46 protein-coding genes (2 of these 46 cut by a window edge) are annotated in these 57,671 nt (G+C 54.4%); 18 read left to right on the forward strand and 28 right to left on the reverse strand.

The features are described from left to right. From H7846_RS12220 to H7846_RS18145, 8 genes are all read right to left on the reverse strand, one after another. Nucleotides 1-1,009 carry the 5' portion of a sensor histidine kinase gene (locus H7846_RS12220; protein ID WP_186692424.1) on the reverse strand. 296 nt of this gene lie to the left of the window's left edge, so the window shows 1,009 of its 1,305 coding nt (coding positions 1-1,009); its start codon is at nt 1,007-1,009; the stop codon falls past the left edge of the window. A gap of 332 nt (nt 1,010-1,341) precedes the next feature. Further along, nucleotides 1,342-1,629, reverse strand: coding sequence for a YceI family protein (locus H7846_RS12225; protein WP_370561244.1), 288 nt, complete (start codon nt 1,627-1,629; stop codon nt 1,342-1,344). Nucleotides 1,630-1,657: 28 nt separating this feature from the next. After that, nucleotides 1,658-1,819, reverse strand: coding sequence for a hypothetical protein (locus H7846_RS12230; protein ID WP_186692425.1), 162 nt, complete (start codon nt 1,817-1,819; stop codon nt 1,658-1,660). A gap of 172 nt (nt 1,820-1,991) precedes the next feature. Continuing rightward, nucleotides 1,992-2,411: a PIN domain-containing protein gene (locus H7846_RS12235; protein ID WP_186692426.1), complete on the reverse strand. Its 420-nt coding sequence runs from the start codon at nt 2,409-2,411 to the stop codon at nt 1,992-1,994. Further along, on the reverse strand, nt 2,408-2,671 hold the full coding sequence (locus H7846_RS12240; RefSeq protein WP_186692427.1) for a prevent-host-death protein: 264 nt from the start codon (nt 2,669-2,671) through the stop codon (nt 2,408-2,410). Before H7846_RS12240 ends, H7846_RS12235 begins: the two co-directional genes overlap by 4 nt. Nucleotides 2,672-3,051: 380 nt before the next feature. Next, on the reverse strand, nt 3,052-3,264 hold the full coding sequence (locus tag H7846_RS12245) for a hypothetical protein (protein ID WP_186692428.1): 213 nt from the start codon (nt 3,262-3,264) through the stop codon (nt 3,052-3,054). Between the two features lie 564 nt (nt 3,265-3,828). After that, nucleotides 3,829-4,233, reverse strand: coding sequence for a tyrosine-type recombinase/integrase (locus H7846_RS12250; RefSeq protein ID WP_186692429.1), 405 nt, complete (start codon nt 4,231-4,233; stop codon nt 3,829-3,831). After that, nucleotides 4,193-4,288 (reverse strand): hypothetical protein, encoded by a 96-nt coding sequence (locus H7846_RS18145; protein WP_370561245.1) that lies wholly within the window; start codon nt 4,286-4,288, stop codon nt 4,193-4,195. The genes H7846_RS12250 and H7846_RS18145 overlap by 41 nt, the downstream gene beginning before the upstream one ends. Nucleotides 4,289-4,649: 361 nt before the next feature. Here H7846_RS18145 and H7846_RS12260 point away from each other — a divergent pair, with 361 nt between their 5' ends. Continuing rightward, on the forward strand, nt 4,650-6,578 hold the full coding sequence (locus H7846_RS12260; protein WP_186692430.1) for a family 16 glycoside hydrolase: 1,929 nt from the start codon (nt 4,650-4,652) through the stop codon (nt 6,576-6,578). Nucleotides 6,579-6,592: 14 nt separating this feature from the next. On the opposite strand, the gene H7846_RS12265 is transcribed toward H7846_RS12260, so the two are convergent. Then, on the reverse strand, nt 6,593-7,927 hold the full coding sequence (locus tag H7846_RS12265) for a hypothetical protein (RefSeq protein WP_186692432.1): 1,335 nt from the start codon (nt 7,925-7,927) through the stop codon (nt 6,593-6,595). Nucleotides 7,928-8,171: 244 nt separating this feature from the next. On the opposite strand from H7846_RS12265, the gene H7846_RS12270 reads away from it, so the two are divergent. The 5 genes from H7846_RS12270 to H7846_RS12290 all read left to right on the forward strand — a co-directional run bounded on the left by H7846_RS12270 (nt 8,172) and on the right by H7846_RS12290 (nt 13,705). Continuing rightward, nucleotides 8,172-9,170: a sugar phosphate isomerase/epimerase family protein gene (locus H7846_RS12270; protein WP_186692433.1), complete on the forward strand. Its 999-nt coding sequence runs from the start codon at nt 8,172-8,174 to the stop codon at nt 9,168-9,170. Between the two features lie 61 nt (nt 9,171-9,231). Then, nucleotides 9,232-10,686, forward strand: coding sequence for an MFS transporter (locus H7846_RS12275; protein ID WP_186692434.1), 1,455 nt, complete (start codon nt 9,232-9,234; stop codon nt 10,684-10,686). A gap of 29 nt (nt 10,687-10,715) precedes the next feature. Further along, nucleotides 10,716-11,687, forward strand: a complete 972-nt coding sequence (locus tag H7846_RS12280) for a VOC family protein (protein ID WP_186692435.1) — start codon at nt 10,716-10,718, stop codon at nt 11,685-11,687. Nucleotides 11,688-11,776: 89 nt separating this feature from the next. Further along, complete coding sequence (locus H7846_RS12285) at nt 11,777-12,682, forward strand: sugar phosphate isomerase/epimerase family protein (protein ID WP_186692436.1); 906 nt, start codon at nt 11,777-11,779, stop codon at nt 12,680-12,682. A gap of 24 nt (nt 12,683-12,706) precedes the next feature. Then, entirely contained in the window at nt 12,707-13,705 is a 999-nt protein-coding gene (locus H7846_RS12290; protein ID WP_186692437.1) for a Gfo/Idh/MocA family protein, read from the forward strand. Between the two features lie 54 nt (nt 13,706-13,759). On the opposite strand, the gene H7846_RS12295 is transcribed toward H7846_RS12290, so the two are convergent. The 4 genes from H7846_RS12295 to H7846_RS18185 form a co-directional block, all read right to left on the reverse strand. Next, a complete protein-coding gene (locus tag H7846_RS12295) occupies nt 13,760-17,053 on the reverse strand; it encodes a carboxypeptidase-like regulatory domain-containing protein (protein ID WP_186692438.1) in 3,294 nt (1,097 codons plus the stop codon). 650 nt (nt 17,054-17,703) lie between these two features. After that, the gene (locus H7846_RS18000) at nt 17,704-17,826 is read right to left on the reverse strand and encodes a hypothetical protein (protein ID WP_255460607.1); all 123 of its coding nucleotides are present in this window, start codon (nt 17,824-17,826) and stop codon (nt 17,704-17,706) included. Nucleotides 17,827-18,446: 620 nt separating this feature from the next. After that, complete coding sequence (locus H7846_RS12300) at nt 18,447-20,039, reverse strand: carboxylesterase/lipase family protein (protein ID WP_186692439.1); 1,593 nt, start codon at nt 20,037-20,039, stop codon at nt 18,447-18,449. Nucleotides 20,040-20,200: 161 nt separating this feature from the next. Continuing rightward, nucleotides 20,201-23,539 carry a TonB-dependent receptor gene (locus H7846_RS18185; RefSeq protein ID WP_186692440.1) on the reverse strand — a complete coding sequence of 1,113 codons (3,339 nt, stop codon included), beginning with the start codon at nt 23,537-23,539 and terminating at the stop codon, nt 20,201-20,203. 252 nt (nt 23,540-23,791) lie between these two features. On the opposite strand from H7846_RS18185, the gene H7846_RS12310 reads away from it, so the two are divergent. Continuing rightward, entirely contained in the window at nt 23,792-24,565 is a 774-nt protein-coding gene (locus H7846_RS12310) for an SDR family NAD(P)-dependent oxidoreductase (RefSeq protein WP_186692441.1), read from the forward strand. Nucleotides 24,566-24,637: 72 nt separating this feature from the next. Here H7846_RS12310 and H7846_RS12315 read toward each other — a convergent pair whose 3' ends face one another. Genes H7846_RS12315 through H7846_RS12330 form a run of 4 tightly spaced genes read right to left on the reverse strand, consistent with a single transcriptional unit; the run spans nt 24,638 to nt 30,107 of the window. Continuing rightward, nucleotides 24,638-25,867, reverse strand: coding sequence for an MFS transporter (locus tag H7846_RS12315; RefSeq protein WP_186692443.1), 1,230 nt, complete (start codon nt 25,865-25,867; stop codon nt 24,638-24,640). A 42-nt stretch (nt 25,868-25,909) separates the two neighbouring features. Next, complete coding sequence (locus H7846_RS12320) at nt 25,910-26,956, reverse strand: sugar phosphate isomerase/epimerase family protein (protein ID WP_186692445.1); 1,047 nt, start codon at nt 26,954-26,956, stop codon at nt 25,910-25,912. 17 nt (nt 26,957-26,973) lie between these two features. Further along, nucleotides 26,974-29,346, reverse strand: coding sequence for an outer membrane protein assembly factor BamB family protein (locus H7846_RS12325; RefSeq protein ID WP_255460994.1), 2,373 nt, complete (start codon nt 29,344-29,346; stop codon nt 26,974-26,976). Continuing rightward, nucleotides 29,346-30,107: a ThuA domain-containing protein gene (locus H7846_RS12330; protein WP_186692449.1), complete on the reverse strand. Its 762-nt coding sequence runs from the start codon at nt 30,105-30,107 to the stop codon at nt 29,346-29,348. Before H7846_RS12330 ends, H7846_RS12325 begins: the two co-directional genes overlap by 1 nt. Before the next feature lie 259 nt (nt 30,108-30,366). Here H7846_RS12330 and H7846_RS12335 point away from each other — a divergent pair, with 259 nt between their 5' ends. Next, entirely contained in the window at nt 30,367-31,095 is a 729-nt protein-coding gene (locus tag H7846_RS12335) for an SDR family oxidoreductase (protein ID WP_186692451.1), read from the forward strand. An 11-nt stretch (nt 31,096-31,106) separates the two neighbouring features. Here H7846_RS12335 and H7846_RS12340 read toward each other — a convergent pair whose 3' ends face one another. Continuing rightward, nucleotides 31,107-32,138: a LacI family DNA-binding transcriptional regulator gene (locus H7846_RS12340; protein WP_186692453.1), complete on the reverse strand. Its 1,032-nt coding sequence runs from the start codon at nt 32,136-32,138 to the stop codon at nt 31,107-31,109. Nucleotides 32,139-32,536: 398 nt separating this feature from the next. Between H7846_RS12340 and H7846_RS12345 the strand changes: the two genes are divergently transcribed. The 3 genes from H7846_RS12345 (at nt 32,537) to H7846_RS12355 (ending at nt 34,460) form a co-directional block, all read left to right on the forward strand. Continuing rightward, nucleotides 32,537-32,776, forward strand: coding sequence for a hypothetical protein (locus tag H7846_RS12345; RefSeq protein ID WP_186692455.1), 240 nt, complete (start codon nt 32,537-32,539; stop codon nt 32,774-32,776). 412 nt (nt 32,777-33,188) lie between these two features. Then, nucleotides 33,189-33,953 (forward strand): hypothetical protein, encoded by a 765-nt coding sequence (locus H7846_RS12350; protein WP_186692457.1) that lies wholly within the window; start codon nt 33,189-33,191, stop codon nt 33,951-33,953. Nucleotides 33,954-34,295: 342 nt separating this feature from the next. Then, nucleotides 34,296-34,460, forward strand: coding sequence for a hypothetical protein (locus H7846_RS12355; protein WP_186692459.1), 165 nt, complete (start codon nt 34,296-34,298; stop codon nt 34,458-34,460). A 315-nt stretch (nt 34,461-34,775) separates the two neighbouring features. Here H7846_RS12355 and H7846_RS12360 read toward each other — a convergent pair whose 3' ends face one another. Further along, the gene (locus H7846_RS12360) at nt 34,776-35,324 is read right to left on the reverse strand and encodes a VOC family protein (protein ID WP_186692461.1); all 549 of its coding nucleotides are present in this window, start codon (nt 35,322-35,324) and stop codon (nt 34,776-34,778) included. Nucleotides 35,325-35,486: 162 nt separating this feature from the next. On the opposite strand from H7846_RS12360, the gene H7846_RS12365 reads away from it, so the two are divergent. The 7 genes from H7846_RS12365 (at nt 35,487) to H7846_RS12395 (ending at nt 44,426) form a co-directional block, all read left to right on the forward strand. Further along, on the forward strand, nt 35,487-36,593 hold the full coding sequence (locus tag H7846_RS12365) for a mandelate racemase/muconate lactonizing enzyme family protein (RefSeq protein ID WP_186692463.1): 1,107 nt from the start codon (nt 35,487-35,489) through the stop codon (nt 36,591-36,593). Nucleotides 36,594-36,612: 19 nt separating this feature from the next. Beyond that, nucleotides 36,613-37,419, forward strand: a complete 807-nt coding sequence (locus H7846_RS12370) for an IclR family transcriptional regulator (protein ID WP_186692465.1) — start codon at nt 36,613-36,615, stop codon at nt 37,417-37,419. 210 nt (nt 37,420-37,629) lie between these two features. Further along, nucleotides 37,630-39,678, forward strand: a complete 2,049-nt coding sequence (locus H7846_RS12375; protein WP_186692466.1) for an alpha-ketoacid dehydrogenase subunit alpha/beta — start codon at nt 37,630-37,632, stop codon at nt 39,676-39,678. A 190-nt stretch (nt 39,679-39,868) separates the two neighbouring features. Continuing rightward, on the forward strand, nt 39,869-41,899 hold the full coding sequence (locus tag H7846_RS12380; RefSeq protein ID WP_186692467.1) for an outer membrane protein assembly factor BamB family protein: 2,031 nt from the start codon (nt 39,869-39,871) through the stop codon (nt 41,897-41,899). 83 nt (nt 41,900-41,982) lie between these two features. Next, nucleotides 41,983-42,282, forward strand: coding sequence for a muconolactone Delta-isomerase (locus H7846_RS12385; protein ID WP_186692468.1), 300 nt, complete (start codon nt 41,983-41,985; stop codon nt 42,280-42,282). Nucleotides 42,283-42,285: 3 nt separating this feature from the next. Beyond that, nucleotides 42,286-44,103 (forward strand): ThuA domain-containing protein, encoded by a 1,818-nt coding sequence (locus H7846_RS12390; protein ID WP_186692469.1) that lies wholly within the window; start codon nt 42,286-42,288, stop codon nt 44,101-44,103. Continuing rightward, nucleotides 44,100-44,426 carry a cupin domain-containing protein gene (locus H7846_RS12395; RefSeq protein ID WP_186692470.1) on the forward strand — a complete coding sequence of 109 codons (327 nt, stop codon included), beginning with the start codon at nt 44,100-44,102 and terminating at the stop codon, nt 44,424-44,426. The genes H7846_RS12390 and H7846_RS12395 overlap by 4 nt, the downstream gene beginning before the upstream one ends. Before the next feature lie 70 nt (nt 44,427-44,496). On the opposite strand, the gene H7846_RS12400 is transcribed toward H7846_RS12395, so the two are convergent. From H7846_RS12400 to H7846_RS12440, 9 genes are all read right to left on the reverse strand, one after another. After that, nucleotides 44,497-45,213 carry a cyclase family protein gene (locus H7846_RS12400; RefSeq protein WP_186692471.1) on the reverse strand — a complete coding sequence of 239 codons (717 nt, stop codon included), beginning with the start codon at nt 45,211-45,213 and terminating at the stop codon, nt 44,497-44,499. A gap of 40 nt (nt 45,214-45,253) precedes the next feature. After that, the gene (locus H7846_RS12405) at nt 45,254-46,009 is read right to left on the reverse strand and encodes an SDR family NAD(P)-dependent oxidoreductase (RefSeq protein ID WP_186692472.1); all 756 of its coding nucleotides are present in this window, start codon (nt 46,007-46,009) and stop codon (nt 45,254-45,256) included. A gap of 21 nt (nt 46,010-46,030) precedes the next feature. Continuing rightward, nucleotides 46,031-46,984: a 3-hydroxyacyl-CoA dehydrogenase family protein gene (locus H7846_RS12410; RefSeq protein ID WP_186692473.1), complete on the reverse strand. Its 954-nt coding sequence runs from the start codon at nt 46,982-46,984 to the stop codon at nt 46,031-46,033. A gap of 309 nt (nt 46,985-47,293) precedes the next feature. After that, on the reverse strand, nt 47,294-47,644 hold the full coding sequence (locus H7846_RS12415; protein ID WP_186692475.1) for a c-type cytochrome: 351 nt from the start codon (nt 47,642-47,644) through the stop codon (nt 47,294-47,296). Nucleotides 47,645-47,721: 77 nt separating this feature from the next. Beyond that, a complete protein-coding gene (locus H7846_RS12420; RefSeq protein ID WP_186692477.1) occupies nt 47,722-49,554 on the reverse strand; it encodes a pyrroloquinoline quinone-dependent dehydrogenase in 1,833 nt (610 codons plus the stop codon). A 133-nt stretch (nt 49,555-49,687) separates the two neighbouring features. Next, entirely contained in the window at nt 49,688-53,179 is a 3,492-nt protein-coding gene (locus tag H7846_RS12425; protein WP_186692478.1) for a TonB-dependent receptor, read from the reverse strand. 227 nt (nt 53,180-53,406) lie between these two features. Next, the gene (locus tag H7846_RS12430) at nt 53,407-54,540 is read right to left on the reverse strand and encodes a PKD domain-containing protein (protein ID WP_255460610.1); all 1,134 of its coding nucleotides are present in this window, start codon (nt 54,538-54,540) and stop codon (nt 53,407-53,409) included. Between the two features lie 536 nt (nt 54,541-55,076). Further along, nucleotides 55,077-57,392 carry a nitric-oxide reductase large subunit gene (locus H7846_RS12435; RefSeq protein ID WP_186692479.1) on the reverse strand — a complete coding sequence of 772 codons (2,316 nt, stop codon included), beginning with the start codon at nt 57,390-57,392 and terminating at the stop codon, nt 55,077-55,079. Continuing rightward, nucleotides 57,389-57,671, reverse strand: the 3' portion of a protein-coding gene (locus H7846_RS12440; protein WP_186692480.1) for a hypothetical protein. The gene runs 1,064 nt beyond the window's last position; 283 of the gene's 1,347 nt are visible here — the last part of the coding sequence; its start codon lies off the right edge, out of view; its stop codon occupies nt 57,389-57,391. The genes H7846_RS12435 and H7846_RS12440 overlap by 4 nt, the downstream gene beginning before the upstream one ends.

Raw genomic sequence — 57,671 nt, forward strand, 5'->3', positions numbered from 1 at the left:
CTTGAGGCGAAGCCTCAATGGCGTTACGCATCAGATTCAAAAGTGCCTGCTGCAGCTGACTCTCATCGCCAAAGACCTGACAGGCATCGCATAACTCAACCTTAATCTGTAAGTTCTTCTGAATAGCCTGCGGCCGCACAATTGAGACGATGTAGCCAATCAGCGCTGTGGCATCAAGCTGTTGAAAAGGGCCGCGACCTGGCTTCGCGTATGAGAGAAAATCTGTCGTGAGCTTTTCCAATCGCTTCGCTTCCAAGCCCGCGATCCTCGACATCTCTTCCCGTTCCTGGGACGCGAATGATTGTGAGGCCGCAGTCTCAAGCGCGCTGGATATGATCGCTACAGGATTTCTGATTTCGTGAGCGATGGCGCTGGCCAACCTCCCTATTGCAGCAAGTTTCTCTTCTTCAATAAGCTTGCCACGCGCTGCTTCTAGGTCATCAAGTTGATGGTGGAGCTGCTCCTCGCGATCGCGCAGCATGTGAACCAATAGCCATACCAGGCACCCGACAACGAAATAGACGAGAACCAGTGTGCTTGCTTCGAGTATCTCGCCACTTTCAAAGGGTGGGGTAAAGTGACTGACATACGCGACCCAAAAGAGAGAGAGGATCGACGCTATCGTAGCGACAAATAGTGTCGCCGCAAGCGAAAAGTAGATTGCCGCCTCTAGAATCGGCAGAATCAACATCCCGAAATAGTGCGTATCTGGCTGGCGCGTCAGTACGGCCAATAGAAGAGCAAGGCACAAGGCCCATGCAATCGACGGAATAGCAAACCACCGGCCTCGCGATTTGTCTAAAGCCACAATCTGTTCCGCGCAGAAAATCTCAATCAGGCGAAGGCTGCTCGCAAACGCAATTAGTAGAAAGACAGAAAGCGGTGGCAGGGCCAAGAAGGTGGTGAAAAGCATCTGTGCGCCGAAGAAGATCAGCAGAACAGCGAGGTAAACCGATCCGATAACTGAACGGTTAACGATGTTATCGGCAAGTGAAAAGCGGTGGGGCATCAGATATAGGGTCTCTCGTTCACTCTAAAGCACCGTCATCCTAACAGCATTTAGAGGGCCAGCCATGGGACGCAGAAAAGCCATATTTTTGAGTTATTCAGAGTATTGATTTCAAAAAATTGAACCACTCCGTACAAATCTTTGAACTATGTCAGGCGGATCGAGTGCACCGCAACCACATTTTCAACATTTCTTGATTCATTCAGAGAGTGCCCTGAGCCTGCGTTACGTGATCTATGCCTGTACTTTTTTGTCAGTTAGAAACTTGGCCAACGATTTTAAGATCGATCGCAACGTCGTTCTCAGCTTTCCAGAACATGAAGCTTGGGTTCTTAGACATAAGGAACGTCGAATTGCGTCTTTGCGGTTGCCTTCGAACCATCTACGTGAATCTGCATGGGAATCGTCAGATCATGAGGATTGCCGAGTAGGGTGAACACACCGCTCACCAGAAGAGTTGAGTCCCCAGAGGGTGCGATCGTCCCGGTGTAGGTTTTGGGCGCAAAGGTGATAGTCGTGTACTGATCCACCTTGAGAATATCCCTATTTATCTTCCTATCACGGCTATCGTTACCAGTCTTGAATGTTTGCATCAGCGCCGTTGCGCCAGAGAAATCCATCGTTCCCTGCGCGTGAGCTATGCCGCTGCTAATGCCCACGAAGGGTGAGCACAGCGAGCGTCGGCCCCATCAGGTGAAGGGCATGTCGGAGGGATTGCTTGGAGAGCGGATTTGCCCACCGTTTGGCGGAGAGATTGGACGACCGATTGAGAGGCTTTCTCAATCGGATTGCAGGGCGGATTCTGAGCATCTTTGCACCTCCGCTGACATCGACGTCAGCTTGGTGCAAACCTATGGGAGGTCAGTTCGCTGTGTCCAATAACAAAATGAATGTTGGTTATTCTGCGGCGTGATAACAGCCTGAATCGGAAGGTTTGCTGAGAAGGATTCCAGCCGCGGCGTTTGCCGAGAAGTTATACGTCTCACAAATAGAGCTCAATCGTCTCAGTCGTCCAAGTGGATATGCCGCTGCCGAAGAAATCTCGATCTTCGGTCCAAACGGGGCACTTCAAGAGAAGGGAGGTAGCCACGATGGGCCAATCGTCGACGTCCCGAGAGATCATTCGTTCGCGCGCTGGAGATTCATATTCTTCGTACAAGCTGCGATCCACGATTTCAACTAGACGCGATAAGTGATCGAGCACCAGAATCCCTGGGGACGGGTCTACTCCGCGCTTGGCAGCCAGGGAAGGAATGCATTTCCGGGCATCCGTGAAGCAAATATCCGGGGCATAGAACGACACAGAGTCTTCATAGGCTTCGAGAAGACCGCGCACACGTGCCCCGAATACAGCGCGCAGAAGGATGTTTGCATCGAGCACAAGCCGTTTCTGGTCTGTCATCGTTTCTGCTTGGCTCGCCAATGTTTGAAATCGGCTACAGCTTCCTCTTCCGAGATGCCTTCGGCATCGAGGATCTCCTGCCAGCGAGTTGCAGCTTCGCGCAACGCGTCCTTGTCAGCGTCGGTTCGCCTGCGGCGGGCGGGGATGAAATACCCCACGGTATCGCCATGACGGATGATGGCCACGGGAGTTTCCGATTCGAGCAGGTAGGTGGCGAGTTTATCGCGGAACTCTCTCATGCCAACCTTCAGCGTTTCCATAATGGCTCCTTGCGTACCATTGCGTACACAAGGAGCCATTGCCGTCGATCGCTCTGGGCTGCTGAGGGGATTGCACCGCTGTCGCAGGGATCAACAGCACCGGGAGCTACCTCGACGCCACCAACCCGCCGGTTATCTGGATCGGCGTTAGCCGGACGCCCTACATAACATGCGCCAACCACAGCGCCAGCGAGTCGCCCCGATATCATCACCACGATCTCGGTGAACCGGAGAGCAGGGCAAAAAACCAACTTTATGTGCAGTCCAGCCCGAGGCCCCCCGGTTCTCCGAAGAACTGAACGAGGACGAAGGCCACCCATGCTTTCCGACTCCTGATTCGACTGGTTGCGCTTCCGCAACGTTCTGGTCTGACGTCTCTACTAGCCGGTTGGAGATGGTCCCGCGGTGCTCGCTGCATTCGTACTCAATATGGAAGACCAGCTGACCAGCGAAGACCGCTGCCGGTTTGCCGACCAGCGCAGCCGCTTGTCCGTGGCGTCGATCTCCGATACCTGACACGCTGAGTTCGTATAGCTAAGCCGGGTGTTACCGATGTGACCTGACAGACACCCAATCACTTCGCGGGATATCATAGCTACGGCAGTTCCCTTCTCTAACTAGTGACCGAAACAAACGATGACACGTACCGATGCTCTACAACGACTCCAAATTATTAGCGGAGCCGGGGCCGCGAACTCTCTCGAATCAAAGCCCTCGTTCGCAACTGCGTCTGAATATAGTCGCATGCTGCCTGTGCGAGCACAGAACGATGTCGATGTTCGATCGAGGAACCTGGAAGAAAAGCTGGATCAGCCGTCTGGAGACCGATGGGATTCTCCGGTCAAAGATGGCAGGAACCGCTTGAGGCGATGGTCTACAACGCTGGAAAGTATCTGTCCTGAGCCTGCAGCTTAAAAGCCCTCATTTCTCCGAGATTCGTGGTTGCCAATAAGGGGAAAAACGGTACTAAAACAGGCTCTTTCGAGAACATCATTCGACGGAACTGGCGCGTTTTATCAACTAGTTAGAATAAAGTACCTGAACTGCAAAACCTTTATGCGTCGGTTCGATCCCGACCCGCGCCTCCAAATCTTCTCAACAACTTAGAGCGATTTATCGAGGCAGTCAATCCGCATGGTTTCCAATATGGTTGCCAATTAGCGAATAACCCCTGATAAGTCCGCCAGTTGGGCAGATCGCGCGGCAGAAAAACCACCGCTCAACTGCCCGCTCAGCGTCTCTGCCGCCATGTCCGCCGACTCATCGAGGACATGGGCATAGACCTTGAGAAGAAGGTCGGGACACGAGTGCCCAAGGCGTTCCTGCGCTGCCTTGATGGGCACACGAGCCGCCACCATCTGTGTCGCTCCCCAATGTCGGAGAAGACGCCACGTGATATGTGGAAGTCCAAGCTCCCTTGCCACCGGCTGAATGCGCCGGGACATGAGAGTCTCGTGCCAGATCGGACCGGGCTTCATCTTCTTGCCCGCATTCTTGATGCGATTGGGAAACACCCAGTCCTCATCCTTCGCCTTCATCCGTTGCAATGCAGCGAGCGACACTCTCAGCTACCTGCTCTGGCGAGCTCCCATATCCTGACATGAAATCCGCACTCACCGGAAGATCGACTGCAGCCGTGATTGCGGCGATATGCGTTAGGTTCGTCTTTTCGCTGTTACGCAGGCTGGTTTGACGACAGTCCTCAACCTCAATGAGTGACTCCTGTTCCCATGAATTTAAGACATCACGCCGAAGGCTTTCGCTCGACTAAAGCCATTGATCCTGAGAGATTGCGGCAGAGACGCCAATATGTCTTAACGTTAAGACCATATTGGCTGCAAACAACTGATAAATAAAGATGAAACTCTCTTATTAGGACACGACGAATCCTCGCCAAGGCCTTGACCGTGAATTAACTTGTTCGTCCCCGCCGCCTGACCCGAGAGTCTTTTTGAGAATCCACAAAATTGAGGCCTTCGTGAAAACCCGACTTTTGAAATCAGCCCTCTTCTTGATGCTGTCAGTTATATTTCATCCTGATCTCCGTGCCCAAGAGAAACCTCGCATCATCGGCATGGCGCACATGGCGTATTACGTCAGCGACCTGAAGCAGGCGCGCGACTACTACGAAGGGTTTCTCGGTTTTCAGGAGGCGTTCACGCTCAAGAACCGGGACGGCTCCGATCATGTCGTCTTTATCAAAATCAACGACCACCAGTTCATCCAGCTTTATGCCGAACCGGTAAAAAACTACGGCTATATCCATGATGCGGGTTTTGAGACGAACGACGCCAAAGGCATGAGAGACCATCTGGCTTCCATCGGCGTTACCGTACCCACTGCCGTAACGAAGAATGAAGAAGGCGATCTAAGCTTCAACATCACAGAGCCGTCCGGGTTCACGATCCAGATCGTTCAGTACATGCCGGGCAGCAAGGTGACGGCGACCAAAGGCAAGTTCATGCCCGCCACTCGCATCTCCGACCACATCGACCATATCGGTCTTCTGGTCAAAGACAAGGAAACCACCTGGAAGTTCTATACCGACGCCTTTGGATTCACCAAGGAAGGTGACGGCTCCAAGATGGCTGTACCGGGCAGCGCTGATCGATTTGAGGTCGGCTGGGAGAAGCGGAAACCTGAAGAGGCGCGCTTCCATATTAAGGACCACATCTGCCTCTCGAACGCAAACGTGCCGAAGATGACAGCTGAAATCGCGGCCAGGCCTCAGATGAAGCAGTTTCCCGATGCGATTGCTGATGTGCATCAGTTGCCGAATGGAAAGAACGTGGTCGAGATCTACGACCTGAACAAGAATCGCGTCGAAGTCATGGAGCCTCCGAAGGCAGGCGACGTCGCCACGGCCGGCGCAGACCCCGCAGACTCCCAGCCCGATGGAGGCTCCAGGAAAGGCTCAAAAGGCGGAACCAAAGGAGCGCCGCGTAAGGTTGAGCTGCCGCATCCGTTCTACTGGGCCGCTACCGATGCACTGCGAGGCGACTGGCAAGGGACCGGCGGGCTCGTCGCCCAGGTTGTTCCCATCATGGACAAGATCTACTCCAAGGAAGACCTGATCCCGCAACAAGACGACAACGCCAAGTACGAAGTCCACCTCTTCAAACAGTTTGACCAGCCGCATGACATTCCCGTAGCCGCGCTGAATGGGACACTCGCCAACGGTGTCCTTCCGCTGGAAGGTGATGGCTGGACGGGCTCGATTGAAAACGGGCATTTGAAGGCTAAGAACGGAGATCAGAGCATCGATCTGCAGCACATCACGCGCTCGTCTCCGACGCTCGGCATGAAACCGCCTCAAGGCGCCATCGTCCTGTTTGACGGAAAGAATATGGATGAGTGGTCGAAGATGATGGAGAAGGAGTGGCTGAAGGAAGATGGCCCCTGCAAATGGCATCTTGTTCCGGGCGATGCCGTTGAATCTGTCCCGCGTACCGGCAACTGCATCAGCAAGCGGACCTTTGGCGATGCAAAAATCCACGTCGAGTTCCGCACCATCGGCGGCCCAACCAACAGCGGCGTCTACATTCAGGACCGCTACGAGGCCAACATTAATGAGACTTACGGCAGCCTGACGGCCAATCCCAACGGGCAGTTCGATAACTCCATCGCAACCAAGCCGGGGATTCGCGCTTCACGTCCGGTGCTTGAGTGGCAGACCTTCGACATTGACTTCAAAGCCCCTCGATTCGATGCAACCGGACAGAAGACCGCCGACGCAAAGGTGACATTGATGTTGAACGGTGAGCCGCTATACAACGATCACATCCTGGGTCCAGTAACTCTGAACGCCGCAAAGCTGGGTGAAGCCTCGAAAGGCCCCATCCAGCTGCAGGAACATGGCATGCCTGTGCAGTTCAGAAATATCTGGGTGCTGGAGACATCCCAATAACCGGCCACTGTTCTCTAGGAGGCACTCGAAGAGAGTGCCTTCGGCGAACGGCTCAAGATAATTGTTACCGAACGGGGGAGGCCTCCCCCGTTCTCTGTTTTCAGCAGAGCTTCAAAGTACGGAAATGCCTTCCCGGTTGAACCCATCCTCGAACGCAGTTGCAACATCGAAGACTCGTCTTTCAGGAAGTCCAGTGCCGCACCGATGGCTGCCCCACCTGTGCCCGAGATGACGAGAATATTGCCGGTACCGCTCACATTCGGAAGAAACGCGATGCTGGCATAGCCATCATGAGTTTTGGAACCGTCGACTGTTGACCGGAACTTATCCGCGTCCTGTGCTTTGGCGGTGATGTCGATCGGGTAGTAGCTGTCCAGAGCGGGATCGTACTTCCACCGTAGTGCAAGATAAGAATCAAGCGCCTGAATCCATGGATTGGATTGTCGTGTTCCCAACAGAATGATGTTGCCGGATTTGAGCTGCCGGAAGGAGAAATCCCTGGCAAAGTACAGATTGGTGCTTGTTCCAAAGACTTCCGCAGTCTGCGACAGTCGACCCACAAGATTAACATCCGAAAAATTCGACTGCCGCTTCAGAAGAAACGATTGGACGGCCTTCGGATCCAGGTGCGAGGCTTCCGCTTCATCGCCTATCGGGTGCAGATAGCTTCTGTCGAAGTATTCCGTCAGAGAAACCTGCCGTCCTGATACCTGTTGATAAAATTCCAACGACGCATCATCCAGCACGACATGGGCAGGGTTGCCCTGCTGAAATATCCCGGACCAGAACTGGCGTATTGTAGCTCCCTGTATGGAAGAGCTGTGTGTTATTTCATTCTTACTTCGAACTAATAAGAACGCACAAAGAGACGCCAAGAGTACCGTGAGAAAACCGAAACCCCACGCGCTCCAAACCGCGATGGAAGGCCCCTTAACCAGCGAGACTACAGGAAACATCTGCTCTCGCGGTTCTTTGATCTCTGTCGTCATGGACGGCATCGAGAAAACAGGGACATCGGCCAGTTCAGGTAGCTTCCCATTCACGGCGAGCTCGCGCTTACGAAATATTGGCGCGTAATTCCCCTTTGGGATCTCAACCACCAGGGGCTCATTTTCACCCTCGGTCTGGAAGTACTCCGCGAGACGCTTTCGCAGCAACGAGGCATGAACACGAACAATATTGTCGGCCGCTGTATCGTAGTGCTCCGGCCTGCCAAAGACCTTGTGTCCTAACTCAAGTTCGTGAATGTCGTCGATCGACTCATCGAGCGCCTTGCCGCAAAGGTACAGAAATAAATCTCTGAGCCGGGCTGATTTCGCGATCAAATTGCTCGCGACAATTCGATTCACGAGCTCCTTGCACGCCTGCACATCGCAACTTTCCTGCGTATCTATCACGAATTGAAACGCTACCTGAAGGGCGGAACCATCGTCAACCAGCGATTAAACCGCTCTTAACGTATAGGGCAAGTCCGCAAGTAATTGAACCTAAACAGCCGTAGTCACCTCGGATACCAGGAATTGCTATACCGTTAATTAACTTGCTGACTCTCCCTCCGGCAAACGATGGTAGCAAAGGAAGATGGGAGAACTCTTGAAACAAGTTTCATCCATGCAGAATTGGACACGCCGACGCTTTCTTGGAACCGCTGGAACAGCTCCTTTGGTGGCCCTGGCCACCATGCAGATCACTCAGTCCGTTCAAGGAGAGATCAAACCGGTGCCAAGAGCAGGGGCAACCATGCTGAAGGTATCGCTGAATGCCTTCTCCTTCAGCCGCCTGCTGAATGCGAAGGTCAAGCGCGGGCAGGACGGCATCGACCTCTTCGGCCTTGTCGATTTCTGTGCAAAGCACAACATCGATGGAATCGACCCAACCGGGTATTTCTTCCCCGGCTTCCCCGACGTTCCTCCGGACACCTACATCTTCGACCTGAAGCGCAAGGCATTCGAGGCCGGCGTCGGTATCAGTGGCACAGGGGCGCGGAACAACTTTACGACCTCAGAAAAAGACAAGCGGGCAGCTGACCTCAAGATCATCAAGGACTGGGTCGTTGTCGCCTCAAAACTTGGCGCTCCTGTGCTTCGCGTCTTCGCCGACACCCAGATGCGCAACATGACCTGGCATGACGTCGCCAAAGGATTCACCGGGGACCAGGTACGTGAATGGATCGCCGATGACCTGCGGGAGTGCACGCAGTTTGGCAAGGAGCATGGCGTCATCATCGGTGTCCAGAACCACGGCGACTTTCTGCGTACCAGCGATGACCTGATCAAGCTGGTTGGCCTCGTTGATTCTCCGTGGTGCGGAGCCATCGTTGACACAGGCTATTTCCGCTCTCCCGATCCCTACGTCGACATGCAAAAAGCCGCGTCCTACGCCGTCAATTGGCAAGTCAAGCAGAGCGCCTTCGGTGCGGCCAGCGACGTCAAGCTCGACCTGGACCGCCTCCTCCGTATCGTACGATCCTCCGGATACAGTGGATATCTTCCGATCGAAACCTTGTCGACTCCCGGTAAACCCTACGATCCATACCAGGTTGTGCCGCCCTTTGTTCAGGAGCTGAAGGCGGCTATCGCACGAACCGCTTGATCTGGATCTCTGAACATCTCTATCCGAAATCACCCTAACTCAGTTCGGCAAGGTATCTGCAATGCGCGTCCAGACATCGGCACCATCTCAAAACGAACAAGCTCCGCGTGTCGCTGCTGACGCTGGATCAGTCATATCCCCAGGAGGCGGATACCGGTGGAAGATATGCGCACTGCTCTTCTTTGCGACAACGCTGAACTACATGGACCGACAAGTGCTTGCGCTGCTCAAGCCGGCGCTTCAGGATCCGATCCGCGGAATCGGCCTGACTGAGGTTCAATTTGCAGCAATCGTGTCCATCTTCTCCGCGGCCTATGCTCTGGGCCTGCTTCTGAGCGGCGGTTTCATCGATAAGGTTGGCACTCGTATCGGCTACGCCGTTGCTGTGGTCATCTGGACCATAGCCTCCATGTCGCACTCGCTGGTGGGATATGCTCCCGCCACCAGTGCTCTTCACGCGCTCGCTACCGATGCCGCTTCCCTCTTGCGGCACGTCCCTGGCCTTGGTTCAGCATCGTGGCTCAACTCGATGGCAAACCTCTCGGGAGCCGTCATCGGGTTCGGCATAGCGCGGTTCGTTCTGGGGCTCGGCGAGGCCGGAAACTTCCCCGCTGCCATCAAAGCCGTCGCAGAGTGGTTCCCCAGCAAAGAGCGCGCATTGGCAACGGGCATCTTCAACTCCGGAACCAACATCGGCGCCACGCTGGCTCCGTTTGCTGTCGGCTTCCTGCTCTATCATCTTGGCTGGCAGTATGCCTTCCTCGCCACCAGCGTCTTCGCTATGATCTGGCTGGTGCTCTGGTTCGCGCTCTACCGCAATCCGACGGAGCATCCGCGTATCTCCCATGAAGAACTCGCGTACATCAACGGCGGCGCAACAACCCAGCCTGCTTCGAAGATCGCCTGGTCGCGTCTCATTCCACATCGACAGACGTGGGCCTTCCTTCTCGGCAAAATCATCACCGATCCCATCTGGTGGTTCTATCTTTACTGGCTGCCGGGATTCCTGAATGCGCGCTTCGGTCTATCGATTACTAAGATGGGATTGCCGCTGCTGGTCATCTATAACGTCTGCACGATTGGCAGCATCTTTGGCGGATGGCTCCCGGCGAAACTGATCTCCCTGGGATGGACAGTGAACCGCGCGCGAAAGTCAGCGATGCTTCTTTACGCCGTGGCAATTACTCCAATCATGTTTGTCGGCAAGGCTCATACGCTGTGGCAAGCAGTTGCGCTGATCAGCCTGGCGACAGCAGCACATCAGGCCTGGTCGGCAAATCTTTTTACGTTGGTCTCGGATATGTTTCCCCGCCGAGCCGTTGCGTCGGTTGTCGGTATCGGCGCATGCGGCGGTTCTATTTCGATGATGTTCTTCGGCCTGTTTATCGGCTTTGTGCTTCAGATCACACACGGGAACTACGTTCCTGTATTTCTTTTGGCGGGATCGGCATATCTCGTCGCTATCACCGTCATTCACCTGCTTGCGCCGAAGCTGGCGCCTGTAGCCGTCGATTAGTTTTATATCTCTGACGAAAGGCAGTCCTCATGTTCATTCAACGTTACCGCACGCCGCTTATGGCTGGTCTTGCGCTCGTGCTATCACTTCCGTCACAACTTCCTGCGCAAAACGCCGCTCCTGCACGCCCGAAGATTACGGGTATCTCTCACGCTGCTTACTACGTCACCGATCTGCAGAAGTCTCTGGTATTCTGGCACGACTTCTTCGGCTTCGATGAGTACTTCTCGCTGCCCAAGAAAGACAGTAAAGACATTCGCATCGCCTTCATCAAGATCAACGACCAACAGCATGTCGAGCTGTTCAACGAGCCGTCACCACATCCGCCCAACATGATGAACCACATCTGCTTCACCGTCGACAATCTCGAAGCGATGCGCGCTTACCTGCGCTCGAAAGGCGTCGATGTGAAGGCCGGTGACGGCAGCAAGACGAAGGCCGGCGATTATGCCTTCATGATTAAAGATCCCGATGGCACTCTGATTGAGTTTGTACAGACTCTGCCTGACGGCATGGAAGCTAAGTCCGCAGGCAAATTCGAGCCGAGCACACGCATCTCCGACAAGATCTATCACGTGGGCTTCCTCGTCGGAAACAGCGAGAAGGCCATGGACTTCTACGGCAAGATTCTCGGCTTTCAGGAGACATGGCGTGGCGGAGCGAACCCCAAGGAGCTGAGCTGGATCAACATGCGTGTTCCGGATGGAACCGACTACGTCGAGTTCATGCTTTATCGCAAGCTGCCTGCCGCCTATGGCACCAAGAACCATATGTCGCTGCTGGTTCCTGATGTGCCGAAGGCTGTTGCCGACCTGGAGTCACGCCCTGCATTCAAAGACTATGGGAAAGAATTGAAGGTTGCTGTCGGCGTGAATCAGAAGCGGCAGGTCAACATCTACGATCCGGATGGGACCCGCGTCGAGCTGATGGAGGGAAACACCGTTACGGGCAAGCCTACTCCTCCTTCGACGGCTCCGCCACCGCCGCCTGCGCATGATTGATTCAGCTGTTTTTCCGAAGGGCTGGAGCTATTGTGTCGCTCCAGCCTTATTTTGATAGGGTGGATGCATCCCAAGGAGATCTGAGTCCGATGAGCCGCAACCTGACGAGACGTACTTTTCTGGCAAGCCTCAGCGCAGCAGCTGCTGCTTCCACACTGCCTTCGTTTGCCGCGCTGCGTAAGAGCCACATCCAGTTTGGCTATGCTGCGATCACCTGGGGCAACGAAGAGCGGCAGGCCATCGATGACATCGCAGCCGTGGGCTATCGGGGCATCCAACTGCGCGCTAACGCGCTGACGGACTTCAAGCCTGCCGAGCTTAAGGACTTGCTGGCGCAGCATAAGCTGACCTTCGTTGCGCTTTCGAGCGGCGAAATCTCCGTCGACGAACCGGAAGCCGACCAGATTGCAACGCATGTGGCACATGCACAGTTCGTGAAGGACGCAGGCGGACGCTATCTTCAGATATTGGATAAGCTCACGTCGTATACGCGCACCGTAACTTCCGAGGAGTGCAGCAAGCTAGGCAAGCTGCTTACGGAGCTTGGCAAGCGCACGGCTGACATCGGCATTCCGCTTGGCTATCACAACCACCTCAACACGCTGAGCCAGAAGCCTGAGAACCTCGATCTCATCCTTGAGAACTCCGATCCAAAGTATCTGAAGCTGGAACTCGATACGGCGCATGCAGTCGCCGGCGGAGGCGATCCGATCCAGATGATCCGCAAGTATCATGACCGTCTTCTGTTTATGCATCTGAAGGACGTTCACGACATTCCTGCCGACACGCCAAAGGCGAAGTACCCGTTCGAGTTTGTCGAGCTTGGACGCGGACGCGTCGATCTTCCCGCAGTCTTCGCCGCTCTGGATCAGGTTGCGTTCAGCGGCTGGGCGGTTGTGGAGCTCGATCGTGTTCCAGACAAATCGCGGACACCAAAGGAATCGGCGACGATCAGCAAGGACTATCTCAAACAAAAGATCGGCGTCAAAGTTTAGCTCTCTCTTCTCGCGGAGGTTTGTTTGCGCGTAGGAATTGTTGGAACAGGCGCTATCTCGGCAAAGCATGCGCTTGCTTATCGGAATATCGGTTTTGAGATCGTTGCCTGCACCAACCATACAGCGAGCAAAGGTCAGGCGTTTGCTGCGGAGCATGGAGCAGAGTACGTCACTACGGTCGAAGAGCTTTGCCGTCATCCCAAGGTCGACTATGTCGACCTCTGCACGTTTCCTGACTTCCGCCTGCCTGTTGTGGAGCTTTGCGCCGTGAACGGCAAGCATCTTCTGGTGCAGAAGCCGATGGCTATCGATCTGGTAACGGCGCGGAAGATGATCTCCGTTGCTGACAGCGCGGGAATTCAACTCGGCGTTGTAAGTCAGCGTCGCTTCGATGATTCGACAATGTTTTTGAAGCGCGCGATCCAGCAAGGGAGGCTGGGCCGCATTCTCGAGGCGGATGCTTATGTGAAGTGGCACCGTTCGACGGAGTACTACAGTCGTCCGATCAAGGGCAGTTGGCAGGTCGAAGGCGGCGGTGCGCTGATCAACCAGGGGATTCATCAGATCGATCTGCTTCTGTCTCTCATCGGACCGGTCGCTCGCGTCTCCGCTGAATGGCAGCTTGGCGCGCTGCATCGCATTGAATCAGAGGACATCGTGAATGCTCTGCTTCGTTATCAAAACGGCGCGACGGGCGTGATCCAGGCTTCGACGGCAATCTGGCCCGGCTTTCCGGAGCGCGTCGAGATTCATGGCACGAAGGGCACTGCAATTCTCACAGGCGACAAGCTGACGGCGTGGGACATCCAGGATGATGCGGGCGAGCCTGCCCCCGTGGAAGTGAAGAGCGCCTCGGGAGCTTCCGATCCGATGGCTATTTCTGTCGTTCCGTTTGAGCGTCAGTTTCTTGATTTCGCCGACGCATGCTTGAAAGGCCGAACGCCGTTGTGCTCGGGCGAGGATGGGTATCGAGCGCTGGATCTGGTGCTTCGCATCTACGATTCTTGCCGCAACGCAAACTAAAGAGAGGACGTCACGGCATCCTCTCTTTAGTTGCATCTTCTCCGCTAATCTCCTCTAGAACTCATAGCGAGCGCCTAGTTGCATGATGCGGTTGCTTCCGTTGGTGGACGAGATCACTCCTGCCGTTGCGGCGGTACCGATGGTTGTGCTGGGGTAGCCGAAGACGGGGTGATTGAGGGTGTTGAAGGTCTCCCAACGAAACTGGAATCTGCCAAACTCACCGACGGAGAAGGTTCTGCCGAGCGCCAGATTCATGGTGATGTTGTTTGGGCCCTCGAGAATATTTCTGCCGGAGTTGCCGAAGCCGGAGGTGGGAACGACGAAGCAGCTTGCATCGAACCAGCGCGTGATCGTACGGTTCGAGAGCGTTCCGTTACAAATCCGGTTGGGGCGTGTCGCCTGACCGAGATCCTGTGTACCGGAGACTTTGGGTGTGAACGGCTGTCCGCTATAGGCGAGGACGCTGCCACTGGCCTGCCAGTCGCGCAGCGCGTAGAAGCGGGAGCGTGTGCGATAGACCGCGGTGCCGGTGAAGTTGTGGCGGATGTCGAAGTCGGATAGACCATATTCCGCTTTGGGATTGGTAATGTCCTGGTTGCCGAAGTAGCCGCCTCCGCCCGCGTAGTTGATGCCGGATTGCGAGTCGAGCGATTTGGCATAGGTGTAGTTCACGCGGAAGAAGAGCCCGTTGGCGAATCTCCTGCGCACCGTTGCCTGCAGTGAATCATAGTGCGAAACCCCGTTGAAGTAAGCCATGGTGATGGCAGAGAAGTTCGGCAGAGGGCGGGATGAATTGACGTTGGCGATGCGCTCCTGGTTGTAGTCGAATTCCTGACCGAGATGCGTGCCCTTCGATCCGGCATAGGAGACCTCGAGAGCCGTTCCCTTCCCCAGCTCGCGTTCGATGGTGAGGTTATAGCTTTGCATGTTGGCCGAGGGCGCGTTGGGATCGTAGCCGTTGGGTGTAAGGATTCCAGAGAGCGAACCTCCTGATGCCGGGAAGGGATTCGTCGAAGAGATGAGGCTTGCCGGTGCTGTGGACGTAGCTGCGACAGCCGAGTAGGTCGTTGTAGCCGAAAAGGGAAACTGCCCGGCAAGATTGGTGCGGATGAAGGTAAGCCTCGAGCCAGTGTAGAAGACACCATATCCACCGCGGATGACGGTCTTGTTGTCCTGGAACGGTCGCCAAGCAAAACCCAGGCGCGGGCCGAACCGCATCTTGTTGGTGTTGACAAGTGCATTGGGATATCCGGCATTGCTCGCGGAGACGTAGTAATTGCTAAGCCCTGCTTGAGCAAGAACAGCACCGATGTTCGGCAGGACGGACGCATTCGAGTAGACAATTTTTCCGAGAGATGGAACGAAGTTGGTGAGCTGTCCGTTCTCTTCGACAGGAAGCGTCTGCAGTTCGTAGCGGAGGCCGAGATTGAGCGTGAGGCTCTGCGATACCTTGTAGTCGTCCTGCGCGAAGACGGAGTAGTTGGTGTTGGAGAGGTGGTTGTTGTTGCCTCCAGTCATGAGGACGCTGGTAGTTGGAAAACCGGCGAGCATATCGGCGAGTCCGTTTGTGGAGTTGGACGCGGAACTGGTGAGCTTGCCGTTGTAGGTGAACTGCCCGTTCTTGCTGGTGTTGGTCGGTTGGAAGAGCTGGACGTAGAGAATGTCGCCGCCAAAGCGGAAGTTATGCCGTCCATCATTCCAGCTGACGAGATCGCTGCCGTCGTAGCTGTTGACGACGTACGAGATAGGGTTGGAGGAGTTGTCGCCGAGCCCGGCATAACTTGCCGGCTTGAAGGCAGGAAAACCGAGCAGGGCTGGGATGGTCGTCGTTCCCTGGATGCCGAGCTGGAGCGCGTAGTTGGTACCTGCGTCGTTGGCCTGCTGGTTCGATACGGTACGGGTGCGGCCGAAGCGAAAGTCGTTAACGAGGTTTGGTGTCAGCACCTTGGTTTCGGAAATGCCCATAAGCGTTGCATGCACCGATGTGCCTGCGCCGAAGTTGCCGAGAGGCGAACCGGAGGTCGGGTTGGTCGAGGAGCTGTAGCGGCGGAGGAAGCGGAAGGCGAGCTGATCGTTCTGCCCGAGCTTCTGGTCGATCTTTGCCAGGCCGTTGTTCCAGTTGCTGGTGCTGTTGGTGTTGAGAGCATAGTTGGGGCTGCCGGGAGGAACGACCAGATTGGGAGCCGGATAGTAGGCCAGTAGCTTCTGCGCAACCGGATCGATCGTCTTCAACTGGCTTGGATTGGATGGATTGAGACATCCAGTGGTGACCGTTGGCGGCGTACACTTTGCCGCGCTGTTCGGGTTGTGCAGGTAGTAGGGCGTAGCAACGCCGTTGACGATGGGCCCGGACTGGCTGAAGTCGCCGAGGCGCTCGCGAGCTGTAGGGACGAAGCTGGTGGCGTTGGTTCCTGTGACGGAGCGCAGGCTCTCGAGGTTCAGGATGAAGAACGTCTTGTCGTGGCCGTCGTAAAGATGCGGAATGATGACGGGACCGGAGATGCCTCCGCCGAACTGGTTCTTGCGGAGCTTGTTCTTAGGCACTGTGATGTTGGCGAAGTTGTAGGACTGCGCATCGAAGAGGTCATTGCGGAGATATTCGAAGAGCAGGCCGTGGAACTGGTTGCCACCGCTCTTGGTGACCATGGTGACGACGCTGCCGGAGAGGCGTCCGTACTGAGCGGTGTAGCCGGAGGTCTCCATCTTGAACTCCTGGAGGGAGTCGAGCGGCGGACTGATCTGGGAGCCGGCGTCGCGTGGGTTTTCGTCGTTGATGCCGTCAACGTAAACACCGCTGGAATCGGCGCGCGAGCCATTAGCGACATAAGGCGCTCCCTTGGCATTCTGCTCGGCGGGCTGGACACCGGCAACAGTAAAGGCGAGGTCGTTGAAGTCGCGGCCGTTGAGGGGGATTTCGGATATCTCGACGGGGGTGATGACGTCACCCTTGGAGGACGTTTCGGTGTTGAGCAGGCCGACCTCGGAGGCGGATACGCTGACGGTGTCGCTAGTGACGCCGACTTTCAGGCTGGCATCGAGGCGGGCGGTCTGTTCTGTGGCGAGGCGAAGATTGCTCTCGTTGAGCTGGCTGAATCCAGCCATGGCGATGGTGACGTTGTATATGCCGGGATCGAGGTTGGTGACCGTGTATTGGCCGTTGGCGTCGGTCCTGGTGGTGCGGGTTTCGTTGGTCGCAGCGTTGATGACGGTAATGGTTGCGCCAACGATGTTTGCCGACGTCGGATCAGTGACGCGCCCTACGAGAGTGGCGGTAGGGGCCTGGCCTCTTAGTACGCCGGCGAATACAAAGAGCAAGCTCGCCAAAGCAAAATAGAACTTAATTTTCATCTCGAACGATCTCCTCGAATCACGACATGCAACCGTTTCTTTGTGTTTTAGCCCGCCGAAAAATCATGGCTTCTCGTTCGGTGCAAAGGAAAAAGGAAGTCTCAGCGGTTATGTGTGTTAAATCGGTGCCTACTAACGACCGGCAAGTTAATTCACCGTATAACTGACATAGAGGACTTATCCTATTTATTTACTTATGTATACGTGGATTGATTTACGTAAAGAACGAGTGTCTATGGATTCTGGGTGGAAGGGATTTTCAAAGCGTAGAAAGCTCGCTCAACCCTCAGCTGCCCAACAAAAGTCAATAGGAGGTCTAGATTTAGATATGAAGTTTCTATTAAAAATGGCGCGCCGCTCCCTCGCTTTGACGTTTGGCGCGGGGAATAATACGGGAACAACCTGGGAGGAAACCATCCCAAATGATCCCAACCAATCCTAATTCGGTGGCGCTCTAACATCTTTCGTATCAATCGCGTCCGCTGGTTTCTAAGCCACTTAGATTCATTGGCAGGGACCCTGAAAAGGCCGGCGTCGGCGGTTCGATCCCGTCTCTGGCCAACGCTGCAAAACCAATAGTTTAGGGATGAAGTGGATTCGAACCGCCGAAGCTTTAATTCCCAATTACATCATTCGCCCCAGAGCTGAGTTTATGTGCTTATGCCGATGGACAGCGTAATCAGCGTCTGAACGGATGTATAGATATCAACATCGCCGTTGGTTGGACGAATGGAAACGATCAAACCATAGCGGACACGACGTTCATCGAGCATGGCCAGGATCTCTTTCCACCAGCCGCCAATTGGATAAACTCCGATTGCTGATTTCTTTGCCAGGTCCGCAGCATTCCCATACCAGTGGTCAGAATGTATCGATCCGACATTGCGGATACGCCCTAAATACCAATGGTCAGCGCCACCAGTAACAGGAGCCAGCCCAGCCTCCTCTGCTTACGCCGCTGCATTGAGTCTTGCTCTGAATTCGTCGATGCTTCCAGCTCTGCCCACATTTCTCTGCCCACATTTATTGATGCACACCCCTCCCTCCTTCATTCCCGTTGCCGTTGGCTGAAAATGGAATTCATTGTTTTGCAGACGCAAGGATCTGCAAGCAAAATCGATCGCAAGAAACGAAAAGACAGATTCGAGTTTGGGCAGTAATTCCATGCAACGCGTAAAGCGGTTCCTCGGCCTCTCTTATGGGGCCTAGGCTGAAAATGAGATACGACGGGATCAGTCCTGACAACCTGGATGGGCAACCTGCTCCAAAAGACGATGCTGAAGAACTCCATCCATGTCACATATCGCCAGGAAGTCAGGAATGGTGCTGTGTCATGTCGTATTTGCAAAGCCATGAGGAGCACCCGTTCGGCGGCAGGCACATATCTCCTAAACTACTTTCCTGGGGCACAGCAAACACCCTGCTGCCGCGCCAAATAGTTTTTCCAGAATCCGAAGATCTCATCGGTCGCAACGGGCCGCGACTCTACGTCGATACCAAGTTCCATTGTGGTGTGTGCTCCGTGCTTTGATGCGGGCCAGATGGGCAAACCCTGCGTATTCGGATCGCCTGTGCGAACGAATTGAATCCAATATTCAGACATCATCCGTTCCAACGCATAATCTGAAGGCTCAAATGGTCGATCCAACACACTAAGATTTCCCAGAGCATACGGAATCTCTGCCGAATGGAACGCGCCAAACTCCGGATGGTCCGGCCACGGAATGGCTCGGTCAAAGAAGTACGTGAAGCTAGCTGTTTGCGCCGTCGCCGCGCGCTCTTCTGCCCACAATGACATCGCCACCCGGTTAAGATCGCGTGCACTTGCCTTCAGCGACTCACCTGCCTCCTGGTCAGTCCTTCCAGGGTAGAGTCTCAGATATTCCTCCAAGAGTGAGCCGTAAGTCTCCTTCGCTGCGCTAACGTAGCTAGCGACATCTGTCTTTCCATAATTCGACGAACTGCTCCCTTCGTCAGCGGTCTGTCCCGTTATTGTCGGGACGTCATTTTGCTTTCCTGAGGCAAAGATCTCCGTAACGGTCTGCGGAAGAAACATTCCGTCCACATCAGGACGAAAACGGACACTCGCGATGTCTTGTGCCTTCAGTAAGTCGTCTGCCTTCAGAGCCCGCAACTCCTTAATAGTGTGTGCTCCGCTCACTCGTGCGAACGTTATCCCATTCTTCTCCGCATCCTTGAGCGAGAAAGTGGAGGGCGGAGTCAGGTAAGCTCCGCTTTCAACGATTGCCCTCTGAAAGAGCCCTTTTGCCATCGACGATGCGGTAAGGTAAATCACAGCTGCCGCCCCTGAAGATTGTCCTGCAACAGTGATTCGGTTCGGATCGCCACCAAATGCCGCGATGTTTTTCTTCACCCAATTCAACGCGGCGATAGCATCCATCAACCCATAGTCTCCCGACGCGTGATGCGGTGATTCGCTCGTCAGGCCTGGATGTGACAGAAAGCCGAAGACTCCCAGACGATAGTTGATTGAGACGAACACGACTCCTCGCTTCGCCAGCCCTTCCCCACTGTAAACTTCTGGTGCAGCTGATCCTTCAACAAACCCACCACCGTGAATCCATACCAGGACGGGTCGACGCTCGTCTGACGAGGATTTGCCCGCGGTCCACACGTTGAGGTATAGACAGTCTTCGCTGATCGGATACTGTGCCATAAACTGCCGTGTCCACGGCAGATGTTCCCCGCGAATCTTCTGCATGCAGCTCGCTTCGAAATGGTCCGCTTTGCGCACACCTTTCCATGGCGCCACAGGCATAGGCGGACGCCACCGCAGCTCCCCTACCGGCGGCGCAGCATATGGAATTCCTTTGTAAGCCATCACGGACGATCCTGCACGTTGTACACCCGTCACCAAGCCGCTTAGTGTCTTGATTGGCGTTCCGTTATCTTTTACTCCCCCATATCCCACTATCGACAGAATTCCAACAACGAAGACTGTTACTGTTATCCGTCTGAGCCTCACACCGAAAATCCTCTCTGCTTCCTTCACCGTTGCACCCAGGGCGGTATATCGAGTTGCTGTAGCTAGAAGAGAATACGCCCGCCAACCTGCAGAATACGGTTTGAGAACGGCCCTCCTGAAATTGTTCCATTGATGTGGCCAAATGATGAGTAACCAGAACGTTAGAAGTAGATCTTTCCAGCAAGTTCGATGGAGCGCGCGGCGTTAAGGGTCGAGGTAATCTGACCTGCCGAGGTAGAGTCAATGTTAGTAACCGGCGTTGCAAACGTAGCGTGATTGAAGATATTGAAGAACGCTCCACGGAATTCAAGCGATTTAGTCTCGGTGAAGTGAAAGCTTTTGAGAAGAGAGATGTCGAACTGCACAAGGCCATCGTTCCGCATAGTGTTGGTTTGCCCATTGCCGTAGGTATACTGCGCCGGAACAGCAAAGGCATCGGTGCCTCCTGACGGGCAGGACGTGTTACGCGAGTCGTAGTACCAGCAGTTGGGACGCCGCACCATCTGCGGCGTTCCGGTGATGTTTGGCCGCTGTGAGCCAAGCCCAGTATTCGCTGGATCGCCGCTGACTGTCAGTGTGAAGGGCAGGCCCGACTGCAACGTGCCTACGCCAGAGAGCCCCCAGTTCCCGACAAGTCCCTGAAGGAAGCCGCTAGCCGAACTTGCGAAGGTCTTGCCACGACCGAAAGGAAGATCGTATACACCGCTGGTGACGAAGTTGTGATGAAGATCATAGTTGCACGGACCATAGTAATAGTAGCCGCCGCTCTGTTCGCGCGTGAGACCACCGAAGGTTCCATCGGTGAGGCAGCGTCCGTAGGTGTAGGAGACAAGAATGGTTGCTCCTGCGAGAGCGCGGGTCTCGAGCTTCGTCTGCAAAGCGTTGTAATTGCCGTTACCAGCGTATCTGGAGAGGCTGATGGTCCCCCACTGTTGCAGTGGGCGGCGATTCTGGATGGTTCCAGGACCAGGGTAGGGATCGTTGACCTGAAAGGGCTGGACGATGTGCAGCGAACGGTTGCCTACGTAGGCAACGTCAAGCGAAAGCTTGGAGCCGAACTGATGCTGCACGGCGAGGTTGTACTCCTGCACGTACGTGTTCTTTGTGTTTAGCTCCATCGTGCTGACACTTGGTTGCGAGCAGGACTTTGCAACGAAACCGAAGGAACAAACGGCATTCGACGTGTTTGGTGCGACGATGGGCTGACTCAAGTAGAAGTTGCCAAGAGTCAGCGTGGGGGTTGGCTTGGTATTGTTCACCGTCTGCGATGCAACAAACGGAACGACATTCTGCGTGTTGTTGATCGCGTTGTTGTCAGGAAAGAGATAGAAGATGCCATAGGCTGCGCGGAAGACAGTATCTTTTAGGCCGCTGTAGGCTATGCCAAGACGCGGCCCGAGGTTGACCTTTGCCGTGGGACGGACCGTGGTTGGAAGTCCAAGCGAGCTGGTGGTCTGAAGACGATCGGAAAAGAGCGGATAGAGTGTTGCCGTGCCGGGCTGCGCCTGAAGTGAGAAATCATCTGGTATGACGATTTTGCCGTTTGCAGGATTGAGGCCGGTGACCTGCCCCTTAATGCCGTTGTAGAAGGGATTGATCTCCCAGCGGAAACCCGCATTGATGGTGAGATTGGAGCGCATTTTGTAGTCATCCTGCACATACATGGCCTGGTAGTTGCCGTAGTCGCCCCAGAGCGAACGGAAATAGCTGCGCGAACCGCTGGCAGGATAGCCCAGTAGGAAATCTGCGAAGTTATCTCCAGAATAAGCATTGCTAAAGCCAAAGGTTCCGAGAGAGCTGGAACCAGAGATGTATGTATTCAGGTTATGGAAGTTCTCGTACCCGAACCGAACCTCGTGTTTGCCACTGCTGTACGTCACGCGTTCTACATACTGCCACGAGCGGATCTTGTTCTGCTTCGGGTAAGAATTACTTCCGCTCTGACCATTGAATCCTGTGTAGTTGGAGATAGTGATGGTGGGAAGACCGTAATACTGCGGAGGAGAGAGCCCTTCTGCGCCCTGAATACCGGCTGCAGTGTTAATATCTTGCCCCTGCAGTGAACTGGTAAAGAAGAAGACACTGCGGTAGTAAGAGAACTGAGATTCAGCGAGCCACTTGGGCGAGAAAATATGGGTCTCGCGCAAGACCACGTTCTGCCCGCGACTGCGGAGCGGAAAACCTCCGAGCAGCGGGAAGGCATTGGGATCCGTCTCGCGATTGTTGGAGATAGAGTAGCGACCCGTCAGGTGGTCCTTGGACCATAGCGTCTGGTCGACACGGATATCTCCGAGGTCAAGCTGCTGCTTGAGGCTATTGGTAAGTACGGCGTGGGAAACGTTCCCGCGCACCTGGTTTGCAGCAGGAATGTACTTGAGAAAGTACGCTGCTTGTGGAGCGATCCGGCTTGCGGGAATGGTGTTGTTGGCAAACGCGAGACCGGTAAGCGGATCCTTGATCGTTATTCCACTGCCCTGAAAGTTTCCACTTCGCATTGCAGCACTGGGAACGATGTTGTCGAAGTTCTGTCCGAGACGGTACAGCGTGGATTGAAGATCGATAAAGAAGAATGTATGGTCGTGAACAATCGGCCCGCCCACAGCAAAGCCGAATTGGTTGCGATGCAGCGGCTGGTTGCGGCGTGTACTGCCTGCCGGAGGAACGTAGAAGTAGTTCTTTGCGTCGAAGGCGTTGTTGCGGAGGAACTCATATGCAGTACCGTGAAAGGCGTTGGTTCCGCTTTTTAGCGTCGCGTTAACGATGGTCGGGCTATGGCCGTAGTCGGCAGGCATATTGCTGGATTCAACCTTGAACTCTTGCAGCGCATCGACATTGGGCGAGATCAGGGTGCCACCGAGCTGAGTCTCGGTGATGTTCGAGCCATCAAGATACCAGCCGGTCCACGACGGAGACAGGCCGTTGACGTTGACGTTGACGGCGCTGGCGCGGATTGATGTTCCACCGGCAGGAATGTTCTGACCGCCCTGGATAAAGCTGACACCCGGGGTGAGCTGCGTGAGCTGCCAGAAGGAGCGCCCGTTCAACGGTACGTTCTGTACGGTCTGAGTATCGATGACTTGCCCTACGGAGGACGATGCTTCGTTCAGCAACGGGACCTGCGAGGCGATGATCTCGACCTTAGCGCTGATCGCTCCCACATGAAGCACGGGATTGATGGTGGCGCGCTGTGCTACCTGAAGCTCGGTGTCGGCGATTTGGACGGGAGCAAAGCCGTCATGCGTAACCGTGACCGAGTAGTGGCCTACCTGGAGGTTCGACACGTTATAGACGCCACTGCCATCGGACTTGACGACGCGTTCCTGTCCCGTGCCGAGGTTTCGTACGGTGATCATCGCCTCAGGGATAGCAGCTCCGGTATCGTCGGCGACCGTGCCGAGAATGGTTCCGGTTGTAGCCTGCGCATGCGCCCACTGCGAAGCGAATGTGAGCGAAAAAGTGGTTGCGAGTAGAACCTGTCGAAAGAACCGACGGATAGACATGGGAATCGCTCCATGGAATGTGGAAGCGGAAGCGAGCAAACAGACAACGTGTCGGCAACCGTTTCGTAAACGTTTCCGAAATTACGCAGTACGCGCACCGTTGTCAAGTAATGTTTGACTATTGGGAGGTCGTTTTATTTTTAGTAACTATGCGGTTAGGCCGACGTTGACAGATCTTGGTCAGGACGGCGATGATTTCGGAAGCGTTTCCAATTTTACGCCTTTGCGCTCCGAAAGTATGGTTAGAAGACTATGACAAACAATCCAGCGGCCGGCATCTCGCTTGCCGGCAAGACGGCACTCGTGACAGGCGCCAGCAGCGGTATAGGTGCTGCCTCGGCAGTGGCACTTGGCAAGGCGGGAGCCTATGTGATCGTTCACTATAACTCCCAGGAGACGGAGGCGAAGGAGGTCCTAGCCCAGCTGCGCGTAGCCGGGGCCGATGGAGAGATCGTGCAGGCAGACCTGAGCACTCGTAGCGGCACGGACAGTCTGTGCGCCTTCGCGTCCTCACGGGAGATCGACATCCTGGTCAACAACGCCGGCTCCCTGGTGCAGCGAACGCGCGTTCTAGACTTCACACACGAGCTATGGGAGAAGGTCATGATGCTGAACCTGACTAGCGCTTTCTTCCTGTCGCAAGCGGCAGTCCGTGGGATGGCCGAACGCAAGAGCGGCGTCATCATCAACATGTCTTCAGTGGCGGCGCGTTTTGGCGGCGGACTGGGAGCACTGGCATACTCGTCTGCAAAGGCTGCCGTGTCTGCCATGACCAAGGGGTTGACGAAGGAGTTTGCACCACAGGGAGTGCGGGTGAACTGCATCTCGCCCGGAACCATCGACACAGGCTATCACCGCGCTTTTTCTACCACGGAGGGACTCGATGGAGTGCGCTCAGCCACTCCAATCGGCCGGTTGGGAACGTCGGAAGAGATTGCGGACCTGGTGGTCTTTCTTGCTAGCGACCGATCGACCTTTATCCATGGACAGGTGATCGAGATCAATGGCGGCTTCCTGATGGCGTGACACGAAAGCTGTAATCAGAAGGAACGGCGTCTGCGCAGGTTCTCCTGTACGACGCCGTTTCTGCGCTAAGACTCAGGCCGTGGCTGCGAGTGAGTCGGTTGCCCCAGCGCGAACACGCGGCAGCGTCCAGATGAGAATGGCTGCGATGACTGGCAGCGTTCCGAAAAGCATGAAGACGGGGCGGAACGAGTAGTGATCGACGAGCCAACCGGTAGCGAGACTAAAGACCATACCGCCGAAGCCCGAACCCATGCTGGCAAGTCCCCAGATGGAAGCTACGGCGTTTTTGGGAAAGACGTCGCGCGGAAGTGCGAGGACGTTGGCGAGCGCTCCGCTATAGCCGAAGGTTGCGACCGAGATGAGCGCGATGCTGAGAGTCGCGCTGCTTACCATGGCGGCTGGAAACGCGACGACCATACAAGCGGAGAAGACAAGCACGCTGACACGGCGCGCGGTCTGGTCAGAGACACCGATGCGCAGAATGAGCATCGTCAGGAAGCCTCCTGCGAGGTTTCCAATACCCGCAGTGGCAAAGGGAATCCAGCCAATCTTACCGATCTGAACGAGCGTGAATCCGTGGCCCACCTTGAGGTACTGCGGAAACCAGAAGGTGTAAAAGTACCAGACAGGATCGGCAAATACCTTGGAGAGCGTGAACTGCCAGACGAAGCGATCGCGCACGAGACTCATCACAGGCGGTGGAGGGAGGTCAGGCTCGGCGGGATTGAGTGGTGGATTGCGGTACACGACGAGCCACACAACCATCCATACAAAGCCGCAGAGGCCGACGATGATGAATGAGGCGCGCCAACCGAAGGTAATAGCAGCCCAGGCAAGCAGCGGTGGCGCGAGCATCGCTCCAATGGCAGCGCCACTGTTGAAGATGCCCGAGGCCAGCGAGCGCTCCCTGGGCGGGAACCACTCCCCGATGACTTTTACGCCAGCCGGGTAATTGCCGGCCTCGCCCATACCGAGAAGAAAGCGAAATATGCCAAGCGAGAGTGCTCCGGTCGCAGCCGCGGTGAGCACCTCAGCCGCGGACCAGAAGGCGATGGTGAGCGAATAGCCGATGCGACTGCCAAGACGATCGAGCAGTGGGCCGGAGATGCCGTTCATGATTGTGTATGCGAGCATGAACGCGAAGATGATCTGGCTATATGTTCCGGCGGAGATATGAAACTGATCCAGCAATACGGGAGCCATCACGGAAAGCGTCTGCCGGTCGAGGTAGTTGATCACTGTCGCCAGAAAGGTCATCCCGAGTACAACCCATCTCAGCTGCGTTTCCGTCGCCTTCTCCATCTCTTAGCCTCCGAGGCATTTCAAAATTAAAGCGACGCCTGGCTAAACAAGGTCCTGTTTCGCCATGTGGGCACGAACAGCCTTCAGGTCTCTGCTCATAGCCTCAACAACCTGCTCACGCGGCAGAGAGAGAGTCTTCTTGCCGTTCTCCGCGCCGCCAAGCGGGTATTCGAAGTGCAGTTGCACGGGGCCGGAGAAGCTATCGGCCTTGATAATCTCGAAGAAGCCGTCGAAGTGAACCATGCCAGTGTCTATGGCGCACCAGTGCGGAACGAACGCGCCTTCGACTCCGAGACTCTTGTCATAAGGATCGGTGTGGGTGGAGCCCTTGGTATTGCGTTGCCAGATGAAGTCCTTCATGGCAACGCCGCGCATGTAGTCTTTGACCAACTTCGAAGTAGCGATCCAGCCACCGTATCCGCCTTCGACGGTAGCATGGCCGATGTCGTAGTTGATCCCCATCCACTGCGGATCGAGATCACGGAACATAAGCCAGAGGTCCCAGATGCATGCGCCAACCATTCCGGGGCCAGAGTGCGTGTGATACATTCCGCAGACCTGCGTGCGGCGGTTGAGATCGGTGAGAGCACGCATCTTCGGACGCATGGCTTCGATCTGCGCCGGGATCGGCTGTGTATTGTCGTACTTCAGACCGCCCCAGCGATAGCGGTGGATCCCCAGCTTCGAAGCAGTCTTAAGCACTGCCTCCGCCGAGGCCATCGTATCGGGTGTTATGTCGGTGGTGATCATGGAGACCTCAAGGCCTGCCTTGCGGATCTGTTCGACAGCAATGGGCAGATCCGTAGCAACGCGCTCAGGCAGTACATGGCCCTCGGCACGCACGGTAAGATCGATTGCATCGAAGCCGATCTGCTTCGCCAGCGCTGCAGCTTCTGGCACGCTGAGCCACTGTAGATGCTTGGAGAAGATGGAGACCTTCAGCTTGCCGCCTACATCGGGCGCTGCGGTCAGTGGCGATGCTTCGGCGCGCGCAAATCCCGAACCGAGTGCCTGGAAAGCGCCGGTCATAGCCGCTCCCATCAGCAGCGAACGACGCGACATTCCGGATTCCATCACTTTCCGTTTCATCTCAGACCTCACTCGTATCATTTGGTTGCCTTGTTGGCTGCGATCGTAGGCTGCGCAGGCAGCGCGAAAGAGAGCAGCGTTGAACCTGCGGTAATGGCGACGTACTGCCTGCCGTCGACAGCGTAGGTCATCGGTGGCCCTTTCATACCGACGTTCGTATCGTAGTGCCAAAGAATTTTTCCGGTCTTTTCGTCAGCCGCGACGAAGGCCCCGTTTGGGTCGGCATAGAAGATAAGGCCGCTGGCAGTGCCGAGCACGCCGGACCAGGTCTTCAGCACCAGAGGCCCAGGCTGCGGAATCTCCCACTTGACGGCTCCCGTTTCGATGTCGAGCGCCTTCAGCACGCGCTGGCCGGGTCCGTTCGCCTCCTTCGAGCCAAGAGGGGCGGAGGGGTCGCCACAGTCTTCGATCGTCATGAGGTAGTAGAGCTTCGTGACGGGGCTGAAAGCAGTGGAGCTCCAATTGGCGGCGTTGTCCGGGCATTTACGCTGGCGTGTAGCAACAGGACCACTGAAGGTTGCGAGTTGCGGACGTCCATTGGAGTCGATGCCCGTGGCCCAGTTCAACTGCTTGAGAAAACTCTTCGCCAGTAGCAGCTTGCCGTTGGTGCGGTCAAAGACGTAAAAGAAACCGTTACGATCTGCATGCAGCAGAAGCTTCATCGGCTTGCCGCGGTAGACCTCGTTGACGAGTACCGGCGGCTCCACAGCATCACGATCGGCTGTGTCGTGCGGCGTGAACTGGAAGTACCACTTCATCTTGCCGGTGTGAGGATCGAGCGCGAGGATGCTGTTGGTGTAAAGATTGTCACCCGGCCGGTCGCGGTCGTCGGAGTCGGGCCACGGATTGCCGGTGGGCCAGAAGAGAGTGTCGGTCTCAGGATCATATGATCCGGTAAGCCAGGTGGAGCCTCCAGCGAGACGCGGCCACTCCTTACCCCAGGTCTCGATGCCGGGTTCACCCGGGCCAGGCAGGGTCCAGTGACGCCATAGCAGCTTACCTGTCGCCGTGTCGTAACAGACGACGAAGCCGCGCATTCCCCAGTCTCCACCGGAGACGCCTGCGATCACTGTATCGTTAAGAATGAGCGGCGATACAGTGGAGCCGTAGTGCTCTTTCTCCTCCGGCATGACAACCTCCCACATCACTTTGCCGGTGACGCGGTTGAGCGCCAGAAGATGCGCGTTGTCGGTGGTAACGAAGATCTTGTCTCGAAAAATGGCTGGGCCTCGATTGGTGCCGACAGACGCATCTCCCACAAGACCCGGAGTAGGTGGCCTGAAGTAACGCCAGATGGTCCGGCCGGTTTTTGCATCCATCGCATAGGCCTGATTCTGACCGGAGAAGTACATGATGCCGTCGACTACGATCGGCGTGGCCTCGAGGCCGAGCTGCGGCATCGGCGCAATCCACTTCAGCAGCAGGCGATCAACGTTTCCGCGATTGATACCAGTCAGTGGGCTGTAACGGTTGGCGCTGAGATTGCCGTTGTAGGTGGGCCAGTTGCCGGGTTTGGGGTGAAGAATCCCATCAAACTCGATTGCGCTGGGGCCGGGCGTTGTGTTGGGAGCTGGCAGAGCACCAGGCTCGACTCCAGTCAGGCTGCTGAGATAGGCCGTAAGGTTCTGCATGGCGGTCTGCGGCAGATCGATAGGCTTCATCGTTGCGTGTTTGTCCTTCGTGACGGATGCAACTTCGCTGAGCGGCAACAGGTGAAAGACGCCATTCATGTCCTGCAGGTGCAGATCGTAGTTAGTCTGATTGCGAAGGAAGCCGTGCAGTGTTTTGCCTGTACGCTTTGTAACGACAGTGGCCGCCTCATAGCCCGGCGTAATGTTGAGGTCAGGAGCAGTAAGCACATGTCGGATAGACGATACGCTGAGCCTCGCACCGATGTCAGAGAGATCGGGTCCAATCGAGGAGCCTATGCCATGCACCATGTGACAACTGCTGCACTTCCCTCCACTCCAGAAGTACTGCTTGCCCGCAGCGGCGTCTCCTATGCTGACCGACTCACCGGCTGGAAGATTTAGCGAGCGAACATAGGCAGAGAGATCGTCAAGGTCCTGCACAGGAAGCCCACCGAAAGGTGGCATGCCAGAAGCCGGAAATCCCGCAGCGATAGTGCCGTGGATACGTTCTTTCGACCGTCCTCTGAGGTCAGGATTGTCGGCGAGCCGCGGCGCATGTTCGGTTCCAATACCGTCGGCGCCGTGGCAACCAGCGCACAGGCTATCGTAACGGGCTTTGCCGTTCTTCACATCCTGCGAGATCACTGACTGAGCTGTGGCAGAACCCACCCACAATGCGACGACAGCAAGCATCGTGATCCGAACGACAACATGCAGACGAATGGTCTTCCTGTTTTTATTTCGAAGCCTTATAACCATCACTTCCGATACTCCACGGCGTTATCCAGGATCTGCCGGTACGCGGCGTTGTCAAAATCTTCGGCGCGATGGCCCATCATGAAATAAAACACGACTCCTTTGGCCGCGGGCATCATCCACCCCGCAGTATCTTGCATGTAGATCTTGCCTGTCTTCGAGTCGGTATACTTCATACCGAGCAGCAGAGTGCGTTGCCCGGTCAACACGTGGTTCACGTACACCTCAGTGTCAGGAAACGATGTGGCAGGTAATGTGCTTTCCACTGTGCCGGAAGGATCGGCGAACGCCGCCTTTTGATCAAAGATGACCTTCTGCATGATTGGACTTCCAGAGGCAAGATTCACGACCTGGTAGGTGACCGGAGCGAAGTAGGCATAGCCACCGTCGTCGAACGGCTTCGACGGTAGCTCGATATGAAGGAAGTTGTACCAGTCCTTGTTCTCTCGCTTGCGCGAGCTGATAGTGTGATGCAGCAGGATCAGGTCGCCGCCATCATTGGCGTACTGGATAAATTTGTGTTCCGCGCCTGCCTGTAGCTCGCCGTGCAGGTAGACCATAACAGCACGATAAGATACGAGCGAAGGCGGCATCTCAAGCTGGCCGACGATGCGCGTATGCACTTTGGTGTCCTGCTCAAGGTGAGCTGCCAGTACCTGCATCGCATGAAATTCATCAGCTACGATCAGCACGTCCTGTGCCCTGCTGCACCCCGGAAGAACCAGGCTGCCCATGAGAGCCAGTATCAGATTTAAACTGCGCATCGGATTCCCTTCCCCTGAAAACAATTCCGCCCTGGATGGAGAGCTAGTGGCCATAGCTCAGATTTGGAGCGAGGCAATTCGCCGCGCCACGCAGTCTTGGAAGCGTTTCCGAAGAATCTTCAGGCAATGACCGCATTCCTGTCAACAAGAGTGTAGCCAGGGGCATCAAAGTATCTCGCAGAACATTGACAGCAACACGCATCGAGGCGATAGTCTGAGACTATCGAAGCTCTAAAAATGTAGTTTCAGCGGAAGGTCTATGTCCAAATTTCTCAAGTCGCAGGTCGTAGTTATAGTCGGAGCTTCCAGTGGCATTGGCCAGGCAGTCGCAGTAATGGCAGCGAATGCAGGAGCCATTGTGGTGGCGGCCGCCCGGCGCGAAGATCGCCTGCAGACCATGCAGTCGAAGCTCGCCACGGAGGGGACAACTATCGGAATCCACAGAGCCGACGCTGGCAATCTCGACGACATGATGGCGCTGGCCGACAGCGTTATTGCTGAGCATGGCCGCATCGACATTGCCGTGTACGCTACTGGCACAAACACCGCCGACCGCGCCATGAAGGTTATGCCTCCGACGACGTGGAACAATGTGATCGAGACCAACCTGACCGGTGCATTCTATCTCTCGCACGCAGTTTTGCCCTACATGCGCAAAGCTGGAGCAGGCCACATCATCTACGTCTCATCGACGGCAGGAGCGATCGCCGATATGTCGGGTGCCGCCTATCAGGCCTCCAAGCGCGGTCTGCTTGGACTGGCACATGCCATCCGACTCGAGGAACGAGCATCCGGCATACGCACATGCTGCATCATGCCGGGCCTGACCAATACGGAGCTGGTGGAAAAACGACCGGAGAAGCTCTCGGCCGACACGCTTGAAAAGGCTCTTAGGCCGGAGGATGTCGCGAAGACGATCCTTCACATCATGCAGATGCCGCCTCGTGTGACGGTTCCGGAGCTTTTGATGATACCTTCATTGGTTTAAAAGCGCCACGGTCATTTTGAAATCTTCGCGACTGAAGCGCGTTCGACCAGCTTTACATCGAGTACGCGATGCCGCGGCGTGTGCTCGCCAGATTCCAGAAGCTCCTTCACTATCTCGAGCGCAGCGCGGCCTACACTGTACTTGGGTTGATGGACCGTTGTCAGCGGCGGAAAGCTCATAGCTGCGAGCTCTACATCGTCGAAGCCAATCAGCGAGATATCGCGTGGAATCCGGATGCCAGCCTCAATTGCCGCGCGCATCACACCAAACGCCATGACGTCATTGCCGGTGAAGATGGCTGTCGCGCCCTTCATCGAGCGGAACAACTCCTGCGCTGCGCCATAGCCACCCTGTAGCGTGTGAATGGCATGAATCGTCTGAACCCTGGTGCCGCGCTGTGCGGACATTGCCTTGAGGAAGGACTGCGCTCTGCGAGCCAGGTTGGCATGACTCTTAGGCCCAGTCAGATGGATGACGTTGCGGTGACCGTTACGCAACAGACACTCCGCCGCGAGCCGGCCGCCCTTTTCATTGTCGGCGCTGACCGTAGAGAAGGTGCCGTCGCGTCCGGTCCGATTAAGCAGCACAATCGGTACATCGACAGCAGCAATCTGCTGCTGGTCCGCACGAGAGAGCGCCGCAACCGAGTTCATGATAATGGCCTCAGCCCGCTTATCGAGAAGAGAGGCGATGGATTTCATCTGCCGCGCGGAGTTCAGATCGCTGTTGCACAGCATCACGTCGCGCCCTGCCTCGAGCGCAGCATCCTCCACTCCCCTCGCCACCTCTGCAAAGTACGAGTTGCGAACATCGCTCACGATGAGGCCAATCATGTCCGAGCGTCCAGTAACGAGACCGCGTGCAAAGCGGTTGGGCGTGTAGTTGAGCCTCTTCGCGATCTGAAGAACACGCGCACGCGTCGCTGGGTGAACGCCATAAGCGTCGTTCAACGAACGCGAGGCTGTCGCGATCGTGACTCCTGCCACTCTCGCGACGGCCTGCAGCGTGACTCCACCCGAAAGAGAATGCTTTTTCACACTCATGGCTATAAACATCCCACAAAGAACTCAAAACAACCCCGGTTCACAATTCAGACACAACCACATCAAATCGAAGCAGTCACAACAAATCTATCTTCATATCACATTTCGATGGTGAAAATTAAATCCTAATAGCAAAAATACAACCAAACGATTTTAGGAAACCTTTCCAAAGAATGTACCCTAAATGGACCTCTCCCTAGAAATCGCCTGCAAGTTTGGGAAGAAATAATCCGCGTATTTAGGCTTTTCCTGAAAGGCCTGGAGACCATAACCCGCCACTTGGGACTGAAGGAGCGCTTCAAGGACGAAGCGCATTGCTCCCTCCGAAAGGCTTATGGACTTTCGGTTAACAGGCGAGTCGCACAGTATACTTTAAACGGTTTCCGAATCGCTATCGCATGGTGCATATCAAGGACTTCATGCGGACCGCTCAGCCAAGCACGTCACTTGAACGTTCTGAGGTGCCCCAGGGAACAGTCCTCGGTACCGGATACATTAAATACAAATCGATCCTGATTGCGGCCAAAGCTGCAGGTGTAGAGCATTTCTTTATCGAGCAGGAACCACCATTTTTCTGGACCACTGCAATCGAAGCGGCAAGAAGGGATTATCAATACCTGGAATCGATCTCAAATTAGGACTGAACGATAATTCACTTGACAACGGTTGTCGAGTATACCGAGAAGCTAATTGAGGTTTTGTACTCCCACAATATCTCGTCTTGGCTATGCCGCCCAGCGCCCTTATAGGGCAGTTGAATAATTCAACGACAAGTTTAGAAGAATTTCTTCGGCGGATATCAATACTGGGGCAATGAACAAAGTCGCCTTTGTGGTCGTACCGCCGAAATAGATACTTTTTACTCGGATCCAACCTCGCCTCAAGATTGAGCCCCAACACAAGCTGGAACGACCCTTTGGAAGCCGTTCTCTACCACCTCGGTAAATATATATAGATGCCGCCCAAGGGCACACACCTGCTTTCCTTTGAACTCTGCCCTTCGTCTCAAGAATCTAGCAGTCATCTTCTGAATCAAGCGAATGAGTCTACATGGGAACCTGTCGTATGAACGTCAAGCTCTCCGCACTCCTCTGTTGTTTTGCTTTCTCGCTTCACGCGAACGCGCAAAGCTCCTCCTCAACGATTCCGCTTCCCGAATCACCCGGCACGATCACTCAATCCGGCTCCTCGAGTAGCACAGGCTCACCGTCCTCTGACTCCCAGGCAGGTCAGCAGACCAAGCGCATCCTTGGCATCATCCCCAACTTCCGCGCTGTCTCCGCCGACACGCAGCTCCCGCCCCAGAGCGTTAAAGACAAATTCGTCACCGCCAGCGAGGACAGCTTCGACTACTCCGCCATCATCTTCGTCGGTATCCTCGCCGGCGTGCAGATGGGCCTGAATCAAACCCCAGAGTTCCATCAGGGCGCCGCAGGCTATGGCCGCTACTACTGGCACAGCTTCGCCGATCAGACCGTCGAAAACTACGCCGTCGAATTCATCGTCCCCACTATCACCCGCCAGGACACCCGCTACTACACCCTCGGCCGCGGAGGCTTCTGGAAGCGCACCGGCTACTCCCTCAGCCGCGCCGTCGTCACACGCACCGACAGCGGCGGCGAAACCTTCAACTCCAGCGAAGTCGTCGGGGCAGGCATAGCCGCCGGAATCTCCAACCTCTACTATCCGCGGAGCCAACGCGGCTTCAACAACACGGCCAGCCGCTGGGGAACCAACGTCGGCATCGACGCCGGAACCTTCTTCTTCAAAGAGTTCTGGCCCGACATCAACCGCGCCGTCTTCCATGCAAAATAAAGCCGAGATACCTTCATCTAGATAAAACACGAGACATGCGCGAACGAAATCCCACTGTCATTTCCGCCAAGACTGTTCGACAGAGGGCTAAGGCTAATATGGACCTGATTCTGTACTGTTTAATATTCGCAGCTACCCATGCGTCTACTGAAACCGAAGCCTTTTCTGCGGAGAATTAAAGCTGGTGGGCCAATTTAAGACTGGAGTCGAATCCGACAGCCGTCTCAGCTTCCATACCATAACTGACCCTACGGCTCGCCAAGCCCAGGTTATCGACTCCAATCCACACTCCGGCTAACAGACTCTGTACGCTTCTACACAAGATGCCAAGGACACAACCGTATGTTGAGCAAGTCAGTCTTTGAAGTCAGTGTTTATCCACCCACGATTGAAGAGACCTGGATGAAAAGCGGTATCAAGCGGCTAAAGGTAGATGGAACTCCTGACCAAAGATGGCAGGAGCCGATTGAGGCGGTGGTCTACAACGCTGGAAAGTATCTGTCCTGAACCTGCTCATTTCTCCGAAATTCGTGGTTGCCAATTGGCTGCCAATAAGGGGAAAAACGATACTAAAACACGCTCTTTCGAGTACATCATTCGACGAAATTGACGCGTTTTATCAACTAGTTAGAATAAAATACCTGAACTGCAAAACCTTTATGCGTCGGTTCGATCCCGACCCGCGCCTCCAAATCTCCTCAATCAGTTATAACGAATGTTTAGCCCATGCTTTACTGATGGCTGTTAATAAGGCGGACATTTCCCTGACTAGTCTACTCAGCCGCTTTGAACGGCCATGTGAGTCGAATTATCGACTCACACCTATTCCGCCGGCTTGGCGGGATGCCACAAACGAGCCTCCATCTGCTTCTCATAACCCTTGCCATGCGGAAAACTCACTAACTCAAACTGCATACCCCATGGGGACAGGAAGTAGATCCAGTGTTGTCCCGCATTAGGCCCCGTCGTTCGCAGGGTCGGTTCGCCCAGAAGCCGCACTCCCTTCCGTTTCAAGTACTCGACCGCTGCGGGGAGATCCTCCACATAAAACGCGAGATGGTGTCCACCGATATCGCTGTTTTTGGGCTGCGTAAGGACCTGGTCAGGCGATTCGTACTGGAATATCTCGAAGTTCGAGCCATATTTGCAGCGAAAGAATCGAAGCCTGCTCATCACCGTTCTTGGGTGAACATTCAGGTGGATGGCCATCCAATCGTCATCGGAAACAAACGGTCCAAGTTCGAACATCAACTCACAACCGATGACATCTACAAAAAATGAGGTGGCTTGCTCAAGGTTCGGAACCGTGAAGCCGATGTGCTCCGTTCCGCGCAGACCAGGTATTCCTTTGTCCTGTGGATTCTGTGACATCTGAAGTGACCCCAGAATTTGACGCTCCCGGTAAGCAGCATGAGGAGAGCTTCAAGACTATAGCAGCTCATTCTTTGTTTCATCAAATTATGCAGCAATAATCAATCCATGATGATATCTTGGCGAAGAGCATCCTATGGATTTACAAAAGAGTTTTGTCTAATGAACGTTTCCAAGGTACATCTTGCAGAATGTGGACTTCCCCTGCCCCACATTCTGCGTCTCGGCTCAACGCAAATCAGCACAAGAGACTATGTTGTGCTGCGCATTGAGACGGATTCCGGCCTCTATGGCGAAGCAATTGGATATCCTCGCGGTACACCTCTCTTCGAAACCCTGAGCCTGATGGCAAAACAGGTAATCGCTCAAAAGGCATCCATGCGGCGCGAGATCATGTACCGGCTCGAAAATTCCAATATCCCTGGCCGTGCCGCATTGACCCGGGGCTTGAGTTTGTTCGATATCGGTCTTTGGGACATTGCCTGCAAAGCAGCGCAGCAACCGCTCTTTGAATACCTGGGTGCATTCAAAACACAGGCAGAGGTTACTGCCGTTGCAGGATATTACATGGATCGCCGGCAGATTTCCGAGATTACCGACGAAGTTCACGGTCTGCTTGATGCAGGTCATCACCGGGTAAAAGTAATGCTGAAGGGCAACGATCCTGACTTTGATCGCGCTTATGCCGCAGCAGTTACAAAAGATACACGCGGCATAGTTGCGGCGGATGCTCATTGGAGTTGGAATACATTGACCGAGGCCAGACGTGTTTGCCGCGACCTCGATAGCATGGGATTCGACTTCATCGAAGATCCTTTCGCCGCAAATGACACGTCCTTAACCCATGAGTTGCAGCGCGATCTCACCACGCCTATCGCAGCAGGAGAAGATGTCTTTGGGCCGAGAGCATTTGCGGATCTGGTAAAAGGCATAGGGATCCTTCGGGTCGATGCCACGACCTGTGGTGGTGTTACGGGAGCAATAGAAGCAATTAATATAGCGGCGGCTTGCGGAAGATCCGTCTTTCCCCACGTTTTTGCGCCGCTGCATGTCCATCTAGCATGTGCATTCCCCAACGTCGAAGCCGCCGAATATATTCCATCCAGCTCCGGAGCCGATCCGATCGAGACTCTCCTGATCGACCTGCCTGAAATACGTGATGGCAAAATAAAACCTGGCGAGGAGCCAGGCGTAGGAATAAGAATTGACTGGGAAAAGGTCAGACAATCGGCCAGACGCATGACGGTTATCACCTCGACCGATTGTTAAATACGGAGCAGAACAAACAATGACATCGGCAAAAAAAACAAAACTAAAAGCAATTACTCCTGTTGCCCCTCCTATCGAGGAAGGAACAGTGGAGCCGAAGCCGCGCGTTCAATCCGCGCTTCGCGCGATCTCAATTTTGCTCGCTGTCTCTGAAAGCCCCAACGGCCTTAAGGTCAAAGACATCACCGAGAAACTCAAGCTGTCCCGTCAGGTGACCTATCACCTGATCCATACACTTCACGCCACCGGCATTATCCGTAAGAACGAAAGCAACCGGTACGTTCTTGGCCTTGCGTCCATGGCCATTGCCGAAGGATTTCATCGGCAACTTGCGCCACCGGAACATCTGGCACGCCGTGTACGGTCCATTGTCACTGCAACCGAAGAAGCCGCTTACGCCAGTGGCTGGGTCGATGGAGAGATTGTTGCACTCTCCACGGCGCGCGGCGAGTCTCCCGTCGGTGCGGCGCAAATCCCGCCAGGTTTCAGCGGTCATGCACATGCCCGCGCCGCGGGAAAGCTCCTTCTGGCAATGGTCGATCAGAATATCTGCGAAAACTATCTCGATACTCATCCCACCGTAGCCCGGACCTCCAAAACCATCACGGACCGAGCAACTTTGCTGAAAGAGTTTGAGACGATCCGCCAACGTGGATATGCCGTGGACAACGAAGAGTTTCACGAAGGCATCCGTTGCCTCGCAGTTCCGATTGATGGCCTGGCTGGAAGATTCGTTCTGGGCATTTCAGTTCCCAGCGCCAGATTCGACACGAATTTTGAGCAATATCTGGCAGTCCTAAAGAACGCAGCCCGTATCAACTTTTAGCTAAATTTTCCCGTTATAACCCGGTGTTCTCGCGGTCATCGTAAGTTTGCTTATTTTTTCAGTAATTATCATAATATGATTATTGTATATTTTATTGACAAATTTTATCACTTACCGCTACCTTCATTTAGCGAACGTCGGAAGAATTACCTTCTCGCCTCTCGCCGCTGAGAGTATCTGGCAAATTCGAGCGAATAAGGATTAAGGGATATGTCTACGGCCAAATTTGCGGCTTCCGAATTGAAGACAAACGATGATGCAGAGCTCGTCTACCTTCTGGATGCGCTCAAAAGGATCATTGAGATCCGAACTGTGGAACAGTATGCGCAGGACTTGAGTCAGGCAACCCCGCCTCTCTATATGGGATCCTCCCATCTCTGTGCTGGCCAGGAAGTTGTCCCGGTCGCTACTATCGCCGGATTAAATGAAAAAGACCAGATTGTCGCCACATATCGTGGACATGGCTGGGCTATTGCCGCAGGGTTGTCTCTGACGGAGGTCTTTGGCGAGATCTGCCAGAGGAGCATAGGAATCAATGGCGGCCGTGGCGGTTCAGCCTATATGATGGCGCCCTGGGGACGTTTCATCGGCGAAAACTCCATCGTAGGCGCTGGTCTACCTATTGCATGCGGTGTTGCACAGGCCAATAAGCTCCAGGGAAATGGACAGGTAGTCGCTGTCTCACTTGGTGATGGAGCCTTCAATCAAGGCGCTACCCACGAAGGTCTGGCATTTGCCGCTGCGCGCAATCTTCCCGTTCTGATTCTCTGTGAAAACAATGGCTGGTCTGAGATGACCAAAATCTCAGAGACCGTTAAGGTAAACAGAATCGCGCAGCGTGCATCGGGCTATGGCATGCCCGGACTCACCATCGACGGCACTGACCCCATTGCTGTGCGAGAGACGGTGAGAAAAGCAGCGGATCGCGCTCGTGCCGATGGTGGGCCTATCCTTATTGAATGCCGCGTTCCACGTCTGTGGGGACACTATAACCGCGACATTGAGCACTACCGCTCAAAGGAAGATCGTCAGGCTGCACGCGACATAGATCCAATCACGACCATCTCGAAGCGTTTAATGAGCGCCGGTGTCATGCAGCCCGAAGACCTAGACAAACTGTTCCGCGAAGCAAAGGCCAAAATGGAATTCGTCATGACGGCAGTCTTCGATGCCCCTCCGATCGATGTTTCGACTGCCGCCAGGCATGTATGGGCAGAACAGAAGACAGGAGCAGCAAAAAGTCAAAAAACAGTTCCCGCGGCGACAAAATCCATGAGCTTTATCTCAGCCGTGAACGAAGCACTTTCGAAGGAGTTGGAAACGTGCCCCGAGGTGCTGGTCTATGGCGAGGACGTCGGTTATGCAGGAGGCATCTTTGGCGCCTCCCGCAACCTTCAGAAGACCTATGGCGAACATCGGGTATTTGATACACCGATCTCTGAGAGTGCCATCCTTGGGTCAGCCATTGGATCTGCGCTGATGGGCATGAAGCCTATTGTCGAGATTATGTGGGGCGACTTTATGCTCGTGGCGCTCGATCAGCTCATCAATCAGGCAGCAAACATTCGTTACATCACAGCCGGGCGCAGTGAAGTTCCAATGGTCGTCCGCACCCAACAAGGGTCAACCCCTGGCGCCTGCGCGCAGCACTCGCAAAGCCTGGAAGCACTGCTTGCTCATATCCCCGGTTTGCGTGTAGCGCTTCCCTCCACTCCGCAGGATGCTTACGACATTCTGCGTTCGGCCGTCGCTCATCCGGACCCTTGCATCATCTTCGAAGCGCGGACCCTCTATCAGCTCTCAGGCCAGGTCAATGTATCCAAGCCGGTAGAGCCTATCGGAAAGGCCGATCTCAAGAGGGCTGGAAACAGTGCCGTGATCGTCACCTGGGGAACCATGGTCCGTATCGCTCTCGAAGCTGCTGAATCCCTGGAAAAAGACGGCTATAAGATAGCCGTTCTGGATCTTCGCTGGCTGTCGCCACTTGACGAAAAGACCCTGTATAAAGCGGTGAAGGATGCTGGGGGGCGCACTGTCATTGTGCATGAGGCAAACCTTACTGGAGGCTTTGGCGGTGAGATCGTTGCCCGCCTTCATGAAATGATCGGCAGTGAAGTTGCACTGAAGATCAGGCGTGTCGCAACGCCAGATGTGCGTATGCCGGCGGCTCCATCCCTTTCCGAACAGTTGCTTCCCAACATCGATCGCATTACCGCTGCCCTGAAAGAGGTAATGGCAGATACCACACCTCTTAAATAGAGATCTTCACGACAAGCCACGCAGCAGCTTTGGAATTTTCTTCGTTATCGGTTGACAACAAAACAGGGTCAAAATTATGTTTTTTGCATTAATTTCATATATAGACATTGTAGTCATATATTGATTATTTTTGAAATGCCTATCTTCTAACAGAGCTGCGCAGCCACTTTGGAACAGGGGAAATTTATCCATGAGAGCGTTGTCGAACATAAAGCTCTTTGCCATGGTTTTGGCACTTATGTCGTCGAGCTTGAGGCTGTCTGCTCAGGCCATTAAACCTGTGCCGCAGATAGCACGCTTTCTGCAACAGAGCAGTCAATCCATCACTCCGGGAACAGTTTCAGCGCCCAACCCCGCCCCGGCAAGAGGTGGAGGCGAAGGCGCAGGTTCAACCATCTTTGGCAACTACTGCGAGAACTGTCACGGTAATCCGAAAGTAGCGGAAGCGCCATCGCCTGCAACGCTGCGGCAAATGTCACCGGAGAAGATTTACCTCGCGCTCACCGAAGGCGATATGAAAACCATCGCAAAAGATCTCTCTGACGGCCAGAAACGGGATATTGCGGAATGGGTCGGTGGAAGAAAACTTGGAGCGGAAGAAAACGGCGATGCCAGCAAGATGACCAACCCTTGCCCGACCAATCCGCAGGTGGCCGACTTGACTTCGATTCCCTCCTGGAATGGATGGAGCCCTGACTTGCAAAATACGCGCATGCAAGGTGGTGAAGCGGCGAAACTCTCCCCTGCTGCTGTGCGTCGCATGAAGCTGAAGTGGGCGTTCGGCGTTCCTTCGGCATCATCGGTCTATGGCCAGCCAACTGTGGCAGCTGGCCGCGTCTTCTTCAGCTCGGACGCGGGCTATATCTACTCACTGGATGCAGCCACCGGCTGCGTGCACTGGTCCTTCAAGGCACAGACCGGCGTACGCAGCGCCATCAGCATCGGACCTCTCAAGCCTGGATCTATGCGATACACCGCCTTCTTCGGGGACATTCGTGGCAACGTTTATGCCATTGATGCAAGCACCGGGCAACAGATCTGGAAGGTTCCTGTCGATGAACATCCTCTCTCCAGAATTACCGGCTCCTCACGTCTCTACAACGGTGTGCTTTATGTTCCTGTGTCTTCGCTGGAAGAGCCGGAATCCTCCAGCGCAAACTATCTTTGCTGCACCTTCCGCGGAATGGTTGCGGCGCTCGACTCTTCTACCGGCAAGCAGATATGGAAGACCTACACCCTTCCCGATAAGCCCATCCCACGGACAACTCCCGATGGACGGAAGTACATCGGGACAGCCGGCGTAGGTGTATGGGGTCCGATTGCAATCGATGCCAAGCGGCATGCTCTATATATAGGTACCGGTAATACCTTCTCTGGCCCGGACGTAGGCAGATCGGATGCCATCATGGCCCTCGATCTGAACAATGGCAACGTCTTGTGGATACAACAGGACGAACCCGAAGATGTATGGCACACCGGCTGTGGGCACAACGCCGGTTCGCCTGAAAACTTTCCGCCTCTCAGCACTGCTGCTCTTACTCCGCAGGACGAAGAAGGCGCCAGGAAAACAACTCCAGTAATAAATCGCCGTCCTATGCCGTCTACTTACTACTGTCCCGAGTCCGAAGGTCCTGATTGGGACTTCTCCGCCGGCGCAATGTTAGTTACACTGCCGAATGGCAAAGACCTTGTCATTGCCGGACAAAAGTCGGGCATGGCATGGGCACACGACCCGGACAAGAAAGGTGAATTGGTCTGGAAGTCAGACATTTCGCGTGGACAAATTGTCTTTGGCGGTGCGGCTGATCAGCAGTACGCTTACTTTCCCATGCGCGGCGGTATGCGAGGAAACACGCCTGCGGGAGGGGTTGTCGCCGTGCGCCTGTCAGACGGCGTTGAACAGTGGTACAAGTCAATTCCTGCACAGCAGAAGATGTGGGATCACTCGGGTTTCACCGCGGCAGCGACAGTAATCCCCGGGGTCCTCTTCACAGCAGGCCTTGATGGCATGCTGCGTGCGTTCACGACCATGGACGGAACGCCTGTATGGGAGTTCGACACAACACAGGATCTGACAACGGTGAATGGAGTGAAAGGCAAAGGCGGCTCCATTGGATCTGCCGGGCCAACGGTTGCGAACGGAATGGTTTTTGTGACCTCAGGCTATACCGGCTTCGAAGGCGGCGCTCCCGGAAATCTCATTCTTGCATTTGGCCAATAAGTTCTTGACCGGTTAAGCTGACCGCTTCAATCACATTCCTTGTTGGAATCGACTCTGCAGCTCAAAAACAGTAAGGACACACGATGGACTTTCTGGTACACATGGAAGTCGGCTCGATCGGAACAGGCGAAGATGCAAACCGTTTGTTGAAACAGGAAGCGGATCGCGCGCAAGAGCTTGCCGAAATGGGCCTCCTACGCCGTCTGTGGCGAGTTCCCGGTCGCCGTGAAAACTGGGGCATCTGGACAGCTAAATCCATCGATGAACTGCACGCCGCACTTTCTTCTCTTCCCCTCTATCCTGCACTTCACATCACGATACATCCTCTGGCTACTCATCCGAACGATCCCAATCTGCCGTTGCCTGCAAAGAGCAAGGACTAACGTATGTACAAACCAATCTACCTTTTCTCTCTCGTAGCAATTTCCAGTGCAACCATATTCGCGCAGTCAGCACTGCCTACGGCTGCAGTACCATCCGGAGGCCTTGATGTAGCCGACCACCGTGCATTTGCTCCACCTCCAGCACGCGGTATCGACTCAAAGCGATGGGAGTCCTGGTCGAACATGCGAATGGCTGCAACCCCTTTGCTCGGATGGAAGATAGGCCTTCGCACCAATGCTTTCCCAAAGTTGAACCTTGCAGATGCGTTGGACAAAATCGACGGGCTCGGACTCGGAGATGTAGAACTCTCCAGCAATCAAAAATTTGATATCGCGATTCCCAAGAATGTCGATGCCAGGTTATATCCCGACGAAGTAAGAGCAGTCACAGACAAGCTCATTGCAATGAATCTCAACGTGGTGGCCTATCACACCCCATCGATTGGACCAGACGAAAAGTCCATTCGCTCGGTGCTTGACCTGGCACAAACGCTGAAGACCACCGTCCTGGTCGTTGATCAAATGCCCGGAGACCTGTCTCTGCTTGACCGTCTTGCGGGTGAAAGCAAATTGAAGGTTGCGGTCTGCGGCGATCCGAAAGCGACTCTTGCTGCGGTCGCGTCTTACAGCAATCTCGGGGTCTGCGGCGATACCGCCGATTGGCTTGAACAGGGAGTGCAGCCGGCAGATGCTGTAACGCAACTGAAGAACAAACTTTTTGTCCTCAACCTCAAGGACAGAAGCAGCCACGGCAAAGAAGGTCATGATGTCCCACCAGGGACTGGAGTAGCAGATATCGGCAAAATGCTGCTTACGATGTACTACCTGCAGATAAAGCCTTCTCTCCTCACCATCAGCAGCCCCACAGACACACTGGAAAAAGCGATGGAGACCTTCGACGAAGCCCTTCGGCCAGTCATGGCGAATCGTGTCGACAGTATCTCTCGAACTGCTGCAATTCGTACGCCCGCAAGCCTCACCCCGGAAGATCGTACTGAGATCGAAGCAGCTCTACCGAAACAGGCTGTTGTGAAGCCGAAGAAGGCGCGCAAGTTGCTCGTGCTCGACCTCAATATCGCTTACGGTGGTCATCGTTCGATTCCCGCAGAAAACTTCGCGCTGGAGCAGATGGGCAAACAGACTGGAGCCTACGAAACCATCTTCGATAACAATCTCGACAATCTGAAATATCCGCACATCAAGCAGTACGATGCCATCTTTCTGAACAACACAGTCGGAATGATCTTCGTAGACCCGGAAGTGCGCGATGGTCTTACGCGCTTTGTACGCGAAGGGGGCGGCCTGGGGGGAAATCACGGTACAAGTCACGCATCCATGGACTGGCCGGAGTTCTCCGATATGATCGGCGTGCGGCGCGGCGTGCATCGCGCAAATACGGAACAGCTATGGGTGAAGATCACTGATCCGCACAGCCTTCTCACAAACGCCTTTCAGGGAAAAGAATTTCTATACGAGGATGAGTATTTCCGGTTTCCCAATCCGCCGTACTCACGTACAAAGCTGCATGAATTGTTAAGCATCGACGTCGAAAAATCGAATATGAACCAGGGCGTAGTGCATGTTCCTGGTTCCTCAGTCGCACGGGCGGATGAGGATTATGCTGTGGGATGGATCAAGAACTATGGAAAAGGGCGCGTCTTCTTCTCGATCCTCGGCCACAACCCAACTCTTTTCAAGTCTCCTGAACTCTCTCAATTCTTTCTCTCAGGAATTCAGTTCATCCTCGGAGACCTCGATGCAGACACTACTCCCTCGGAGACCTCATCGAACGCAGAAACCAAGGAGACGGCCCGGCAATGATAGAGCGTTATAACTGGGATCAGGTACCCGAAGAAGAGCTTACCCCTCTGATAAAGCGCCAGGTCATCCACACTCCGAGCATGACGCTGCTGCGCGTTCAGTTTAAACGTGGTGCACTCGTCCCCGCTCACGCACATGTCCATCAACAGATCTCCATGGTCATGTCAGGCCGCCTTCGGATCGAAGTAGAAGGCGTAGAGACCGTTCTTACTCCGGACAGCATCCTCATTATCCCTTCAAACGCCAATCATCTTGCGGAAGCGCTTGAAGACACTATCGATATCGACATCTTCTCGCCCGCACGAACAGACTGGTTGCAGTAAGTCGAGCCAGACAGCGCAAAAAGGCCGCGAGGGGATACTCCCTGCGGCCTTATATTTCTATGAGAAATAACTAATCGAGAATTGCCACAGCCCGCACCGGAGCTCCCGTAGTGTTCACCCACTTGATGGGAAACAGGCTCAACTTGAAACCATGCTCCGGCAACTTGTCGAGATTGGTCAGGTTCTCAAGATGGTAATATTCGCGTGTCAACATAACCCGATGCGCTTCCCAGAACTGTTTTCTCTCAAACATAGCCCAGATTGGCGGATCGAAGGTAACCGCATCGATACCCGTCATTTTGATTCCCTGGTCTAGCAGCCAGTTTGTGGCTTCTGCGGTCATTCCAACATGGTCCGTCAGATATTTCTCACTGTCCTGAATGCTGCCTGCCCCGGTATTGATCAGCACAATGTCCAAGGGCTTCAGGGTATAGTCGATCTTCTTCAACGCCAGCTTCATGTCGTCGACGCTGATCCCAGCTCCCTTCGATAGATGGCGAAAGTCGAGGCATACACCATCGCCATAACAGTATTCCAGGGGAATGCCCTCAGGCCCCGGGGCATCTTTACGCATATGACGTAACGAGTCCATGTGCGTACCGATGTGGTCTCCGATAACGATCATGCAGTGTGCAGTTAAAGAATGTATCCCAAATCGGCTCGCACCAATGCGCTCAGCAAATCCTTCCCATGTCTCATACATCACCAACGCTGGCCGAACTACGCGAGGAAAGGTGACCATCTCGTTATGAACTGCCATGCTTAGGTCGACTAACTTGTGCGCCATCGCAATCTTCCTTAACTCTTGAATTTTGCTTCTTGAATCGTTACTTCCCTACCCACCCACCATCCACATGGATAGATTGCCCGGTCAGATAACTCGCTTCCTCCGAAGCAAAAAACGCGACGACTGTGCCAATCTCACGTGGTTCTCCAGGCCTGCCAAGCGATATCTGCTGCAGTATGCCTGGCAGCAGATCCGGCCGCTTCATCACCCACGCCGTCATGTCGGTATCGATCAGGCCGGGATGGACGCAGTTCACGCGAACTCCAAGCGGCGTCATCTCTGCGGACATATTGCGCGTAAGGGCTTCCAGACCTAATTTTGTCGGTGCATAGTGCGTTCGGCCCGGCAACACCTTGCCGGCCTGCACCGAACCGATGTTCACAATGACGGCCTTTCTTTTTTCCGCAACCACATGCCGGCAAAACACCTGCGAACAGAGCCATTCTCCACGCAGATTCACATCAACAATGCGCGTCCACTGTTCGTCCGTAAGTTCGAGGAAAGGGACTATGGTTTCGATGCCGGCATTATTGACCAGAATATCCAGTGGCCCCAGCTCCTTCCACGCTTTGGCCATCATCGCTTCCACATGGTCACGTTTCGATACGTCGCCTTGAACAACAATTGCCCTACGGCCTTTTGAGCGGACCAAATCGACAACCTCTTCCGCCTGCTCCTTCGAAGCGATGCAGTTCACCGCGACATCGGCTCCTTCATCGGCCAGCACTTCCACGATTCCCTTGCCAATGCCGCGGTTTCCACCTGTCACCAGCGCAATCTTTCCTCTTACCTTCATGTTCCCTCTTTCTTCCTCTAGTTAGTCTTTCACCGGCATTGCGTTCGATTTGAGCTGACTCAGCATTCGCAGCAGATGGGTCGTTACCTGCTTTCTCGTCGCTGCCATCTGCTCATCCGTCCATGTAAGAAAGCCTGACTTCGTCTTGAAGCCCAGTTGCCCCTCTGCAACACGCGAACGCAGCGTGGTAGAAGGGTCCGGCGAGACGCTCAGGTGAGGGAGTACGTAATCGTGAATAGCAAGGGTCAGGTCCAGCCCAACCAAATCAGCATTGGCTACTGGACCAAGAACGGGCAGGCGAATACCAAAGCTGTTACTTACGGCAATGTCAACGGCCTCCGCATCGCAGATGCCTTCATCGATCAAGGAAAAGGCTTCTCTCCAGAGAGCGTGCTGCATTCGATTCGCAATAAAACCAGGAACATCTTTCTGCACACGCACCGGCACTTTGCCACATGCAGTCATAAGCTCTACAACCGCGTCCATATGTTGCGGCAGAGTGTGTTCCGTGCGCGTCACCTCAACAAGAGGGACAAGATAGGGAGGCTGGTAGAAATGAGTACCAACAATACGCTCCGGGTGTCCGGCCTTCTCTCCAATCTGCGTAATGCTGATGACCGACGTGTTGCTACAAAGAATCGTTTCAGGCGGACATAACCGGTCAAGCTGTACAAACAGATCTTGCTTCAGTTGTCGTGACTCTGTGATGGTCTCAATCACCACGGAGGCGTTGGAGCAGGCTTCTGCCAGATCTGTCGTGAGGGAGATACGGCTCAAAATCTGGGGGATCTCCGTAGCATCTATTAGGTCGTACTCCGCCATTGCCGTAAGGTTTGAGCGGACCTGATCGATGACGGTGGTCAGTTTGCCGCTTGATCTGTTGCTAAGGTGAACTGGATGCCCGGCAGTAGCAAATACCTGCGCGATGCCGGGCCCCATAAATCCAGCGCCGATCACCGCAATTTTGTCTTTCATTCAAGATCCTTCTTTAGTAATTACACAAATAACATCATATGATGATATAATTAAACATATACGATACTTAAGCGATCAAACTATATAAACCTAATACCTTGCCTGTCAAACGCCTGAGTGCATTGTTTTCCTTTTCTCCCGATTTCGAATTGAAAGCTTCCGAGGCTGCACGGCTGACCTGACTGGAGGCTCAGATCAGGTCAGCCGTAATTAATATGGATACTCAAGGCCTTCGGAAGGGGGCACTCCCCGAACGCCAGAAGCACATTACCGCGGACCACTCCGGTAATGGGAAGGTTCAGACGTGTTTCACTTTCTCGGACCAAAATTGGTTACGAGGTATTTGAGAATCTGCTCCATTTCCTCATCAGACGCTTCAGCCCCCTTGTTGCGCATATCAATAAGGGTGTTGGTCCATTCGTCAGCGTTTTTGTGCTGCGACGCTGGTATATCCGTCGAGTGGCACTTGCTGCATACGCGAACAAATGTATCTTTTCCTGGACCGTCAGGGAGCGCCTTCGGTGCATTTTGTGCAACCAACGTTGAAGGCACAGTCTGGGCTGGCGTCGACTTTTGCTCCGGCAGAGAAGCCACGGGATAAAGCACCATCAGAAGCGCAGTCAGAACAGGAACCGCGGTTTGCATTTTCTGCTTTTTCATCTTCTTTATCTCGCTTTCAGCCCAATATCGTCTCCGACAATGGTATTCACAGACGCCTTGCACCGCTCAATTGCCTACTAGGGAAGCTGGTACGTCCACAGTACGACGCTTTCGGCGGGCCGTGGATATTCGAGTGTCGCTCTTGCCCGGCCGATACATGCATTCCCTGGGTTACCGGCAATGATTGATACATACTGCTTGCCATCGACCATATAGGTCATCGGAGCAGAGCATGCAACGTCCTGCTCGCGAGACCGCCACAGCTCTTTGCCGTCCTTCACGTCCATGGCGCGGAAGTACCGGTCGGAAGCTCCGGAGAACATCAAGCCACCTGCCGTGGTCAATATGCCCGACGTCTGCACTTCTCTAGTCAAGTTTTCGAAGGCCAGCGTCATAGTGTTAGCGTCGAACGCGATCATGTGGTCCGGCGTTTCCGGAGTTCTGTTCATGCATAGGTCATCGATCGCAAGGTAGTAACGGTTCGTTTGCGGATCAAAAGCTCCTGGCATGTAATTCCGCGCGCCATTAGCGGTCGCGCAGTGTTTAGCCCCCCCTGTCCAGGGAGTTTCTGACGGCAGGAGCGGTGTCTTCACGCCGGTCTTCGGATCAAACGAGAAGATATTCTGGAAGCCCGGATCAAGCGCGGTGATAAACTCGCCGGTCTTGGCATCCAGAACTTCGAACACGCCCGGTTTGCCCACCGTGATGAGGATCTTGCGCTTTTTACCGCCATAGTTGGTCGTGGTGATAATCCGCTCGTAGGCGTAGTCCTGGTCCCAATCGTCATTGGGCAGGTGCTGGTAGTACCACACCAGCTTGCCTGTATCCGGATTGATCGCCAGCGTGGAGTTCATGTAGAGGCCGTCGCCATTGTGGCCGCCGCCCTTGGGATTATGCGTACCTCGTTCAATCGACCGCCACGGATACGGTGTGCCGACGCCAACGTACAGCAGGTTTTGCTCCGGATCGTAGCTGGGAATAGACCAGACCGAACCGCCCCAACGCTTTTCCGCCGGCAACCCGTTCCAGGTTTCATCTCCGGGCTCGCCAGGCTGGGCGAAGGTGTTGAAGCGCCAGATTTCCTTGCCCGTGTTCAGGTCGCGGGCCGCAACAAAGCAGGTCTGCGAATACGTCATGCCACCGGCAGCGCAGCCGCTAGAGCCCATGATGACCTTGTCGTTCACAATCAGCGGTGCGCCGTTGTAGGTGCGCACGCCCTTCGGGTTGTTGTCATCATCTGTGGCCGCATCCCATTCCACTGCGCCGGTCTTCAGGTTGAGCGCGATGATGTGCATGTCGGTGGTGGGGAAGATGAGCTTGTCGCTGGCGATGGCAAGAGAGCGTTTGGTTGCAAACACGTTCAGAGGGTTGAATCCGGGACGAATGTTGCGGTGGTACTGCCAGAGCAGGTTGCCATTCCTGGCGTCCAGCGCCTGAATATTTTCTCCAAGCGACTCCCTTTCGCCATGGCTCCAGACATACAGGATGCCGTCATGCTCAACCGGGGTGTATTCATAAACGCCGTTCACGCTGAGGCCCCAGCTCCATGCCACGTTGAGGTTTTTTACGTTGTCACGGTTGATCTGCTTCAGCGGACTGAAGCCATAAGCGTCATAGGTGCGCCGCCACATCAGCCAGTCATTCGGAGACGGATTGTGCAGCTGTTCGTTCGTCACCGGGGTGACCTTGTCGAGGACCTTACGAATTTCAGCAGTCTTTGCGGTAACGATCGGATCCGTAGGGGTCCTGAAGCGGTTACCTCCTCCGGAGATGCCTGAGGTTCCACTGCCTGTAGCTCCCCCCACAATCGGCGGAGGTTGGGTACCTTCGGTTGCAGGCGCCTGCGCGAGAGCTATCGCCCCGAATGCAATGCACGCGCTGAGACTGAGAAATATATGCTGCTTCTTCATGTTTTTCTCTCTTTCTTAATCTGGAAACACTGAGGCTTCGTGCTGAGTGCGGAGAGGCCCCGCACCCAGCAGAAGCATGACCGAAAAGGCAATCGATGATTTATGAAGTGATTTCATCTGTTTGCCCTGTCCTTTAGAAGCTGAGTCGTGCGCTCAGCTGAATGCGCCGAGCCTGATTCTGTGTGCTCGTCACCGTACCGAAGTTCGACGAATCGATATTCGTTTGAGGCGCGGAGAACACAACGTTGTTCACCAGATTGAAGATGTCGGCTGCGAACTCGAACTTGGCACGCTCGCGAATCGGAACCGTTTTGCGGAGGGTTGTGTCGATCTCCCAATTTGTCGGTGCGGTCAGGCCGAATGGCGCGGAACGTGGCACATTGCCAAACGTATAGGGAGCAGGATTTGAGAATGCAGACTTGTTGATATAGGAAAAAGATCGATTCAGGCTCGACCCCACCGGTGCCGTGTAAATATTTCCGACGAAATTCGGATTGATATTCACCATGCAGGTAGAGACGATTCCTGGAGTCTGACAACCGTTACCCGTAACGCCCATCGGCATACCGGTTACGAAAGAGAAGATCCCGGTAACGGACCATCCGCCAATCACTTTTCTCAAGATCGGATTCGAACCACCTAGACGGCCCTTGCCGAATGGCAATTGGTAAAGACCTGTCCAATGAAGATTGTGACGATGGTCAATCAGACCAAGTCCGCGGTCCAGTTTCTGGTCGTATGGGTTCCTGGTTCCACCAGTCACGGCGCCAAGCTGACTCGCTGTTCCATTAATATTGTCGATCTCCTTTGCCCAGGTGTAAGCAAATTGTGTTGTGATGCCGTCGCTCAGTCGGCGGCTTACCGTAACCTGCATCGAGTTGTAATTCGAGCTGGCAAAGTTGCAGGAGTAACAGGTGATGCCACCCGAAGTCGGACTTGCATACTGCGGGAACGGTGCAAGCATTGTCGCAATCGTGCCTTTGAAGTTGCTGAACGGCATGGCTATTTCCGGAAACTGCGCCTGAGCCAGCGCAATGTTTGAGGGCGTCGCCTGGCTGTTCAGAAGGCTTCCAAGAGCGAGGTACTTGATCGGCATGGAGTTCGAGAACATACCAACAGCGGTGAAGCGCGGTAGAAAGTGCGCAACGCTCGCTGAGTAAGTCAGACCGAAAGTAAGCGAACCCGGCAACTGCCGCTGGAAACCAAAGCTCCAGTTAATGTGCTCAGGCGATTTTCCTGCGATATCAGGAATAAGGGCTGGGGGAGCAATGGCGCCTGTGGGATTGACCGTAGAGTTTCCTGCGCCGAAACCGGGAGAAAGAGTCGGAAAAGGTGTTTGCGGCAGAACAACGCCATTCTGCCAGTAGAAGACCGGCTGCCCGGTCACCGACGTTGCAATCCCGCTCGGAGGATTAAATCCATTCTGCCCTGGACCATTCGGTCCGTTTCCGCCCAGGCCCAGCGTACCCATCGTATTTGTGATCAGGAAGCCAGCGCGGATGACAGTCTTGTCATCAAGCGAATATGCAAGGCCGATACGTGGCTGCACGTTATTCCAATGTGTCGGGACAAGCTGCTTGCCATAGACAAGAGCACCAGGAATACCGCCGGCTGCAGGGTTGGGAAGCGTCGGGTCCATGAACGAGAAGCGTCCATGCTGTTCGTTGAATGGGAAGTACACGTCCCAACGCACGCCGAGGTTCAACGTCAACTTCGGAGTGACCTTCCAGTCATCCTGCGCAAACAGGGAGAAGTTCTGGAAGCGAGAGCCGGTTTCAACGACCGTGTTGTTGACGATCGATGCAGAATCCGGTCCACCCAGCAAATAGCTCGCGTAAGCATTGCCGGTCGTCGAGAGCAGCGTACCTGTCGGTGAGAAGCCAGCCGTTACATTATTGGAAAAAGTGAAGCTCGCACTTGAACCGGATGCCGGATTTGCGCGATTGTCTTGAAGGTTCTGGTAGGTACCTCCGAACCGGAAGATGTGGCTTCCATGCACCCAGTCGATGCTGTCCTGAACGGTGTATGAGTTTTCCCACTCGTTGAATGGTCCGGTGCCTGCCCAGTTGTTGTGAGCATTGGGACCGCTGAAGTTGATTCCTGGAAATCCAAGTGCAGCTTGACCGTTCCCAGGAAGCCCATTAAGACCTGCTTTTTGCGGGTAGGCACCGTCGGCAGTCACCGACAGAATCGGAATTGAAAGTCGCGTCGCGCCGATGCCGAAAGTATTCAGTAAGCTTGGGGAGAAGGTGTACGTATCGTGTAGCTGTACGATCAGTGGCTTCTCGATCACAATACCTGGGGTTTGCGTATAAGGCAGCGGCAAGGCTGTACCGGTAGGCGTCAGATTTCCGGTGTAGTCGGTACGCCATGTTCCATAGGCAAATACACCATAGAAACGGTGATTCTCGGTGAGGTTGACGTCGACACGCTCCGTTGTGTTCTTGTTCGTGATAGAGCGGGACAGCGGATTGACGTAGTTGTTGATGAAGCCTGGGCCGGTTGGATTGGGCAAATAGGAAGCAAGCGACTGAGAAACCGCGGAAATGCGGCTGGCCGGAATGATGTTTCCAGGAAACTGCGTTTTGGTACATACGGAACCTGTGCAGGTCTGGGTTGCCGGGTCATAGATCGGCGTTGGCAATGCACTGAAGTCCCCTGCACGCTGCGCGAGGCTGGGAATTGAAAGCAACGTGGGAGCAGTGGCAGTGTTGAAAACATAGGCGTCAACGTTGCCGAAGAACCAGATTTTGCCTCTCTTCAACGGGCCACTGATATTACCGCCAAATTCATTCTGGTGATCCGGGGGGACAAAGGATGCGAAGTAGTTCCGCGAATCAAGTGCGGTGTTACGGAAGAATTCGAAAATGCTTCCATGAAATTGATCAGCCCCGGACTTGATGACGTAGTTATGGAATCCTTGCCCCTGCCATTCGGCCTTTTGACCATTGATTTCGACCTGGAACTGATTGACTGCATCCACTGAAACAGCGAGCGCAATGGGGCGCGTATCACCCTGCTGGTTCGGGAATGAGATCGGTAGACCTTCAAAGTAGAGGCCGTTCACTTCCTGCTGTCCGCCATTGAAGGAGGTGTAGGACGGGCCCGCAGACTGTAGAACCACCGATGCGACACCCGGCGCAAGTCCGATGAATGAAGTGGGGTCGCGTGGCACGCCCTGGCTCATAGCCAGAGGAAGCGCGGCATATACCTCGTTACGAAGCGTTGTTCCCAGGGAGGCATTCTCAGTCTGGATTCCGTCACTGGCCGAGGTCACTGTAACTTCATCCGTAGTGCTGCCAGTAGTAAGCGAAAAGTCGAGTGAGATGCTCGCAAGGGCATCCACGGTGATGCGTTCATGAGCGATCGACTGAAACCCCTGAGCGCCACCCTTTACACGATAGTCGCCTGGAGGAACCACAAGCACATACACGCCGGAGTCATTCGTGATGCGAGTAGTTTCTACGCCGGTGGACGCACTACGAGCCGTCACCGTCGCCTTCGGAACAATCGCGCCACTGGCGTCGGTGACCGTTCCAGTAATGGTTCCACTGCTTTGAGCGCTGGCGATATTTGCCCCAGCAAGCCCCAGCAGGAGAAAACAGATGAGTTTCAAACTTTTCATTCTTCTTCCCCTCTTCCCAACGGGCAAAAACTTCGGATTCCAATTTATATCAATATATGATTATTGAATATATATATGACACATTTTGAATCGGTGTGAGAAACCTAAGCCTGTGATTGGTTGGCTGTCAAGGATTTCTTTTTTGAGGCGACTGACCGATCCTGTAAATTCAGCGAAAGAGCTGTATTCCGCGACCATTCTGCAGCTTGCAGCTTCTGCTCAATCCTTCACGGTTTCGTCTCATGCCCGCCAGGAATGTAATCACCTGGAAATGTGACATCCCACACCTTGGATAAACGGGACTTGCCCGCCGGACCTTCGACGGTCAGAATGACGACAAAATCGCCTGCATACTTGTAGGCATGAATGGGGTGTTGTTCCGACGATTGCGTGCCATCCCCAAAATCCCAATTCCACTTCGTAATCCTGCCCACCGACTGATCCTGAAAGGCGACGAGACGGCGATCTATATCAATCACCTTGAAATCCCATTGCGCATCAATCGGCTTTTGAAACTGGGGATCCAGCGGCATAAGACGGAATGCCCGCAACTGCGAACCGATGCCATACATCGTGTGCTTGCTGGAAAGATTCCAGAAGCCGGCACTCTTGCCTGGGCCATCCTGATCGATAATTGCCCAGGAAATTCCGATCGTCTTATTTTCATATAGCTTCGATTCAACAGCCCGCTCTGCCCCTTCACAACCGGCATAGTCAAACGGAGTGATCCAGAACTCCATCCTGTAATGACCGCCCTCGCCGTGCTTGAAGGTGTACGGAGCAGCCGCGTGATTTGCATAGGGCAGTTCTTTTATCCAGGGCTGGCAGCCCAGTTCCATCGCCCACTCTTTATCCTTTGCAGGGGTAAAGATGTGATAGTTCTGCACGCCGGTCCCAAACATGGATCGACGCGCTACAGCATTGCTTTGGGCTGGATTCAGACGAAAACGCGGATCCAGTGGTTCACCGGATAAGTCGCCGTCAACCACAAGCTCAAAGATATCGTTATGCAATCCCGGATCGGCAAAGTCATAGAAACTGTCCGTCGACTCATACAGAAAGTAAAGGCGGTTTAAGCCCCTTACCCACCCTACTTTCACCTTCACATCAAGCAACTTGTTGGCATCAGGCACGCCGGGATGCTCGTTATGCAATTGATCCATACCGATGGTGTAACTCTCGGGCACCATTGCCCAATCCGAAGCATCGCCGTCGATGCGCGGAATCATATTCGCAGGGAACTGGAAAACCTTAAACGGTTTGTCAGGTTGGTCCTGAGCTAACAGAAATGTCGAAGCAAAGAGCATGGTAAGAGACAAAACTTCCTGAAAGAGGCAGCGCCCCACAAATAATTTCGGCATAGCAGACTGATTCCTTTTGAGTCTCGAAGCGAATCACAAATTCACTCGGCAGTTCCGCAGCAGAAAATGCGGGAGAGGCATCATAACTGGCATCTCCAGCTCACCGCAAATTTCTGAAGATGAGCGCTCCAATGGCACACATCAGCCGTAAGCCACCTCTCTGGCTTCGAACAGTATTGACTAACCGACAAGCAATACCATCACTTTCAAAACATGAAACAAACTTCGGAAACCATCAAATAGCCTGCATAGCAGATGAGAATCTCAGAACTGGCTTTCAGGAATTGACGGCGGGCAAGAGGCTACGAATGAGCGTAGCCGGGGACCTCGGAGCGTCTCCAGGGCCAGAAGAATGTGATCCACGTGAAAGCTACACGACTGATAAAGCTTTCCGATAAGGCACGAGAGACACGATTTATATGATTTCCATTAACGTATTACATCCCGGTCGCCGTTATCAATGATTGTAGAAAGAGGTTCCGCCTCTGGTAGAGGCGAAACCTGATGAAATAAACAATGGTTCAGCAAGGTGCGGACTACGAGTCTGACTGGCTCTTTTCAGCATAATCGGTTTTAGAACCGATGCTCACCAGTTCCCAACCTCCTTCTTCCACATATGCCTTATCGTCGTAAGAGCGTCCTGTAAGAAGTCCAAACAGGAACCAACAGAATGCGAGCATCCCGATGGCAAACAGGGTATCACCGGGAACGCGCAACCAACGTAGATCATTCATTAGCGGCGTTTGCAGGAACTCTGCCGAGCGGGCATACCAGGTACCGTATTTTACCGAGGCCCAGCCTTGGAGCAGACCGACCGGCAGCATGCTCAGTATCACCATGAAGGATAAGCCAATATTGATTGACCAGAATGCAATAGTCAGCGGCTTATCTTTCCATGCTTTGCCAGGTTGCAATGCGCGTAGACAGAAGAGCATCAAGCCAAGACCCAGCATCCCATAGACGCCAAACAATGCTGTGTGGCCATGCACGGGAGTCGTATTCAAACCCTGCATGTAATACAGTGCGACCGGTGGATTGATAAAGAAACCGAACAGACCCGCACCGACAAAGTTCCAGAATGCGACCGCCACAAAGAACCAGATAGGCCACTTATACGCTGCAATCCATACAGTCTTATTTCTCTGGCGACCCAAACGAATGTTCTCCCAAGCCTCTGCACCGATCAGCACCAGAGGCACCACTTCCATTGCGCTGAATACCGATCCAAGAGCGATGACCGCCGGCCCTGTGCCTGAGAAGTAAAGATGATGGAACGTACCCAGGATGCCGCCTGCAAGGAAGATCACGGTAGAGAATAGGACCGATCGAGTTGCCGTTTCCGTACGCAGCAGTTTAAGTCGCGTAAAGAGAAATGCGATCACAACTGTTGCAAAGACCTCAAAGAAGCCTTCCACCCAAAGATGAACAACCCACCAGCGCCAGTACTCGGCTGTGACCAGATTGCTGCGTTGGCCATACATTAGGCCGGACGCATAGAACAGCGGAATCGCAATACTCGCCAGTAGAAACAGGATCAGCAGCGGTCTGCTTTCCGACGGACGTTTCAACGCTGGCTGCAATGCGCGCCACATCAACCAAAGCCAGAACGTGAGTCCGACAAACAGAAGGATCTGCCAGAATCGGCCCAGTTCAATATATTCATAACCTTGATTACCGAACCAGAACCAGAGGTTGCCGAGTTTCTGTTCTACCCCCAGCCACTCGCCAGTAAGCGACCCTCCAACCACCAGCACCAGAGCACCGAACAAAAGGTTCACACCCAGCCGCTGCCCTTTTGGTTCATAACCGCTGACTGCCGGAGCCACATACAGCCCTGTTGCAAGCCACGACGTTGCAATCCAAAAGATGGCCAGTTGCAGATGCCATGTACGCGAGATCGAATATGGTAGCCACTTTGCCAAAGGAATGCCATACAGAGCAGAACCTTCCACACCGTAGTGAGCAGTAATAATGCCGCAAGCAATTTGCAGGATCACCATCGCCGCAGCCACGTAAAAGTACTTCACTGTCGCACGTTGTGAGGGGGTCGGACTCAAACCGAACAATGGATCTCGCGCTGGGGGAGTTTCGTGAATCGGTGATGGATCACGCGATGAGAAGTACCACACCATACCGCCAACCGCTGCAAGTAGCAACACGAAACTAATGATGCTCCACACAATCGATCCCGGTGTCGGTTCATTCGCCACGAGTGGTTCATGCGGCCAATTGTTGGTGTACGTCACGTTATCATGCGGACGATTCGTAGTGGATGCCCATGCCGTCCACCAGAAAAATGCGGCCATCTCCCGTTGCTTTAGAGGGTCCGTCAATGCGCCTTGCGGAATTGCATATTCATCGCGGCCTTTCCCAAACACGTCGGCATAGTGTTGTTCCAACGCGCCAAAAGCCTGTGCGCGCACCGGCGAGACGGTAATCGTCTCCGTCTGCGGATCGTAGGTGTTGTGACGCATCTCCTCGCGCAAGCGCGCCTGTAAAGCGCCCCGCTGTTCCACGTTCAAAGCATCATACGATGAGCCGCCTTGCTGCCGTGCCCAACTATCTAAGGTCATGGTGGACTCACGATGTAGCCAGTCTGCTGTCCAATCCGGCGCAACATATGCGCCGTGGCCCCAGATCGATCCGATCTCCTGCCCACCGATCGATTGCCATACACCCTGACCATTCGTAATATCGGTACCTGTAAATAGGAGCGTGCCAGCGGTAGTGACTACACGTTGCGGAATCGGTGGAGCGTTGCTAATCACGTGATATCCAACGCCACCTAGCACGGCAAACGAGATCACAACGACCAAAGCAAAGGCAATCCATAGACGTTTGTAGGATTTCATGCTGCTCCTCGCGATAAGGAAGACTTGTTTTCAGAACGAAGATGAGCGGGCGGTTGTAATAGCGTCGCTCCCAGGTTTAGCGCAAAAAGAGTTATCGCGGTCATTTCGATGAGCGCAGAGAGCGGTAATATCTTCCAGGCTGGAGACCAGAGTCCGCCATAAGCCAGTGGTTCTGTGCTTACGCGCAGTAGGCACCCGACGGACAACAGGCACAGCGACCAGAACATCCATCGCGTACTCCACAGGATGCGCATGCCACAGAAGGCAGGTAGTATTTTC

The organism is Edaphobacter sp. 4G125 (assembly GCF_014274685.1).
GTDB lineage: Bacteria > Acidobacteriota > Terriglobia > Terriglobales > Acidobacteriaceae > Edaphobacter.

What these genes read in the sequence shown, in the direction of transcription:
- H7846_RS12225 (WP_370561244.1), bottom strand. Translation starts at nt 1,629, where the DNA reads ATGGATTTCTCTGGCGCAACGGCGCTGATGCAAACATTCAAGACTGGT.
- H7846_RS12230 (WP_186692425.1), bottom strand. Translation starts at nt 1,819, where the DNA reads ATGCTCAGAATCCGCCCTGCAATCCGATTGAGAAAGCCTCTCAATCGG.
- H7846_RS12235 (WP_186692426.1), bottom strand. Translation starts at nt 2,411, where the DNA reads ATGACAGACCAGAAACGGCTTGTGCTCGATGCAAACATCCTTCTGCGC.
- H7846_RS12240 (WP_186692427.1), bottom strand. Translation starts at nt 2,671, where the DNA reads ATGGAAACGCTGAAGGTTGGCATGAGAGAGTTCCGCGATAAACTCGCC.
- H7846_RS12245 (WP_186692428.1), bottom strand. Translation starts at nt 3,264, where the DNA reads ATGATATCCCGCGAAGTGATTGGGTGTCTGTCAGGTCACATCGGTAAC.
- H7846_RS12275 (WP_186692434.1), top strand. Translation starts at nt 9,232, where the DNA reads ATGCGCGTCCAGACATCGGCACCATCTCAAAACGAACAAGCTCCGCGT.
- H7846_RS12280 (WP_186692435.1), top strand. Translation starts at nt 10,716, where the DNA reads ATGTTCATTCAACGTTACCGCACGCCGCTTATGGCTGGTCTTGCGCTC.
- H7846_RS12285 (WP_186692436.1), top strand. Translation starts at nt 11,777, where the DNA reads ATGAGCCGCAACCTGACGAGACGTACTTTTCTGGCAAGCCTCAGCGCA.
- H7846_RS12295 (WP_186692438.1), bottom strand. Translation starts at nt 17,053, where the DNA reads ATGAAAATTAAGTTCTATTTTGCTTTGGCGAGCTTGCTCTTTGTATTC.
- H7846_RS18000 (WP_255460607.1), bottom strand. Translation starts at nt 17,826, where the DNA reads ATGCTCGATGAACGTCGTGTCCGCTATGGTTTGATCGTTTCCATTCGT.
- H7846_RS18185 (WP_186692440.1), bottom strand. Translation starts at nt 23,539, where the DNA reads ATGTCTATCCGTCGGTTCTTTCGACAGGTTCTACTCGCAACCACTTTT.
- H7846_RS12310 (WP_186692441.1), top strand. Translation starts at nt 23,792, where the DNA reads ATGACAAACAATCCAGCGGCCGGCATCTCGCTTGCCGGCAAGACGGCA.
- H7846_RS12315 (WP_186692443.1), bottom strand. Translation starts at nt 25,867, where the DNA reads ATGGAGAAGGCGACGGAAACGCAGCTGAGATGGGTTGTACTCGGGATG.
- H7846_RS12320 (WP_186692445.1), bottom strand. Translation starts at nt 26,956, where the DNA reads ATGAAACGGAAAGTGATGGAATCCGGAATGTCGCGTCGTTCGCTGCTG.
- H7846_RS12325 (WP_255460994.1), bottom strand. Translation starts at nt 29,346, where the DNA reads ATGGTTATAAGGCTTCGAAATAAAAACAGGAAGACCATTCGTCTGCAT.
- H7846_RS12330 (WP_186692449.1), bottom strand. Translation starts at nt 30,107, where the DNA reads ATGCGCAGTTTAAATCTGATACTGGCTCTCATGGGCAGCCTGGTTCTT.
- H7846_RS12335 (WP_186692451.1), top strand. Translation starts at nt 30,367, where the DNA reads ATGTCCAAATTTCTCAAGTCGCAGGTCGTAGTTATAGTCGGAGCTTCC.
- H7846_RS12340 (WP_186692453.1), bottom strand. Translation starts at nt 32,138, where the DNA reads ATGAGTGTGAAAAAGCATTCTCTTTCGGGTGGAGTCACGCTGCAGGCC.
- H7846_RS12345 (WP_186692455.1), top strand. Translation starts at nt 32,537, where the DNA reads ATGGTGCATATCAAGGACTTCATGCGGACCGCTCAGCCAAGCACGTCA.
- H7846_RS12350 (WP_186692457.1), top strand. Translation starts at nt 33,189, where the DNA reads ATGGGAACCTGTCGTATGAACGTCAAGCTCTCCGCACTCCTCTGTTGT.
- H7846_RS12355 (WP_186692459.1), top strand. Translation starts at nt 34,296, where the DNA reads ATGTTGAGCAAGTCAGTCTTTGAAGTCAGTGTTTATCCACCCACGATT.
- H7846_RS12360 (WP_186692461.1), bottom strand. Translation starts at nt 35,324, where the DNA reads ATGTCACAGAATCCACAGGACAAAGGAATACCTGGTCTGCGCGGAACG.
- H7846_RS12365 (WP_186692463.1), top strand. Translation starts at nt 35,487, where the DNA reads ATGAACGTTTCCAAGGTACATCTTGCAGAATGTGGACTTCCCCTGCCC.
- H7846_RS12370 (WP_186692465.1), top strand. Translation starts at nt 36,613, where the DNA reads ATGACATCGGCAAAAAAAACAAAACTAAAAGCAATTACTCCTGTTGCC.
- H7846_RS12375 (WP_186692466.1), top strand. Translation starts at nt 37,630, where the DNA reads ATGTCTACGGCCAAATTTGCGGCTTCCGAATTGAAGACAAACGATGAT.
- H7846_RS12380 (WP_186692467.1), top strand. Translation starts at nt 39,869, where the DNA reads ATGAGAGCGTTGTCGAACATAAAGCTCTTTGCCATGGTTTTGGCACTT.
- H7846_RS12385 (WP_186692468.1), top strand. Translation starts at nt 41,983, where the DNA reads ATGGACTTTCTGGTACACATGGAAGTCGGCTCGATCGGAACAGGCGAA.
- H7846_RS12390 (WP_186692469.1), top strand. Translation starts at nt 42,286, where the DNA reads ATGTACAAACCAATCTACCTTTTCTCTCTCGTAGCAATTTCCAGTGCA.
- H7846_RS12395 (WP_186692470.1), top strand. Translation starts at nt 44,100, where the DNA reads ATGATAGAGCGTTATAACTGGGATCAGGTACCCGAAGAAGAGCTTACC.
- H7846_RS12400 (WP_186692471.1), bottom strand. Translation starts at nt 45,213, where the DNA reads ATGGCGCACAAGTTAGTCGACCTAAGCATGGCAGTTCATAACGAGATG.
- H7846_RS12405 (WP_186692472.1), bottom strand. Translation starts at nt 46,009, where the DNA reads ATGAAGGTAAGAGGAAAGATTGCGCTGGTGACAGGTGGAAACCGCGGC.
- H7846_RS12410 (WP_186692473.1), bottom strand. Translation starts at nt 46,984, where the DNA reads ATGAAAGACAAAATTGCGGTGATCGGCGCTGGATTTATGGGGCCCGGC.
- H7846_RS12415 (WP_186692475.1), bottom strand. Translation starts at nt 47,644, where the DNA reads ATGAAAAAGCAGAAAATGCAAACCGCGGTTCCTGTTCTGACTGCGCTT.
- H7846_RS12420 (WP_186692477.1), bottom strand. Translation starts at nt 49,554, where the DNA reads ATGAAGAAGCAGCATATATTTCTCAGTCTCAGCGCGTGCATTGCATTC.
- H7846_RS12425 (WP_186692478.1), bottom strand. Translation starts at nt 53,179, where the DNA reads ATGAAAAGTTTGAAACTCATCTGTTTTCTCCTGCTGGGGCTTGCTGGG.
- H7846_RS12430 (WP_255460610.1), bottom strand. Translation starts at nt 54,540, where the DNA reads ATGCCGAAATTATTTGTGGGGCGCTGCCTCTTTCAGGAAGTTTTGTCT.
- H7846_RS12435 (WP_186692479.1), bottom strand. Translation starts at nt 57,392, where the DNA reads ATGAAATCCTACAAACGTCTATGGATTGCCTTTGCTTTGGTCGTTGTG.